At 57.8% G+C, this 56,732-nt stretch carries 59 protein-coding genes and 1 tRNA gene (2 of these 60 running past the window's edge); 21 read left to right on the forward strand and 39 right to left on the reverse strand.

Annotation, left to right across the window (positions count from 1 at the left end):
• From D3870_RS10945 to D3870_RS10975, 7 genes are all read right to left on the reverse strand, one after another.
• On the reverse strand, window positions 1-289 hold the beginning of the coding sequence (locus D3870_RS10945; protein WP_119739048.1) for a class I SAM-dependent methyltransferase. 293 nt of this gene lie to the left of the window's left edge; only the first 289 of its 582 coding nucleotides appear in the window; its start codon is at window positions 287-289; its stop codon lies beyond the left edge, outside the window.
• Window positions 290-300: 11 nt separating this feature from the next.
• Window positions 301-1,503 (reverse strand): tryptophan--tRNA ligase, encoded by a 1,203-nt coding sequence (locus D3870_RS10950; RefSeq protein ID WP_119739050.1) that lies wholly within the window; start codon window positions 1,501-1,503, stop codon window positions 301-303.
• 6 nt (window positions 1,504-1,509) lie between these two features.
• Entirely contained in the window at window positions 1,510-2,169 is a 660-nt protein-coding gene (locus D3870_RS10955) for a site-2 protease family protein (RefSeq protein WP_119739052.1), read from the reverse strand.
• Window positions 2,170-2,299: 130 nt separating this feature from the next.
• Window positions 2,300-2,923 carry an L-threonylcarbamoyladenylate synthase gene (locus D3870_RS10960; protein ID WP_119739054.1) on the reverse strand — a complete coding sequence of 208 codons (624 nt, stop codon included), beginning with the start codon at window positions 2,921-2,923 and terminating at the stop codon, window positions 2,300-2,302.
• A gap of 48 nt (window positions 2,924-2,971) precedes the next feature.
• Window positions 2,972-3,850 (reverse strand): protease HtpX, encoded by an 879-nt coding sequence (htpX, locus tag D3870_RS10965; protein WP_119739056.1) that lies wholly within the window; start codon window positions 3,848-3,850, stop codon window positions 2,972-2,974.
• Window positions 3,851-3,971: 121 nt separating this feature from the next.
• Entirely contained in the window at window positions 3,972-4,808 is an 837-nt protein-coding gene (locus D3870_RS10970) for a 3',5'-nucleoside bisphosphate phosphatase (RefSeq protein ID WP_119739058.1), read from the reverse strand.
• A gap of 173 nt (window positions 4,809-4,981) precedes the next feature.
• A complete protein-coding gene (locus tag D3870_RS10975) occupies window positions 4,982-5,857 on the reverse strand; it encodes an alpha/beta fold hydrolase (RefSeq protein WP_119739060.1) in 876 nt (291 codons plus the stop codon).
• Between the two features lie 120 nt (window positions 5,858-5,977).
• On the opposite strand from D3870_RS10975, the gene D3870_RS10980 reads away from it, so the two are divergent.
• A complete protein-coding gene (locus D3870_RS10980; protein WP_119739062.1) occupies window positions 5,978-7,660 on the forward strand; it encodes an acetate--CoA ligase in 1,683 nt (560 codons plus the stop codon).
• 2 nt (window positions 7,661-7,662) lie between these two features.
• On the opposite strand, the gene D3870_RS10985 is transcribed toward D3870_RS10980, so the two are convergent.
• Together D3870_RS10985 and D3870_RS10990 are read right to left on the reverse strand one after the other, a co-directional pair.
• Complete coding sequence (locus tag D3870_RS10985) at window positions 7,663-7,950, reverse strand: hypothetical protein (RefSeq protein WP_119739064.1); 288 nt, start codon at window positions 7,948-7,950, stop codon at window positions 7,663-7,665.
• Between the two features lie 157 nt (window positions 7,951-8,107).
• Complete coding sequence (locus D3870_RS10990; protein ID WP_119739066.1) at window positions 8,108-8,938, reverse strand: ferritin-like domain-containing protein; 831 nt, start codon at window positions 8,936-8,938, stop codon at window positions 8,108-8,110.
• 51 nt (window positions 8,939-8,989) lie between these two features.
• On the opposite strand from D3870_RS10990, the gene D3870_RS10995 reads away from it, so the two are divergent.
• Window positions 8,990-9,514 carry a gamma carbonic anhydrase family protein gene (locus D3870_RS10995; RefSeq protein ID WP_119739068.1) on the forward strand — a complete coding sequence of 175 codons (525 nt, stop codon included), beginning with the start codon at window positions 8,990-8,992 and terminating at the stop codon, window positions 9,512-9,514.
• Complete coding sequence (gene hslO, locus D3870_RS11000) at window positions 9,511-10,440, forward strand: Hsp33 family molecular chaperone HslO (RefSeq protein WP_119739070.1); 930 nt, start codon at window positions 9,511-9,513, stop codon at window positions 10,438-10,440. The genes D3870_RS10995 and hslO overlap by 4 nt, the downstream gene beginning before the upstream one ends.
• 11 nt (window positions 10,441-10,451) lie before the next feature.
• On the opposite strand, the gene ftsB is transcribed toward hslO, so the two are convergent.
• The 11 genes from ftsB to D3870_RS11055 all read right to left on the reverse strand — a co-directional run bounded on the left by ftsB (window position 10,452) and on the right by D3870_RS11055 (window position 22,506).
• Window positions 10,452-10,775, reverse strand: a complete 324-nt coding sequence (gene ftsB / locus D3870_RS11005; RefSeq protein ID WP_119739072.1) for a cell division protein FtsB — start codon at window positions 10,773-10,775, stop codon at window positions 10,452-10,454.
• A gap of 73 nt (window positions 10,776-10,848) precedes the next feature.
• The gene (gene eno, locus D3870_RS11010; RefSeq protein ID WP_119739074.1) at window positions 10,849-12,132 is read right to left on the reverse strand and encodes a phosphopyruvate hydratase; all 1,284 of its coding nucleotides are present in this window, start codon (window positions 12,130-12,132) and stop codon (window positions 10,849-10,851) included.
• 102 nt (window positions 12,133-12,234) lie between these two features.
• Window positions 12,235-13,089, reverse strand: coding sequence for a 3-deoxy-8-phosphooctulonate synthase (gene kdsA, locus D3870_RS11015; protein WP_119739076.1), 855 nt, complete (start codon window positions 13,087-13,089; stop codon window positions 12,235-12,237).
• Window positions 13,086-14,744, reverse strand: coding sequence for a CTP synthase (locus D3870_RS11020; RefSeq protein ID WP_119739078.1), 1,659 nt, complete (start codon window positions 14,742-14,744; stop codon window positions 13,086-13,088). Before D3870_RS11020 ends, kdsA begins: the two co-directional genes overlap by 4 nt.
• Before the next feature lie 125 nt (window positions 14,745-14,869).
• Entirely contained in the window at window positions 14,870-15,811 is a 942-nt protein-coding gene (locus D3870_RS11025) for a lipid A deacylase LpxR family protein (protein ID WP_242489938.1), read from the reverse strand.
• Window positions 15,811-16,617, reverse strand: a complete 807-nt coding sequence (locus D3870_RS11030; RefSeq protein ID WP_119739080.1) for an alpha/beta fold hydrolase — start codon at window positions 16,615-16,617, stop codon at window positions 15,811-15,813. Before D3870_RS11030 ends, D3870_RS11025 begins: the two co-directional genes overlap by 1 nt.
• A 94-nt stretch (window positions 16,618-16,711) precedes the next feature.
• The gene (locus tag D3870_RS11035; RefSeq protein ID WP_119739082.1) at window positions 16,712-19,138 is read right to left on the reverse strand and encodes a DNA internalization-related competence protein ComEC/Rec2; all 2,427 of its coding nucleotides are present in this window, start codon (window positions 19,136-19,138) and stop codon (window positions 16,712-16,714) included.
• Window positions 19,139-19,142: 4 nt separating this feature from the next.
• Window positions 19,143-19,940 (reverse strand): TatD family hydrolase, encoded by a 798-nt coding sequence (locus D3870_RS11040; protein ID WP_119739084.1) that lies wholly within the window; start codon window positions 19,938-19,940, stop codon window positions 19,143-19,145.
• On the reverse strand, window positions 19,930-20,616 hold the full coding sequence (gene lolD, locus D3870_RS11045) for a lipoprotein-releasing ABC transporter ATP-binding protein LolD (protein ID WP_119741962.1): 687 nt from the start codon (window positions 20,614-20,616) through the stop codon (window positions 19,930-19,932). The genes D3870_RS11040 and lolD overlap by 11 nt, the downstream gene beginning before the upstream one ends.
• 2 nt (window positions 20,617-20,618) lie before the next feature.
• On the reverse strand, window positions 20,619-21,227 hold the full coding sequence (locus D3870_RS11050) for a glutathione S-transferase family protein (RefSeq protein WP_158590432.1): 609 nt from the start codon (window positions 21,225-21,227) through the stop codon (window positions 20,619-20,621).
• Between the two features lie 13 nt (window positions 21,228-21,240).
• Window positions 21,241-22,506 carry a lipoprotein-releasing ABC transporter permease subunit gene (locus D3870_RS11055; protein ID WP_119739088.1) on the reverse strand — a complete coding sequence of 422 codons (1,266 nt, stop codon included), beginning with the start codon at window positions 22,504-22,506 and terminating at the stop codon, window positions 21,241-21,243.
• Window positions 22,507-22,650: 144 nt separating this feature from the next.
• Here D3870_RS11055 and D3870_RS11060 point away from each other — a divergent pair, with 144 nt between their 5' ends.
• The 5 genes from D3870_RS11060 (at window position 22,651) to D3870_RS11080 (ending at window position 29,132) form a co-directional block, all read left to right on the forward strand.
• Window positions 22,651-23,715 (forward strand): hypothetical protein, encoded by a 1,065-nt coding sequence (locus D3870_RS11060; protein WP_119739089.1) that lies wholly within the window; start codon window positions 22,651-22,653, stop codon window positions 23,713-23,715.
• The gene (recJ, locus tag D3870_RS11065; protein ID WP_119739091.1) at window positions 23,712-25,406 is read left to right on the forward strand and encodes a single-stranded-DNA-specific exonuclease RecJ; all 1,695 of its coding nucleotides are present in this window, start codon (window positions 23,712-23,714) and stop codon (window positions 25,404-25,406) included. Before D3870_RS11060 ends, recJ begins: the two co-directional genes overlap by 4 nt.
• Before the next feature lie 133 nt (window positions 25,407-25,539).
• Window positions 25,540-26,644, forward strand: a protein-coding gene (gene prfB / locus D3870_RS11070) for a peptide chain release factor 2 (protein ID WP_119739094.1) whose coding sequence is annotated in 2 segments (ribosomal slippage) — window positions 25,540-25,620 and window positions 25,622-26,644 — 1,104 coding nt in all. Because the reading frame shifts where the segments join, the coding sequence is not laid out codon by codon here.
• A gap of 51 nt (window positions 26,645-26,695) precedes the next feature.
• Window positions 26,696-28,225 carry a lysine--tRNA ligase gene (gene lysS / locus D3870_RS11075; RefSeq protein ID WP_119739096.1) on the forward strand — a complete coding sequence of 510 codons (1,530 nt, stop codon included), beginning with the start codon at window positions 26,696-26,698 and terminating at the stop codon, window positions 28,223-28,225.
• Between the two features lie 241 nt (window positions 28,226-28,466).
• A complete protein-coding gene (locus tag D3870_RS11080; RefSeq protein WP_119739098.1) occupies window positions 28,467-29,132 on the forward strand; it encodes an outer membrane lipoprotein in 666 nt (221 codons plus the stop codon).
• A gap of 128 nt (window positions 29,133-29,260) precedes the next feature.
• Here the strand turns inward: D3870_RS11080 and iscX are convergent, their stop codons facing one another.
• The 14 genes from iscX to uvrB form a co-directional block, all read right to left on the reverse strand.
• Entirely contained in the window at window positions 29,261-29,455 is a 195-nt protein-coding gene (iscX, locus tag D3870_RS11085; protein ID WP_119741964.1) for a Fe-S cluster assembly protein IscX, read from the reverse strand.
• A gap of 52 nt (window positions 29,456-29,507) precedes the next feature.
• On the reverse strand, window positions 29,508-29,846 hold the full coding sequence (fdx, locus tag D3870_RS11090) for an ISC system 2Fe-2S type ferredoxin (protein WP_119739100.1): 339 nt from the start codon (window positions 29,844-29,846) through the stop codon (window positions 29,508-29,510).
• A gap of 39 nt (window positions 29,847-29,885) precedes the next feature.
• On the reverse strand, window positions 29,886-31,763 hold the full coding sequence (hscA, locus tag D3870_RS11095; RefSeq protein WP_119739102.1) for a Fe-S protein assembly chaperone HscA: 1,878 nt from the start codon (window positions 31,761-31,763) through the stop codon (window positions 29,886-29,888).
• A gap of 7 nt (window positions 31,764-31,770) precedes the next feature.
• Window positions 31,771-32,304, reverse strand: a complete 534-nt coding sequence (locus D3870_RS11100; RefSeq protein ID WP_119739103.1) for an O-acetyl-ADP-ribose deacetylase — start codon at window positions 32,302-32,304, stop codon at window positions 31,771-31,773.
• Between the two features lie 12 nt (window positions 32,305-32,316).
• Window positions 32,317-32,832, reverse strand: a complete 516-nt coding sequence (hscB, locus tag D3870_RS11105) for a Fe-S protein assembly co-chaperone HscB (RefSeq protein ID WP_119741966.1) — start codon at window positions 32,830-32,832, stop codon at window positions 32,317-32,319.
• Between the two features lie 142 nt (window positions 32,833-32,974).
• The gene (gene iscA, locus D3870_RS11110) at window positions 32,975-33,298 is read right to left on the reverse strand and encodes an iron-sulfur cluster assembly protein IscA (protein WP_119739105.1); all 324 of its coding nucleotides are present in this window, start codon (window positions 33,296-33,298) and stop codon (window positions 32,975-32,977) included.
• A 50-nt stretch (window positions 33,299-33,348) separates the two neighbouring features.
• Window positions 33,349-33,750 carry a Fe-S cluster assembly scaffold IscU gene (iscU, locus tag D3870_RS11115; RefSeq protein WP_119739107.1) on the reverse strand — a complete coding sequence of 134 codons (402 nt, stop codon included), beginning with the start codon at window positions 33,748-33,750 and terminating at the stop codon, window positions 33,349-33,351.
• Between the two features lie 49 nt (window positions 33,751-33,799).
• Window positions 33,800-35,053, reverse strand: a complete 1,254-nt coding sequence (locus D3870_RS11120; RefSeq protein ID WP_119739109.1) for an IscS subfamily cysteine desulfurase — start codon at window positions 35,051-35,053, stop codon at window positions 33,800-33,802.
• Window positions 35,054-35,067: 14 nt separating this feature from the next.
• Window positions 35,068-35,541, reverse strand: a complete 474-nt coding sequence (gene iscR, locus D3870_RS11125) for a Fe-S cluster assembly transcriptional regulator IscR (RefSeq protein WP_119739111.1) — start codon at window positions 35,539-35,541, stop codon at window positions 35,068-35,070.
• A gap of 277 nt (window positions 35,542-35,818) precedes the next feature.
• Window positions 35,819-36,412: a ubiquinol-cytochrome c reductase iron-sulfur subunit gene (gene petA / locus D3870_RS11130; protein ID WP_119739113.1), complete on the reverse strand. Its 594-nt coding sequence runs from the start codon at window positions 36,410-36,412 to the stop codon at window positions 35,819-35,821.
• A 107-nt stretch (window positions 36,413-36,519) separates the two neighbouring features.
• Window positions 36,520-37,467 (reverse strand): hypothetical protein, encoded by a 948-nt coding sequence (locus D3870_RS11135; protein ID WP_147375768.1) that lies wholly within the window; start codon window positions 37,465-37,467, stop codon window positions 36,520-36,522.
• 324 nt (window positions 37,468-37,791) lie between these two features.
• Window positions 37,792-38,295, reverse strand: a complete 504-nt coding sequence (locus D3870_RS11140) for a low molecular weight protein-tyrosine-phosphatase (protein ID WP_199710759.1) — start codon at window positions 38,293-38,295, stop codon at window positions 37,792-37,794.
• A 214-nt stretch (window positions 38,296-38,509) separates the two neighbouring features.
• Window positions 38,510-39,301: a uracil-DNA glycosylase family protein gene (locus D3870_RS11145; RefSeq protein WP_119739117.1), complete on the reverse strand. Its 792-nt coding sequence runs from the start codon at window positions 39,299-39,301 to the stop codon at window positions 38,510-38,512.
• 79 nt (window positions 39,302-39,380) lie between these two features.
• Window positions 39,381-41,474 carry an excinuclease ABC subunit UvrB gene (uvrB, locus tag D3870_RS11150; RefSeq protein WP_119741970.1) on the reverse strand — a complete coding sequence of 698 codons (2,094 nt, stop codon included), beginning with the start codon at window positions 41,472-41,474 and terminating at the stop codon, window positions 39,381-39,383.
• Between the two features lie 118 nt (window positions 41,475-41,592).
• Between uvrB and D3870_RS11155 the strand changes: the two genes are divergently transcribed.
• From D3870_RS11155 to D3870_RS11165, 3 genes are all read left to right on the forward strand, one after another.
• Window positions 41,593-42,807 carry an amino acid aminotransferase gene (locus D3870_RS11155; protein ID WP_119739119.1) on the forward strand — a complete coding sequence of 405 codons (1,215 nt, stop codon included), beginning with the start codon at window positions 41,593-41,595 and terminating at the stop codon, window positions 42,805-42,807.
• 108 nt (window positions 42,808-42,915) lie between these two features.
• Window positions 42,916-42,991, forward strand: a tRNA-Asn gene (locus D3870_RS11160).
• A gap of 707 nt (window positions 42,992-43,698) precedes the next feature.
• Complete coding sequence (locus D3870_RS11165; protein WP_119739121.1) at window positions 43,699-44,601, forward strand: peptidase U32 family protein; 903 nt, start codon at window positions 43,699-43,701, stop codon at window positions 44,599-44,601.
• A 75-nt stretch (window positions 44,602-44,676) separates the two neighbouring features.
• Here the strand turns inward: D3870_RS11165 and D3870_RS11170 are convergent, their stop codons facing one another.
• Window positions 44,677-45,123: a DUF2721 domain-containing protein gene (locus D3870_RS11170; RefSeq protein WP_119739122.1), complete on the reverse strand. Its 447-nt coding sequence runs from the start codon at window positions 45,121-45,123 to the stop codon at window positions 44,677-44,679.
• A 423-nt stretch (window positions 45,124-45,546) separates the two neighbouring features.
• On the opposite strand from D3870_RS11170, the gene D3870_RS11175 reads away from it, so the two are divergent.
• The 3 genes from D3870_RS11175 to D3870_RS11185 all read left to right on the forward strand — a co-directional run bounded on the left by D3870_RS11175 (window position 45,547) and on the right by D3870_RS11185 (window position 48,653).
• Window positions 45,547-46,677: a sensor histidine kinase gene (locus tag D3870_RS11175; RefSeq protein WP_158590433.1), complete on the forward strand. Its 1,131-nt coding sequence runs from the start codon at window positions 45,547-45,549 to the stop codon at window positions 46,675-46,677.
• Window positions 46,678-46,687: 10 nt separating this feature from the next.
• Window positions 46,688-47,332 (forward strand): response regulator, encoded by a 645-nt coding sequence (locus D3870_RS11180; protein WP_119739126.1) that lies wholly within the window; start codon window positions 46,688-46,690, stop codon window positions 47,330-47,332.
• Between the two features lie 442 nt (window positions 47,333-47,774).
• Window positions 47,775-48,653, forward strand: coding sequence for a Crp/Fnr family transcriptional regulator (locus D3870_RS11185; protein ID WP_422879647.1), 879 nt, complete (start codon window positions 47,775-47,777; stop codon window positions 48,651-48,653).
• 115 nt (window positions 48,654-48,768) lie between these two features.
• Here the strand turns inward: D3870_RS11185 and D3870_RS11190 are convergent, their stop codons facing one another.
• Window positions 48,769-49,428 carry a phasin family protein gene (locus D3870_RS11190; protein WP_158590434.1) on the reverse strand — a complete coding sequence of 220 codons (660 nt, stop codon included), beginning with the start codon at window positions 49,426-49,428 and terminating at the stop codon, window positions 48,769-48,771.
• Window positions 49,429-49,543: 115 nt separating this feature from the next.
• A complete protein-coding gene (gene phbB, locus D3870_RS11195; protein ID WP_119739132.1) occupies window positions 49,544-50,293 on the reverse strand; it encodes an acetoacetyl-CoA reductase in 750 nt (249 codons plus the stop codon).
• A gap of 441 nt (window positions 50,294-50,734) precedes the next feature.
• Between phbB and D3870_RS11200 the strand changes: the two genes are divergently transcribed.
• The 6 genes from D3870_RS11200 (at window position 50,735) to minE (ending at window position 55,060) form a co-directional block, all read left to right on the forward strand.
• Window positions 50,735-51,265, forward strand: coding sequence for a hypothetical protein (locus D3870_RS11200; protein WP_147375770.1), 531 nt, complete (start codon window positions 50,735-50,737; stop codon window positions 51,263-51,265).
• 105 nt (window positions 51,266-51,370) lie between these two features.
• Window positions 51,371-52,027, forward strand: a complete 657-nt coding sequence (gene kynB, locus D3870_RS11205) for an arylformamidase (protein WP_119739136.1) — start codon at window positions 51,371-51,373, stop codon at window positions 52,025-52,027.
• Between the two features lie 57 nt (window positions 52,028-52,084).
• Window positions 52,085-52,927, forward strand: coding sequence for a tryptophan 2,3-dioxygenase (kynA, locus tag D3870_RS11210; protein WP_119739138.1), 843 nt, complete (start codon window positions 52,085-52,087; stop codon window positions 52,925-52,927).
• 272 nt (window positions 52,928-53,199) lie between these two features.
• Window positions 53,200-53,952, forward strand: coding sequence for a septum site-determining protein MinC (minC, locus tag D3870_RS11215; protein ID WP_119741972.1), 753 nt, complete (start codon window positions 53,200-53,202; stop codon window positions 53,950-53,952).
• Between the two features lie 26 nt (window positions 53,953-53,978).
• A complete protein-coding gene (gene minD, locus D3870_RS11220; protein WP_119739140.1) occupies window positions 53,979-54,794 on the forward strand; it encodes a septum site-determining protein MinD in 816 nt (271 codons plus the stop codon).
• 2 nt (window positions 54,795-54,796) lie between these two features.
• Window positions 54,797-55,060, forward strand: a complete 264-nt coding sequence (gene minE / locus D3870_RS11225; protein WP_119739142.1) for a cell division topological specificity factor MinE — start codon at window positions 54,797-54,799, stop codon at window positions 55,058-55,060.
• A 92-nt stretch (window positions 55,061-55,152) separates the two neighbouring features.
• On the opposite strand, the gene D3870_RS11230 is transcribed toward minE, so the two are convergent.
• On the reverse strand, window positions 55,153-55,551 hold the full coding sequence (locus D3870_RS11230) for a hypothetical protein (RefSeq protein ID WP_242489939.1): 399 nt from the start codon (window positions 55,549-55,551) through the stop codon (window positions 55,153-55,155).
• A gap of 168 nt (window positions 55,552-55,719) precedes the next feature.
• Between D3870_RS11230 and D3870_RS22315 the strand changes: the two genes are divergently transcribed.
• Window positions 55,720-55,953 carry a hypothetical protein gene (locus D3870_RS22315; protein WP_119739145.1) on the forward strand — a complete coding sequence of 78 codons (234 nt, stop codon included), beginning with the start codon at window positions 55,720-55,722 and terminating at the stop codon, window positions 55,951-55,953.
• Window positions 55,954-56,573: 620 nt separating this feature from the next.
• Here D3870_RS22315 and D3870_RS22750 read toward each other — a convergent pair.
• A protein-coding gene (locus D3870_RS22750; protein WP_242489940.1) for a tyrosine-type recombinase/integrase crosses the window boundary here: on the reverse strand, window positions 56,574-56,732 show its 3' end. The gene runs 300 nt beyond the window's last position; 159 of the gene's 459 nt are visible here — the last part of the coding sequence; the start codon falls outside the window, past its right edge; its stop codon occupies window positions 56,574-56,576.

Here is a 56,732-nt window from a genome sequence, read left to right on the forward strand (position 1 = left end):
GCAGATAATTGGTCACCACAATGCCATTGAACCGGTCTGCCTCGAAGGGCCACGACGCACTCCCGTTACTGTCGTCCTCGAGATCGACTGGCAATGTACGCACCCCATCCGCCGCAGCCCGCTCCAACGCGGCAGAATCGCGATCGACGGCGAGCACCCGATAACCGCGCGCTGCCAGAAATCTGGCGTGCCGGCCGCTGCCGCATGCGAGATCGAGCACTTCGCCTTCCGGAATCAATGAAGCGAAGCGCACGACCCATGCAGAGGGCTGGTCAAAGGCGGCATGCATATCGTCTGTCGTCAACGATAGTTCAAGCCCATCGCCTCACGCACATCCCGCATCGTTTCCTGTGCAAGCTTGCGCGCCTTGTCACATCCATCGTCGACGATCGCACGGACCAGCGACGGATCGTCGAGGTATTGTTGCGCACGTTCGCGCATCGGTTCCTGCTCTTTCAGTACCGCATCGATTACCGGTTGCTTGCACTCCAGGCAGCCGATGCCGGCCGACTTGCAGCCTTTCATCACCCAGTCTTTGGTATCACTGCCGGAGTACACCTGGTGCAGTTGCCATACCGGGCATTTTTCCGGATCGCCCGGATCGCTGCGGCGCACGCGCGCGGGATCGGTTGGCATTGTTCGAATCTTCTTGATGACCGATTCCTTGTCTTCGCGCAGTGCGATCGAATTGCCATAGCTCTTCGACATTTTCTGTCCATCGAGGCCCGGCAATCTTGATGATTCGGTAAGCCTTGCCTGCGGCTCGATCAAAATCATCTTGTCGCTACCTTCCAGATGACCGAACAGTCTCTCGCGGTCCTGCAGCGACAGACTCTGCGCCTGGTCCAGTAAAGCTTTCGCCTGGGTCAGCGCCTCTTCCTTGCCCTGCTCCTGGTACGCGGTACGCAATTCGGCATACAGCTTGCCCGCTTTGCCGCCGAGCTTCTTGACCGCTTGCTGCACCTTTTCTTCAAAGCCTTTTTCCTTGCCGTACAGATGATTAAAACGGCGCGCGATTTCCCGCATCATTTCAATATGCGGGATCTGGTCTTCGCCGACCGGCACGAGGCTGGCGCGATAGATCAGGACATCGGCGGCCTGCAGCAACGGGTATCCCAAAAAACCATACGTGGCCAGATCGCGGTCGGCCAGCTTTTCCTGCTGGTCCTTGTAGGTCGGCACACGCTCCAGCCAGCTGAGTGGCGTCGTCATCGACAGCAGCAGATGCAATTCGGCGTGTTCAGGCACTTTGGATTGAATGAAGAGAGTTGCCTTGGATGGATCAATACCTGCAGCGAGCCAGTCGATCAGCATGTCCCACGTGCTGGTCTCGATGATGCTGGGATCATCGTAGTGCGTGGTCAGCGCATGCCAATCCGCGACAAAGAAAAGGCATGGCAACTCGGATTGCATTTTGATCCAGTTCTTGAGGGCCCCATGGTAGTGGCCAAGGTGCATCGCACCAGTCGGGCGCATGCCGGAGACGACACGGTCAGGAAGCATAATCGGTCAGTTCAAAAGTAGAGTCAGAGGAAAAACGAGCAGCATGAGCACCGTTTCCGCGATGCTTATCACCGGGAAAATCCAGTACTTCGACAAATTGAAAAAGATGAGTGCCAGTACTATGAAGAAACCATAAGGCTCGAGCTGCGCAAACTTGTATGCATACTTGTGCGGCAACAGGCTGGTCATGATGCGCCCGCCATCGAGCGGCGGAATCGGCAGCAGGTTGAATGCGAAGATCACCAGATTGATCCATACACCGGCGTGCGCCACACGCATGAAAAACGGTTCATCAACCTGCATTGCGCGCAGCAGTATCCCCAGCACCATCCACAACAAGGCCATCACGAGGTTGGCGGCAGGGCCTGCCAATGCCACCCACGCCATGTCACGCTTGGGCTTGCGCAGGTTGCCCCACTCCACCGGAACCGGTCTCGCGTAGCCGAACAAGAATGCGCCGGCGGTCGCTATGTAGAGCAGTATGGGGATGATGATGGTGCCGAACGGATCGATGTGCTTGATGGGATTCAAGCTCATCCGTCCTTGCTGATAGGCGGTTGCATCGCCCAGATATTTGGCCGCATAGGCATGGGCGGCTTCATGCAGAGTGATCGCGAAAATCACCGGCAGTGCGTACACTGCAATCGCTTGAATAATCTCGTTCATGAGGCGAATTTTATCAGAGGGGCACCAGGGCCGACTGTCGGTACGGAATCCCGGAAGCCGCACCGAACCGATTAACTCAATGCATTGCCGAAATCACAATTGTGCCGATGCGATTCTCTTCAAACCGGTTTTACAGGCCGAACATCCGCGCATCGCCGCGCCCCTGACGTATCAACGTCGGCTCCGCGCCGGTCAGGTCAATCACTGTTGTCGGCTCGAAGCTGCATGCACCGCCATCAATGACGAGCTCGATCTGCCGCCCGAGCTTCTCCTGCATTTCGTCCGGCTCGGTCAATGCATCGACTTCACCCGGCAGAATGAGTGTGGTGCCCAGCAAGGGCTGGCCCAGTTCTTCGAGCAAGGCGCGTGCAATCAGATTTTCAGGCACACGCAGTCCGATGGTCTTGCGTGATGGATGGCTCAGGCGGCGCGGAACTTCCTTTGTCGCTTCGAGAATGAAAGTGTACGGCCCCGGAGTCGCCGTCTTCAGCATCCGGTATTGGCGATTGTCTACCAGCGCATACACGGCAATCTCGCTCAAGTCCCTGCACAACAGCGTCAGATGATGCTTCTCATCCACGTCACGGATGCGCCGCAACCGCTCTACCGCGCTCTTGTCGTCGAGCTGGCATACGAGCGCATAGCAGGAGTCGGTCGGCAACGCGACAATGCCGCCGGAGCGGATGATTTGCGCTGCCTGCCTGAGCAGGCGAAGCTGCGGGTTGTCGGGGTGGATTTGAAAAAATTGGGTCATGAAGAAAAACGGCGGTAGTTTTCACACTACCGCCGTTACTCCAGTCAATCAGTGCGCGCCTCGCAACGCGGCGATGCGCTGCTCAATCGGCGGATGACTCGCAAACAAGGCCGAGAAGCCGGAGGGTGCGCCATTGATTCCCATTGCCTCGAAGGCCTTTGGCATGCTCACTGGCGGTTCCAATCCCCCCAGACGGGCAAGTGCTTTCACCATGGGTTGCGGGCTGCCCAGCAACTTCGCAGATCCGGCATCGGCGCGAAATTCGCGGTAGCGGGAGAACCAGGCAACAATGATCGACGCGAGGATACCGAACAGAATCTCACAGACGAAAACCGTGATCATGTAACCGACACCCGGACGGTCGTCGTTGCTGCGAAACAGTGTTTTGTCGACAAAATAGCCAACGACGCGCGCCAGAAACACGACAAACGTATTGACGACGCCCTGGATCAAGGTCAGCGTCACCATGTCGCCGTTCGCGACGTGGGCGATTTCATGCCCGAGAACGGCCTCGACTTCGTCCTTGGTCATGCTTTCCAGCAGGCCGGTGGACACCGCAACCAAGGCTGAATTCTTGAATGCACCGGTGGCAAACGCGTTCGGCTCGCCATCGTACACAGCGACTTCCGGCATCGCGATGCCGGCGCGGTCGGCCAGCCGCTTTACAGTGTCGACCAGCCACAGCTCCGTCGACGACGATGGCGAGTCGATGACGCGTGCGCCGGTCGACCACTTCGCCATCTGCTTGCTGATAAGCAGGGAAAAAATCGCGCCGGTAAAGCCCACCACCAGCGAATACACCATCAATGTGCCAAGGTTCAAACCGTTTGCTGTGAGAAAACGATTGACACCGAGCAATGACAGAACAATCGACATCACCAGCATCACAGCAAGGTTGGTTGCAAGAAACAGCACGATTCTTTTCATTAGGGAGCCTCCTTGGTTGAAAGCGTTTTTCAGATAGGTTTACTTGTTGAATTTTCAAGAGGGCGCGGTGATGGCGCGCACCACTTCGTCGCTCAATTGCGGGAATGATATTGCAAAGTGCTTACAGCCGCCAATCGTGCCAGATCGGCGTCAGTGTCGCAGGCAGAGGGGGAAGTTTGCCGAGATCGACATGAGATTCGCCCGGCGCGTGAAAGTCCGAGCCGCGCGAAGCAAGCAGGCCGTAGGTCTTGGCGATCTTGGCGAATTGTTCATACTCTTCGATGGTATGGCTGCCCGTGACGACTTCCACGGCGGTTCCGCCCAGGCGCTTGAACTCGTTCAGGAAAATATCCAGTTCAAGATCGCTGAATTGGTAACGTCCGGGATGGGCAACCACTGCGATGCCGCCTGCGGCTCGAATCCACGTGACCGCTTCCTGAAGGCTCGCCCATCGGTGCGGCACGTAACCAGGATTGCCTTCAGTCAAGTAACGGCGAAACACTTCCCCGATGTCCTTGCACACACCCAATTCAAGAATATAGCGGGCGAAGTGCGTGCGCGAAATCAGATCCGGGTTGCCCACGAACTTCAATGCGCCTTCAAATGCATCGGGAATACCGACTGTCGCGAGATTGGCAGCCATTTCATGCGCACGCCGTTCACGGCCCGAACGGGTGGCAGCCAAGCCCTTCACCAGGGTTTCATTGGTTTCGTCGATTTGCAGGCCAACGATATGCACGGTATCGCCCGCCCACGTGATCGATATCTCCACACCCGGAACATATTTCAAGCCGAATGCAGCAGCCGCTTCACGCGCCTCCTTGATACCGCCGATTTCATCGTGATCGGTCAATGCCCATACTTCAACGCCATTTGCCTTGGCGCGCGCCGCAACACCGGCCGGCGGCAAGGCGCCGTCCGAGACATTGGAGTGTGAATGAAGATCAACGTTGAGCATGCGTAACGTGCTGTCTGTACAGAAGAGTAATCAAATGTCAATTGTACGCCGACTTGCCTGCGTGATGCCACGCGGATCAGCCTGCTTACACGCTGTTACATCCGCGCGCTTGTCACGTAATTTGGGACAAGGATCGGCTTTTCAACAGTATGCAGATCGCTCACCAGATTCACTCACACAAGGAAACGCTCAATCAGCTCGGCCAAGGCTTGCGGCTGGTCATGATGCAGCATATGTCCCGCATCGCTGATCGTTGCGGTCTCTATGTTGCGAATAAACCCGATGCGCCGGTCAATCTCGATTCGTGCCGTTTCCTTCGGTCCCATCCAGCGCCACGCCTCGGTGTCATCTGCCTCGACCCACAAGACCGGTGCCGCAATGGCCTTCCAGCACGCAAGCACCTCCTCGACGCGGTACAGAATCGGGCTCGTCAGCTTGTGTGCCGGGTCGCCGAGGATTTCCCATTCTCCGCATTCATTCCTCTTCGCCCAATGCTCGGATAGAAATGCTGCACGCTGGTCCGTCAAGCGCGGATTCGTTTTTTGCAGACGTCCGGCGACCTCGGCCTGCGTGGCGTAGCTGCGCATAGTCGGCGGGTTGCGCAGTTCATCCAGCCATCGTGCGTATCGTCCCGGCGCTTGCTCTGAATTGGATGCGGGCAGGCCGAAACCTTCCAGATTGATCAGCTTCGCAACACGAGCCGGACGCACCCCGGCGTAGAGGCATGCCACATTGCCGCCCATGCTGTGGCCGAGAAGACTCACCGGCCGGCCGGGAGAATAGTGGTCCAGGATCGCATCCAGATCGCCAAGATAATCGGGAAACCAGTAGCAGTCTGCATCCGCATTCTCCGTCAAGCCGAAGCCGCGCCAATCGGGCGCGATCACATGCCAGTCGCGCTGCAGACAATCAACCACGAACTGGAACGAGGCCGCCACGTCCATCCAGCCATGCAGCATGAACAGCATCGGCGCAGACGCATCTCCCCAGTGGCGAATGTGGTACTGAAGGCCTCGGACCGTGATAAATTCTGAGCGAGAAGGATTCATGTTTTTCATTTCAGGAGTGCGGCTGAGATCAACGCACGGCCGCAGCGGATTAAAGCTCCGCGGATCCGGAAAACAAGCAGAGCAATAGAACGATCGTTCGATAATTATAGTGGAGACCGCATGACACGCGCAGACAACAAGCTCGCTGCCGACCGCTACGACACGCTGTACAGCGAATTCCGCTGGCAGGTGCCGGCATCCTTCAACATTGCCGAGGCATGCTGCGCACGCTGGGCAAAAGACCCATCGCGCGTGGCGATCTTCCATGAAGATGATGCCGGACACACCGGGACGCTGTCTTACGCGGAACTGCAGATCGAGGCGAATCGCCTGTCCAATGTGTTGCGTGCGCTGGGCGTCTCGCGTGGCGATCGAATCGCCATCATTCTTCCGCAAAGGCCGGAAACCGCCATCGCGCACATCGCCTGCTATCAACTTGGCGCGGTGGCAATGCCGATGTCGATCCTGTTCGGCCCGGATGCGCTGGAATATCGCCTGCAGAATAGCGAAGCGATCGTGGCACTGGTCGATCAAGCCGGGATGCAGAATCTCGGCGAGGTCCGCCACGCATGCGCCAATCTGCGACACATCATCGCGATCGATTGCAATGACAGCGATGCACTGGATTGGCACGCCGCATTGAGCGGTGCAAGTGCAGACTTTCAGCCCGTCGCCACACGCGCCATCGATCCCGCTGTGCTGATTTACACCAGCGGCACAACCGGCGCCCCGAAGGGCGCATTGATTCCACACTCCGCCATCATCGGCAATCTCACCGGCTTCGTCGCGTCACAGAACTGGTTTCCGCGTGAAGGCGATGTGTTCTGGTCGCCCGCCGACTGGGCGTGGACCGGAGGGTTGATGGATGCATTGCTGCCATCCCTGTATTTTGGCAAGCCGATTGTCGGATACCGCGGCCGCTTTTCAGCCGACACGGCCTTTTATCTACTCGAAAAATACGGCGTGACCAACACCTTCCTGTTTCCCACCGCGCTCAAGATGATGATGAAGGCGCATCCCGCACCGCGCGAAAAATACGCGCTCAAGCTGCGCGCCATCATGAGCGCGGGCGAAGCCGTGGGGGATGCGGTTTTCAACTGGTGCAAATCTGCGCTTGGCGTCATCCCGAACGAAATGTTCGGCCAGACCGAAATGAACTACATCGTCGGCAACAGCGCGCAGCAATGGCCCGCCAAACCGGGCAGCATGGGCCGGCCCTACCCCGGTCATCGCGTCGCGGTGATCGACGATGACGGACACGTGGTGAAAACCGGGGAAACGGGAGAGGTCGCCGTCAACCGCCACGACATTCACGGCCATCCCGATCCGGTGTTTTTCATCGAATACTGGAAGAATCCGGAAGCCACACGAAACAAGTTCACCGGCGACTGGTGCCGCACGGGCGATCTCGCCTTGGTCGACCAAGACGGATACCTCTGGTATCAGGGCCGTGCGGATGACATGTTCAAGGCTGCCGGCTATCGAATCGGCCCATCCGAAATCGAAAACTGCCTGGTCAAGCATCCGTATGTCATCAATGCCGCCGTGGTGCCGAAACCCGACGCCGAACGCGGCAATATCGTCAAGGCGTTTGTCGTCCTGACACCGGGCGCGCTGCGCAGCAAGGAAGCGGACGATGCACTGATCGCCGAACTGCAAGCGCATGTCAGGGGCAAGCTTGCCCCTTATGAATATCCCAAGGAAATCGAATTCATCGACGAGTTGCCGATGACCACGACAGGCAAGGTACAGCGCCGGATTCTGCGCCTCATTGAACAGGAAAAAGCGCAGAACGGGCGCTGAACTCAGTCCTGCTTTTGCACATTGTTGGCAGCGCCCTGCAATTTTTCGCCGGCTTTTTGCAGTGCTTTTCCGGTTGCGTCCGCCGCCTTGTTCAAGCCGTTCCCGGTCGCTTCCGCTGCACGGTTGATGCCATCGCCGGCCTTGGTGAGGGCCTTGTCGATGTGCTCACCGGCTTTTTGCGCAGGCCCCTTTTCCTCTGCCCGGACTTCAGTGTTCTGGCAGGCTGCCAACGATGTAGTCAACGCCGCAGCCGTCATCAATGCAATCAGGGATCTTGCTGAATTTTTCATATCTTGTCGTTTTCTCAAACAGTTGAATCAGGAAGCCGAATGGCCAATGCTCTGAGGAGTGACAGTATCACCACTCTGTCATTCCAGACACGGTGGCGACGCTCATCGCGATACAGCCGGCATGCCCTGCAATGTTGAAACACGATCGCGCACCGCGTCATGCAGTCAACGCTGCCAGCTCAGCCTTGCTGAAGCCCGCCGCCTCCCGCGCTTCCAGGTTGAATGGCCCGCGCAACGGCGGCGCCTTGTATTGCGCCGCGAGCGCGGCATAGGTTTCGATGGGATCCAGAGACCGTTCGCTGCACAGCCAGCCATACCAACGGTTGCCGACGGCGACATGACCGATTTCATCGCGCAGGATGATGTCGAGAATTTCGGCTGCAGCCATATCGCCGGCCTGCGCAAGTTTTGCGCGCACCGGCGGCGACGCATCGAGCCCGCGTGCTTCCATCGTGCGCGGCACCAGCGCAATCCGCGCGAGGACGTCATCCTTCGTCTTCTCCGCCATGTCCCACAGGCTGTTGTGCGCCGTGAAGTCGCCATAGCGGAAACCGTATTTTTGCAGATGCGCCGTCAGCATTGAAAAATGCAAGGCCTCCTCCGCCGCGACACGCAGCCAGTCGGCATAGTAGTCACGCGGCATGCAGGGAAAGCGCCAGACCGCGTCGAGCGCGAGATTGATCGCATTGAACTCGATGTGCGCCAAGGCATGGATCAACGCCGCACGCCCTTCCTCCGTGCGCATCGAACGACGTTTGACTGCAAGAGGAGCGACGAGCACAGGCTTTGACGGACGGCCGGGAATCGGACGATCGGCTTGCAGTGCCGCATCAACACGCAGCGACAACTCGCCGTCTTGCCATGCGATCGCCAAGGCGGTGACACCATCCGCCTTGGCGATCGCATCCGATTCACAGAGCCAGTGCAAGGCGGCTCCGCGCAATTCTTTCAGAGGGGAAATGGAATCCTGATCGGGCGATGCGCTCATGCTGGCAGCGGTACAATTACCGGTTTTAAAATCGCAATTCTACGGAAATCCATGGCCATCTACCAATTGGGCGAACATGTTCCCGACATTGATTCGTCAGCGTACATTGCCGATTCCGCCAACGTGATCGGCAAGGCGAAGATTGAAGCGAATGCCAGCGTCTGGTTCGATGTGACGATTCGCGGCGATAACGAACTCATTACCGTCGGCGAGAACAGCAACCTGCAGGAAGGCTGCGTCCTGCATACCGATCCGGGCTTTCCACTCACGGTCGGCAGGAATGTCAGCGTGGGACATCAAGCCATGCTCCACGGCTGCACCATCGGCGAAGGTTCGCTGATCGGAATACAGGCAGTGATCCTGAACGGAGCGCGAATCGGCAAGAATTGCCTCGTCGGCGCGGGTGCGCTTGTCACCGAAGGCAAGGAATTCCCGGACAACTCGCTGATCATCGGCACCCCTGCCAAAGTCGTGCGCATGCTGAATGAGGAAGACATTGTCCGCATGCAGCGCAATGCGAGCAATTACGTGGCGCGCGGCCGGCTTTTCAAAGAACAACTGAAACGAATCGGATGACGATGGATACACTGCAAAGATTCATGTTCGAAAACGCCTCGGTGCGTGGCGAACTGGTTGAGATTTCCGAAACCTGGCGTCAGGTATTGGCACGGCAAAACTATCCCGCGCCAGTCAAGGTATTGCTGGGGGAAATGCTGGCGGCAGCGGCCCTTTTGTCCGCAAACCTGAAGTTCAATGGCGCCTTGATCATGCAAATTCATGGTGACGGCCCGGTACGGCTGCTGGTGGTCGAATGCGAGGCGGGGTTGCGCATGCGCGCCACGGCGAAACTGGCTCCGGATGCCGTCATCGACGACACTGCCAGCCTGGCGAATCTCATCAACACGCACGGCCACGGCCGTTTCGTCATCACGCTCGATCCGCTCGAGAAGCTGCCCGGCCAGCAGCCCTATCAGGGCATCGTGCCGCTGACGGGTGATTCGGTCGCGCAAATCATCGAAGGCTATATGTTGCGCTCCGAACAGCTTGATACCAGGATGTGGCTCGCCGCAGACGACAATGTGTCGCGCGGCCTGCTGCTGCAAAAATTGCCGAAGGACGGCGGTACCGGAGCATCCGAATCTGACGATCTGGAAACCTGGAACCGGACAGTCATGCTGGGTTCAACCGTACAACGAGACGAGTTGCTGAAGACCGACATCAGTACGCTGATGCGTCGATTGTTCTGGGAAGAAACCATACGCGTATTCGATCCGCAGCATCCTGTCTTTCAGTGCAGCTGTTCGCGCGAAAAGGTCGGCAACATGCTGAAGATGCTAGGCCAAGAAGAGGTTGATTCGGCGCTTGCGGAACTTGGAAAGCTGGAGATCGATTGCGACTTCTGCGGTCAGCACTATGAATTCGACAGTGTCGATTGCACGCAGTTATTTGCGGCAGAAACGGCGAGCGCAGGTTTGCAGCCGCCGGGAGATGTCCGGCATTGATTCCCGGGCAACTAGTCTTTCTTGCGAGCGGGATTTGAGGACGACATCAAGGCGGGCTTGCCGTTTGGCTCCAGTATCTGGATGAAAAGCTCGCCGTCCTTGATCATGCCCAATTCATAGCGGGCACGCTCTTCGATGGCACCCGTACCTTCCTTGAGATCGCGGACTTCGGAATTCAGTTTGGCGTTGCGCGCCTTGAGTTCGTCATTTTTCTTTTGCGCCGCGGCCACCTGATTGTCGAGATCCCATACGCGCAGCCAACCGCCCTTACCCAGCCACAAGGGGTACTGAATCAACAGCAGCAATGCAGCAAGGCCAAGTGTGATCAGACGCATCGGCGGGTCTCAGGAACACGTCACGGATAGACACAACCCGAAGGCATATCACCTTCGGGTTGGATGGTCAGGCTTATTTCAGATTGTAGAACGCGTTGCGGCCCGGGTAGCTGGCGATGTCGCCCAGATCTTCCTCGATGCGCAGCAGCTGGTTGTACTTCGCCATGCGGTCGGAACGCGACATCGAGCCGGTCTTGATCTGCAGCGCATTGGTGCCAACCGCGATATCCGCGATCGTCGCATCTTCGGTCTCGCCGGAGCGATGCGAAATCACCGCAGTGTAACCGGCGCGCTTGGCCATTTCGATGGCGGCAAACGTTTCGGTCAGCGTGCCGATCTGGTTGATCTTGATCAGGATCGAGTTGGCGATGTTCTTCTGAATACCTTCGCGCAGGATCTTGGTGTTGGTCACGAACAGGTCGTCACCGACCAGCTGCACCTTCTTGCCAAGCGCATTGGTCAGCGTTGCCCAGCCTTCCCAATCGTTCTCGGCCATGCCGTCTTCGATCGAGATGATCGGATACTTGTCGCACCAGGTCGCGAGGAGGTTCGTGAAGTCGGACGAGGATAGCGTCAGGTTTTCGCCATCGAGACGATACTTGCCATCCTTGTAAAACTCGCTGGCAGCGCAGTCCAGACCCAGCGCGATTTGCGTGCCAGGCTCGTAGCCGGCTTGCTCGATCGCTTGCAGGATCAGCTTGATTGCCGCCTCATGATTGTCGACCGACGGAGCAAAGCCGCCCTCATCGCCCACGGCGGTGGTCAAGCCCTTGTCGTGCAGGATCTTCTTCAGCGTATGGAATACTTCAGCACCGTAGCGGATCGCTTCGCGGAAGCTCGGAGCGCCCACCGGAATGATCATGAATTCCTGCAAATCCAGGTTATTGTCGGCATGCGCGCCGCCATTGATGACGTTCATCATCGGGACAGGCATCTGCATCGCACCGGAGCCACCGAAATAGCGGTACAGCGGCAGGCCGGACTCTTCCGCGGCAGCCTTGGCGACAGCCATCGATACCGCCAGCATTGCATTTGCGCCGAGGCGGCTCTTGCTTTCAGTGCCATCCAGATCGATCAGCGTACGGTCGAGGAAGGCCTGCTCGTTGGCATCCAGTCCCATGATCGCTTCGGAAATTTCGGTATTGATGTTCTCGCAGGCTTTCAGCACGCCCTTGCCGAGGTAGCGGCTCTTGTCGCCGTCGCGCAGTTCGATCGCTTCGCGCGAACCGGTGGATGCGCCGGATGGTACCGCTGCGCGCCCCATGACGCCGGACTCCAGCAGCACGTCGCATTCGACGGTAGGATTGCCGCGCGAATCGATAATTTCGCGACCGATGATATCAACGATGGCACTCATGCAAATCTCCCAGACATAAAGAAAATGTAGGGTGCGCCATGCGCACCGGAACTTGGTTTTATTCGTTAGTCGGTGCGCATGGCGCACCCTGCATCAAAGCAATCAAGAAAAATCGTTTTCCAGAAAGCCGACGTTTTTCACAGCCCGGTCGAGCGTGACGAGTGTCGCAAGCAATTCCTTGATGCGGCTCAACGGCACGGCATTCGGGCCGTCCGATTTGGCTTCGGACGGGTTTGGATGGGTTTCCATGAACAGGCCGGCGATACCGACCGCTACCGCAGCGCGCGCCAGCACCGGCACGAATTCGCGCTGACCACCGGATGACGTACCCTGCCCGCCCGGCAATTGCACCGAATGTGTTGCATCGAACACGACCGGGCAGCCAGTCTCGCGCATGATTGCCAGCGAACGCATGTCGGATACAAGATTGTTGTAGCCGAAGGAAACGCCGCGCTCGCAGGCCATGAAACTGTCTTCCGACAATCCGGCCTCTTTCGCTGCCTCCCGCGCCTTGTCGATGACGTTTTTCATGTCATGCGGCGCGAGGAACTGGCCTTTCTTGATATTGACCGGCTTGCCCGATTGCGCGCAAGCGCGAATGAAGTCGGTCTGGCGACACAGGAATGCCGGGGTTTGCAGCACGTCGACCACTGCTGCCACCGGCTTTATTTCGTCGATTTCGTGGATGTCGGTCAAGACCGGCACGCCGATCTGCTTCTTCACCTCGGTCAGGATTTCCAGCCCCTTCTCCATGCCGAGGCCACGGAAAGACGAACCGGAGGAGCGATTGGCCTTGTCGAATGAGGATTTGTAGATGAACGGGATGCCGAGTTCGCCCGTGATCTCCTTCAGACGACCGGCGGTATCCAGCGCCATCTGCTGCGATTCGATCACGCAAGGGCCGGCAATCAGGAAGAATGGCCGGTCGAGTCCGGCTTCGAAACCGCAAAGCTTCATGCCGCTTTCCTCTCCGAGGCGGATTGCTTGTACCCGAGCGCTGCCTTGATGTAGGAAATGAACAACGGATGGCCGTCGCGCGGCGTCGATTTGAACTCCGGGTGGTACTGCACACCGACGTACCACGGATGAGCAATATCGCCCGTGCGGGGCAATTCCATGATTTCACACAGGTCTTCGGTCGGCGTGCGGGCCGACACGATCAGGCCGGCCTCTTCCACACGACCGAGATAATGGTTGTTTGCCTCATAGCGATGACGATGACGCTCGGTCACTTCCGTGCCATAGATTTCGGCCGCGATCGTGCCCGGCTTCACTGCGCAAGTCTGCGCGCCGAGGCGCATCGTTCCGCCGAGGTCGGAATTGGCATCGCGCTTTTCGACTTTGCCGTCATGGTTTTGCCACTCGTTGATGAGAGCTACCACCGGATGTTCGGTATCCGGATCGAATTCAGTCGAGTTGGCCTTCGCAAGATCTGCCTTGTGGCGCGAGAACTCGATCAGCGCGACTTGCATGCCGAGACAGATGCCGAGGTATGGCACCTTGTTTTCACGTGCATATTTCGCCGCGGCGATCTTGCCTTCGACACCGCGCTTGCCGAAGCCGCCCGGCACCAGGATCGCATCGTACTTCGCGAGGCCGGCGGTACCGTTGGCCTCGATCTCTTCGGAATCGAGATATTCGATGTTGACGCGGCTTTCGGTGTGAATGCCTGCGTGACGCAATGCTTCGGTCAGCGATTTGTAGGACTCGGTCAGATCGACATACTTGCCGACCATGCCGATGGTAATTTCGGCTTTCGGATTTTCCAGCGCATAGACGAGCCTGGTCCAGACCGACAGATCGGCCGGTCTGGGCGACAGTCCGAGCTTTTCGCACACGATTGCATCCAGCCCCTGGTCGTGCAACATCTGTGGAATCTTGTAGATGGTGTCGGCATCCCAAACCGAGATGACGGCGTCTTCCTGCACGTTGGAGAACAGCGAAATCTTGGCGCGCTCATCGTCGGGAATGCGGCGATCTGCGCGGCACAGCAGCGCGTCGGGCGAGATGCCGATCTCGCGCAGCTTCTGCACACTGTGCTGGGTCGGCTTGGTCTTTAACTCGCCGGCGGATGCGATATACGGCACCAGCGTCAAATGCACGAATGCGGCCGCATTGCGTCCGGCGCGCAGGCTCAATTGACGCGCGGCTTCGAGAAACGGAAGCGATTCGATATCGCCGACGGTACCGCCGATTTCGACCAGCGCCACGTCGAAGCCTTCCGCTCCGCGATGAATATAGTCCTGGATTTCATTGGTGATATGCGGAATCACCTGCACCGTCTTGCCGAGATATTCACCTCGCCGCTCCTTGCGGATGACGGACTCGTAAATCTGGCCAGTGGTGAAATTGTTGACCTTCTTCATCCTGGCCGTGATGAAGCGTTCATAGTGACCAAGGTCAAGATCGGTTTCCGCGCCGTCATCGGTGACGAAGACTTCGCCATGCTGGAACGGGCTCATCGTGCCCGGGTCCACGTTGATGTACGGATCGAGTTTAAGAAGAGTGACTTTGAGGCCGCGCGATTCGAGGATCGAAGCCAGAGACGCGGCGGCGATTCCCTTGCCCAGGGAAGATACGACGCCGCCAGTGACGAATACAAACTTGGTCATTGCTGAATGTGCCGAACGGCACGTGCGGGAAATTCAAATTATACCCCAAAGCGTGCGGCTCATTTTGGTCTTTGCGCCTTTTTATTGCCATTCAAATAAGCAATTGATGAACGATTTGCGTGAACTCAAGGCATGTACACAATCTGCAAGCGGACGAAATTCTGTGCGCCGATTGAATTGGACAAATCGCGTATCTCGTTGCTGCGTCTGACTATCGATGCCTTGAGCGCATACGATGCGCCAATCCAGGCCATGCCGGCCTCGATTTCACCCACGGCGCGCTTCGGTTCCACGGTATACGGATTGCCGTTTGAGAAGTAGCCGCCTTGCAGCGTGGCGTTGTAAGCAACTGCGCGCGCCTCCATGCGCAGGAATCCGTGCAATGCTGGCTGATAAGGCAAGATGTTCAAACGCCCGGCCCGTATCGTCACGTCACCGGCGACATCCGTGTAAATATTGCCGAACCGCCCTTTCATGCTCGGCGTGATGTCGAGCGAAGGTATGGGTGTCCAGCGAATCGGGGCGACGTCCGCGTGCAATACCACGCCGAATTCATTTCGCACCTGCTTGCTCCATCCTTGCGGCATGGGCTGGTTCAATATCGCATGCAGGGTATCCTGGGTCCATTCGCCGCCGGCGCACAGCCCGAGGCATCCGAAATCGAGGCCCAGTCTCGAATGGCTGCCATCGTTCCTGTGGATTTCCTTGAAAATCCCGCCGAACAGCCACGCTGCGTAGGGATGGTCCGGCGGACCAATCTTTTCAGGCGGCAGCTTGATATCCGAGGCGGTGTAAAGCTCCTGGCCGATGCGCCAGCCAAACATCGTGACTTTCGACGAGTCCTGTACCGCGTAGCGGCGCGTATAGAACATGCCGCTCGTATAGAAGCCGTCATCCCGGTTGAACAGCAGGCTGTCGTTGTCGATGCCCAGTTCGTGGATGAGCTTGCCGTGTTCCATCGCGTTTTGAAAATCGGACACGAAACTGCTGAACCCATCGGCCCTGGCTTCGGCGGCGGACAGGATGGCGAGGGACAGGAGAATCGAACGGAACGGTGAATAGCGCATTATTTTTCTCGTGTGTGAAGCAACTCCTGCAGCATGGCGTGGACTGCATGGGCTGCCGCCACGGGAGATTCCATGGGAAACAGATGCCCCCCGGCGATTTGCGTGAAATGTTTTCCGACCAGACGTCTGGTTGCCGTGAGTCCGGCCTGACGGCATTCGACGGAGTCGATGCCGCCGATGAAGCCGACCGGTACGGGAAAGGAGCGTCGCACCATGCCGCCAATATGGTGGGGAAGACTTCGATAGACGGCGGTTTCGGTCTCCCGCGTGAAGCGCAGGGTGACTCCTTGCGGATGGGGTGCGAGGCCGTGCTGAAGATAGTCGCGCAAGACTTCCTGCGGCCAGATGGCGAACAGCCTCTTGGCGGCATAGTGCCGATGCGCGTCCTCCGCACTGGGCCACAGGTTCTTGCGCTTCGCCGAGGCCTGCGCGGGCGGGAACTTCCTGTCCGCGCCCAGCGTCTTTGCAATCCGCAGCAAGGCTGCGCGCCATCCGGCGACTACCGGTGAATCGAGCAATATCACGCTGCTCACCAGATCCGGCCGCGCGTTCGCCACCATCAGGCTCAACATGCCGCCCATCGAGTGGCCGACCAGCACGACAGGTGCGTTGTAACGCGCGAGCAATTCATCGGTCAGCTCCTTCGCAAGGGCATCCCATCCATTGCGCACCGGGTATTTCGGATTGTGCGCGTGCATGTCCAGCGCCTGCACATCGTAATGTTCACTCAAATGCGCGAGGAACAATCGGTATGTGCCGGCCGGATAGCTGTTGGCATGGACGAAATGGATTGGCGGTCTGGACATGGAGCGGGAAGCGGGCAATGAATTTCGCAAAATGCTCACGATTGTAATGTCAATAGGCACGAACTGCGCAGGGTTGACCGGGGATCAACGCTTGTCACCTGTCATACCAATAGCGGGCATGTTCCGACCGGTATTCCGACACGCTCAAGTCGTCGCCGAAATGCAATGTGATTGCTCCGGCGGCGTCGCTGCGCAAGCGTTGAATGCCCAGTTCGCCATATCGTTCGAACACTTCGGACTTGGGATGGCGGTAGCGATTGCGATAGCCGACCTGGAACAACGCGATTTGCGGCCGGACTGCATTCAGGAACGGCATGGTGGATGAGGTGCCGCTGCCGTGATGCGGCGCCAGCAGCACCGATGCGCGCAAGCGGTCGGCATCGCTTTCGACCAGTTCCGCTTCCTGCACCGCTTCGATATCGCCTGGCAACAATATGGAACGACTTCCAAGCGTGATCTTGAGCGTGCAGCTGCGCGCATTCGGCTTCCATTTCGTGCTGTCGTAGCTGACTGCCGCCGGATGCAGCATGTCGAACTGCACGCCATCCCACGACCATGCCTGTCCGGCTTCGCAGCGGCGATGATCGGGCGTCGACAGCACGATCGGATGCTGCTCCGGGAGCGAGGATGACACCCAGCCAACCCCGATTTCCTGAAAAACCGACAAGGCTCCGCCGGAATGGTCGATATCGCCATGCGAAATGATCGCGCCATCGAGCGTACTGATTCCGCGCGCCTTCAGGTACGGAACGATGACGCGGTTGCCGCCATTCGCATCCACTGAATAAGCCGGGCCGGTATCGTAGAGCAGTCTGTGGTTGCGCGTCTCGATGAGAAGCGCCGTCCCCTGTCCTACGTCGAATGCGGTAATCCACATTTCTCCTTCGCGCGGGCGCGCTGCGACATTCAATGCCAGCGGCAGCACGGCCGCCAGCCCCAGCCACCGCAGCGGCCAGCCGCGCGGGGCCAGCAGCCACAGAACGCCGATCAACGCCAATACGAACAGCCACCACGGAGGAATCGGCGCCGTCCACACCGCGAGCGACAAGGCGCTCAAGCATTTCAGCGCGGCCGCGAGCCATTCCAGCAACACATGGGCGCCACTCAGCAGCCAACCCGACAGCGGCGCAGGAAGCAGACTTCCCGCCAGTGACAATGGCGTGACGACGAGGCTGATGACGGGAATGGCGATGGCGTTTGCCACCGGGCTGACCAGCGAAATCTGGCCGAACAGCAGCATGGTCAGCGGTACAAGGCCAAGCGTGACGACGTACTGCGTATGCGTCGCCGATTGGAGCGTGGCGAGCCATCGCTGCGTCACAGGCGGTTCATTGCCGGCGAAGCCTTGCGCTCTGCCGACTGTCGCATACAGAATGATCGCCACCGCGCCAAACGACAGCCAGAAACCGGGCCACAGCACCGCCCACGGATCCAGCAACAACACGGCAAGCAGTGCGCAGCACAGTACATGCGACACATTGGCGATCCGTCCGAACCAGAGTGCGAGTGCGGCAACCGACAGCATGTACAGCGTACGTTGCGCCGGCACGCCGAAGCCGGCCAGCAACACGTAGAGCAACGCGGTCCCGGCTCCGGCCAGCGCAGCCGTCTTTTGCGCCGGCAACATCAGCGGCAATCCCGCCTGCGTGAAAAAGGAACGCCGCCACAACGCAAATGCGAGGCTCGCCATCAGGCCGGCAATCATCGTGATGTGCAAGCCGGAGATGGAAATCAGATGCCCCACGCCTGCGCGATTGAACACCACCCAGTCCGACTGGCTGATCTCGCGCTGGTCGCCGATCACCAGCGCCACGATGATGCCCGCGTACTCCTTGTCGGGCAATGCCTCGTAGATACGGTCGCGCAGCCATTCGCGCGAGCGCTCGACGGCGTGGCCGAAGCTGAAAACGAAATCGTCGAGGCGCTGATTCCCTGCCTCCCGGTCATCTCTGACATAACCGGTGGCGCGCAATCCCTGCTCCAGCAGCCAGGCCTCGTAATCAAAGCCGTAGGGATTGGCATTGCCATGCGGCCGGCGTAGACGCACTTTCAACTGCCAGCGTTCGCCGGGATGCACGTCGCCCACCGGCTGCAATTCCTCGGCGCGAAAGGCCGAGTACCCCGAGTACCAGGACAATGCCAGCTTGTCGGGAACGGGCGGCTTGCTGCCGTCATCCGCAGTTGCGCGTTCCACCACAAAATTGAAACGGACACCTTGCTCAAGGCGATGTGGCAGGCTGTCTATCGTGCCGATCAGCGTGATGTCGCGCCCTTCCCATTCCCGTGGCAACTCCTGTGCCAGGTAGTGATGAGCGATAACGGCGGCCCATGCGAAACCGAGCAACGCGCCGCAGCCGGCCAGCAAGGGGATATTGATGAAGGAACGGTTGTTTCTGCGCGCGCCCAGCCAGAGCAGCATGGCAATCGCGACGAATGTGCAAAGCAGATATTTGCCCGGCAATTCCGCCTGAACCTGCAGCAGCGCCACGCCGATTGCGAAGCCAACGATGGCGCTGCGCATCGATTCAACTCAGGCCAGCCAGGCGCGGCAGCACGCTTCGCGCGTTACGGGCGGTCATCGCGGCAATCTCTTCGTCCGATACACCGCGCAGCTCGGCAAGCACCCGTCCGATGCGCGGCAATTCTTCAGGGCTGTTCCGCTTCGGATGCACCCATGCCGGCGATATATCCGGCGCATCCGTTTCAAGCACCAGCACATCCTGCGGCAGTTCCGCCGCCAGTCGGCGGATTTGCAGCGCGCGGGTGAAAGTCATCGCGCCGCCGAATCCGAGTTTGAAGCCGAGGTCGATGAATGCCTGCGCCTGTTGATGGCTGCCGTTGAAGGCATGCGCGATGCCGCCGCGGACCACAATCCGACGCAGATATTTGAGAATGATGTCCTGCGAGCGGCGCACATGCAGCAATACCGGCAAGTCGAAATCGCGCGCGATTTTCAGCTGCTCGCTGTAGAAGTATTCCTGCTTCTCGCGTAGCGGGCTGCTGTTCAGTTGCGGAACGAAGAAGTCCAGCCCGATCTCGCCGATGGCAACGAACTTCGCATCGTTCATTGCGGCGGAAACGGCTTCGCGCAGCGCATGCAAATCGTCCTCTTCTGCCTGAGGCACGAAGATCGGATGAATGCCGAGCGCGTGGCAACAGTTTGCATTCCTGCGCGCAAGTTCGGCGACGGTGCGGAAATTGCCGCGTTCCACTGCCGGAATGACGATCCATGACACGGCCAGTTGTTCGGCCCGTCGGGCGATCGCATCCTCTTCGCCGGCGAATTCCGCCGCGTCGAGATGGCAGTGCGTGTCAATCCACATAAGGCAGCAATCCATCCTCCGACAGTCGCAACACACGGTCGCAGTGTTTCGCCAACTCGATGTCGTGCGTGACGATCACGAAAGCGGTGCCCAGCGTGCGCGACAATTCCAGCATCAGGTCGAAGGTATTCTGCGCAGTATGACGATCGAGATTGCCGGTCGGCTCGTCGGCCAGCACACAGGCGGGCTGCGTCACCAAGGCGCGCGCCAGCGCGACGCGCTGGCGTTCGCCGCCCGACAATTCGCCCGGCACATGGGACACCCGTTTTGCCAGACCGACGCGCGACAGCAGATTCTGCGCCGCACTGTGTGCCTGTTCCCGCTTGTCGCGCCGGATCATCAGCGGCATGCCGACATTGTCCAGCGCCGAAAACTCCGGCAGCAGGTGATGAAATTGATAGACGAATCCCAGTGCGGTATTGCGCAGATCGCCGCGCACCTTGTCACTCAGGTTGGCAAAATCCTTGCCGAGCAAGGTCACGCTGCCGGCCGACGGCGTATCGAGTCCGCCCAGCAAATGCAGCAGGGTCGACTTGCCCGAACCGGACGCGCCGACAATCGCCACGCGCTCTCCCCTGCGGACATCGAGATCGATGCCATGGAAGACGTTGAGCGAATATTTTCCCTGGGTGAAGGTCTTCGCGAGGCCGCGACAAGACAATACGACTTGATCCATCATCATTCCATCGGCGTTTCGATAAATGCAGGCAGCCCCTCGCAGAAGGCCGACAATTGCTCCAGGCGCGGATAGCACCCTGCCGGGAACTCCGCCGGATGCACGTACTTCGCGAATGCCAGCGCGACTGTGGAGGTGATATCGGCCTGCGTGATCGGCGCACCAGACAGCACCGGTGACGCCGGCTGCGTCTCCATCAGGCCGAATGCGTCATGCATCTGTTGCTTGCAACGCTCGACCCACGGCGCGTGGGTTTTCTCCGCCGGGCGCAATTTGGTGTCATACAAGATCTGAACCGCCTTTTCGGTGCCGATCAACGCAATCGCGCATTGCTGCAGCACTCGACGGCGCTCCTCCCCCGATGCAGGGACCAATCGTTTTCCTGCAGACGCAATGTCGTCCAGGTAATCGAGGATGAAACTGCTTTCGATCAGCTTCTCGCCATTGTCGAGCACCAGCATCGGCACCTTGACCAGCGGATTCAGCTTGCGCATTTCATCCTGATTGCGAAACACCGACAGCGCCACATGCTCGAAGCCGAAACCCTGCAAGCGCATGGATACCGCGACACGTCGCACATAAGGGGAATCGAAGAGGCCGATCAATTGCATGGGAATTTTCCTTTCATTCATACCGCAAGGCTTCTGCGGGCTTCACGCCGGCTGCGCGCCAGCTCGGATACAGGGTTGCCACGAATGCGAGAACGACCGCGACGCCGCCGATGGTCCATACGTCCGGCCAGCGCAGGTCGGAGGGCAGCGAGGTGATCAGGTAGATTTCCTTGGACAGGAACTGCACGCCGAGCAGGCGTTCGATGAACGGCACGATGACATCGATATTCATCGCCACCACCACCCCCAGTCCGACGCCGATGGCGGTGCCGAGCAAACCGACCAGGGCGCCCTGAATCATGAATATCTTCATGATCGAACCGGGCGACGCGCCGAGCGTGCGCAGGATCGCGATGTCGGCCTGCTTGTCCGTCACCGTCATCACGAGCGTGGAAACGAGATTGAATGCGGCGACGGCGATGATGAGCGTCAGGATGATGAACATCATGCGCTTCTCGGTCTGCACCGCCGCGAACCAGGTGCGGTTCTGCTTCGACCAGTCGAGGATCAGCATGTTGCCGGTCAGGACACGGGACAATTCCAGCGCGACCTGCGGCGCCTGCTGCATGTCCGCGATTCGCAGGCGCAACCCGGACGGCGCATCCAGCTTGAACATCCGCATGGCGTCGTCGATATGGATGAATGCCAGTCCCGAATCGTATTCATTGTGTCCGGCCTCGAAGATGCCGACCACGTTGAATTGCTTCAGCCGCGGCAGCACGCCGGCCGGCGTCACCTGTCCCTGGGGCGCAATCATCGTCACCTTGTCGCCGACGCGCACGCGCAATCCGCGCGCCAGCTCCTTGCCGAGCACGATGTTGAATTCGCCCGATGTCAAATGGTCGAAGCTCCCTTCGCGCACCTGCGCGGCAACGTCCGACACCTTCGGCTCTTCCTGCGGCAGCACGCCGCGTATGACCACGCCGCGCACCGTATCGTCGCGCATCATCATTGCCTGCCCCGCCACGTAGGGCGCAGCGCCCTTCACTTCCGGATTCTGAAACGCCTCTTGCGCAGTATGTTTCCAATCCTGCATGGAACCCGATGCGTCGAACACCTCGATGTGCGACAGCACCGACAGCATGCGGTCGCGCACTTCCTTCTGAAAGCCGTTCATCACCGACAGCACCACGATCAACGCGGCCACGCCGAGCGCAATGCCCGCCATGGAAATCATGGAGATGAATGAAATGAAACTGTTGCGGCCGTTGCGCCGTCCGGCGCGCGTATAGCGCATGCCGACCAGCCACTCGAATGGCAAGTTCTTGATGATGCTCAATGGAAAACTCCTGAAGGGCCGTTGTCAAAAAATCGCAAAGACATCGTGCGCGGACGTGAATGCACTGGGGAGGGGCTTTATTGACAACTTCTTGATAGTCGGCAGTTTGCCATACTTTGCGATACTTGCCATACAATCGCGGGCATGAGTCATCTCGATATTCTGATCCCCTTCGGCTTGCCGCCGGAAGAACTGGCAACCGACCTGTTTCGCGAACTGAAAACCCCCGCCCTTGCCACCCTGGTCGCGCGCGCCAGGCGAGAGACTCCCCCGGCAATTCGACAATCCGCCGACGGCATTTCCCGCGCGCTTCCGCATGAGGCATGGCTCGCTTCCCGGTTCGGACTGGAGGAGCAGATGCACGTCGGCGGCAGTCCGCCGATCGCAACAGCGGCAATGCGTGCGCTTGGACTCGCGCATGAGCCCGGCATCTGGTTCATGCTGAACCCCGTGCATTTTCATATTGCGCGCGATCACCTCGTCCTGCCCGATCTGCGGCAGCTGGCCTTGACGGAGCGAGAGTCGCGCACATTGTTCGATATCGCGCAACCGCTGTTTGAAGAAGTCGGCAAGCCTTTGCGTTTCGGCAACGCGACCTCCTGGTTTGTGCGCGCCGACGACTGGAGCAGACTTCAGACCTCGACGCCCGATGCCGCATGCGGCCACAACATCGACATCTGGATGCCGAAAGGCGAAGGCGAACGGAACTGGCGCAAGCTGCAGAACGAAGTGCAGATGCATTGGTTCACCGGCTCGCTCAATGCCGAACGCGAATCGAAGGGCTTGAAACCTGTCAATTCAATATGGCTTTGGGGTGGCGCGCAGGCTTCCATGGATGGCGCGAAATCCCCATACACGGAGCTGATCCATCTGGATGGATGGATGCGCGCGTTCGCGCAATTCGGCGGCAATCATTTGCCCGGTGCCGATGCCGGGACGGTGATCGCGGCAGCACCCGAACGCGGCTTGCTGCTGCTCGACCAATTGCTTGAACCCGCGCTGGGCAACGATTGGGCGCAATGGCTCATCAATCTTGAGCAGCTGGAAGCCGAATGGTTTGCACCATTGCTGGCCGCGCTCAAGACCGGAAAACTCGACCGACTCACGCTGATCCCGACGCATCACGCGCGCATTGCCGCATACACGACCGGCAAGAACACATTGCGTAAATTCTGGATCAAACCCGCACTTACCAACTTGTTGCCATGACCCGCATCGCTACCCGCTCCTATCCCTTTCGTACCGCCGAAATGCTGCGGCAGCAAGGCATTCACCCTGTGCTTGCACGGCTATACGCCGCGCGCGGCTTGTCCGATGCAAGGGAGATGGCGAGCGAGTTGAACGCATTGATCCCGCCTTCCGGTCTGCTGCATATCGACGCGGCAGCGGCGTTTCTGGCCGATGCCATCGACGCGCGGAAGAAGCTGGTCATCGTCGCCGACTACGACTGCGATGGCGCAACGGCTTGCGCAGTCGGCTTGCGCGGCTTGCGTGCGCTGGGCGCGCACGTCGATTTCATCGTGCCGAATCGTTTTGAATACGGCTACGGCCTGACGCCCGAAATCGTGGCGCTCACCGCGAGAGAAAAATCGCCCGACGTCATCGTCACGGTTGACAACGGCATCGCCAGCATCGACGGCGTCGCGGAAGCCAACCGGCGCGGCATCGAAGTCGTCGTCACCGACCACCACTTGCCGGCCGACACTCTTCCCGCCGCGCGTGTCATCGTCAACCCCAACCAGCCATCGTGTGGCTTCCCCAGCAAGAACCTCGCAGGCGTTGGCGTCATGTTTTACGTGCTGCTCGCATTGCGCGCCGAATTGCGCCGGCGCGGCGTGTTCGATGCGCAGACGCAGCCCAAGCTCGATGTACTGCTCGACCTGGTCGCGCTCGGGACCGTGGCCGACGTGGTCAAGCTCGACGCCAACAACCGCGTGCTGGTGGCGCAAGGCATCAAGCGCATGCGCGCCGGCCGGATGCATGCCGGCGTCGCCGCGCTATTCCGCGCCGCCAGCCGGGAAGCGCGCAAGGCAACGCCATTCGACCTCGGATTTGCGCTGGGGCCGCGCCTGAATGCGGCAGGTAGATTGGCGGACATGTCACTGGGCATCGAATGTCTCACCACCGATGACGAGGGCCGCGCCTGGGCAATTGCCCAGCAGCTCGACGCCATCAACCGCGAACGGCGCGAAATCGAAGCCGAGATGCAAGATACGGCGCTGGCCTTGCTCGACACCTTCAATCCGCAGGACAAGCGCACCATCTGCGTCTTCGACGAGTCATGGCATCAAGGCGTGATCGGCATCGTCGCCTCCCGCCTGAAAGACAAGTTTTACCGTCCGACCATCACGTTCGCGCCAGCGGGTGACGGCATGATCAAGGGATCGGGCCGCTCGATCGCCGGCTTCCATTTGCGCGACGCGCTTGATCTTGTTTCCAAACATGCACCGACCCTGATCGACAAATTCGGCGGGCATGCGATGGCAGCCGGCTTGTCGTTACGTGCCGACGCCTTTGAAGCGTTTTCCAATGCCTTCGAAGAAGTCGGGCGCGACTGGCTCGACGAAAAACAGCTGGAACGCATCCTCGAAACCGACGGTCCGCTGGAAGACGCCTATTTCACGCCGCAGTTCATTGAACTGCTCGACACCCAGGTTTGGGGCCAGGGCTTTGCGCCCCCCGTCTTTTGTGATGAATTCCGCGTACTGAATCAGCGTGTCCTGAAGGAAAAACATCTGAAGTTGCTTCTGGAAAAGGACGATCGCCGCTATGACGCGATCTGGTTCGGTCATGCCGACAGCCTGCCTGAACGCGCAATGGTCGCCTACAGGCTCGATGTGAACGAATTTAACGGCGTGACGCGGGTGCAGCTACTGGTCGAGCATGCGGAAGCGGCTTGAATAAACTTGCCGTTTTAGCACCAGAATCCGCATTGCCTCGATGCCGCTTTCGCTCGCGGAATCGACGTCCTGTCCGGTCTTGCGTGCCCCTTGGTCGGGTATAATCTCGGGTTTGATTGCGGAAGAAATCATCATGGAAGCAGAACGCCTCAATTCCCTCTCCACACTGCTCGCGGACCTGACTTCCCGCGAGGCTGAATTACGGAGGTATCTTTGACTTCGATGTGAAGTCGGAGAAACTCGAGCAAGTCAACGCCGAACTGGAAGACCCCAACGTCTGGAACGAGCCCAAGCGGGCCCAGGATCTCGGCAAGGAAAAGAAATCGCTGGAAGCGATTGTCCACACCCTCACCAAAATCGACGCCGACCTGCGCGATGCCAGCGACCTGTTCGCGATGGCGCGCGAGGAACAGGATGAAGACACCATCGCAGCCGTCGAGCAGGATGCCGAAGGCTTGCGCGCACTGGTTGAAGGGATGGAATTCCGCCGGATGTTTTCCAATCCGATGGACCCGAACAATTGCTTCATCGACATTCAGGCCGGCGCGGGCGGGACCGAAGCGCAGGACTGGGCTTCGATGCTCTTGCGCCAATATCTGCGCTATTGCGAGCGCAAGGGATTCAAGGTGGAAATTCTTGAAGAGTCGGAGGGCGAAGTCGCCGGCATCAAGACCGCCACCCTGAAGGTCGAAGGCGAATACGCCTACGGCTTCCTGCGCACGGAAACCGGCGTGCACCGACTGGTGCGCAAGTCGCCTTTCGATTCCGCCAACGGCCGTCATACTTCGTTCTCCAGCATCTTCGTCTACCCCGAGGTCGATGAGTCGATCGACATCGACATCAATCCGGCCGACGTGCGCATCGATACCTACCGCGCTTCCGGCGCCGGTGGCCAGCACATCAACAAGACCGATTCCGCCGTGCGTCTGACACATGCGCCGTCGGGCATCGTCGTGCAGTGCCAGAACGACCGCAGCCAGCATCGCAACCGTGCCGAGGCGTGGGAAATGCTGAAGTCGCGCCTGTATGAACTCGAATTGCGCAAGCGCATGAGCGAACAGCAGAAGCTGGAAGATTCCAAGACCGATGTCGGCTGGGGCCACCAGATTCGCTCCTACGTGCTCGACCAGTCGCGGATCAAGGACTTGCGCACGAACTTTGAAATGGGCAATACCAAGGCCGTGCTGGATGGCGAGCTGGACGGCTTCATCGCCGCATCGCTCAAGCAAGGCGTATAACCCGGCTCGTCCATCGCCATTCATACATTGCACTTATCGACCGTCTTATCCATGACAACCAATAACCAGACTGCGGCAGCGCCCGCCCAAGACGAAAACGCCATCATTGCGGAGCGCCGCGCCAAGCTTGCGGCCATTCGCGAGCAAGGCATCGCATTCCCCAACGACTTCCGGCCGCAGCACAAGGCCGCCGATTTGCATGCGCAATACGGCATGCACGAGAACGACACGCTGGAAGCGCAGCCAATCAAGGTCAGCGTCGCCGGCCGCATGATGTTGAAGCGCGTGATGGGCAAGGCCTCGTTCGCGACCATTCAGGACTCGTCGGGCGCCAAGGCCGAGGGTCGCATCCAGCTCTACATCACCAACGACAACGCCGGCGAAGCCACGCATGCCGCGTTCAAGCATTACGACCTGGGCGACATCCTTGGCGCGGAAGGCTTGCTGTTCAAAACCAAGACTGGCGAACTGTCGATCAAGGTCACGAGCCTGCGCCTGCTGACCAAGTCGCTGCGCCCGCTGCCGGACAAATTCCACGGCCTGGCCGATCAGGAAACCAGGTACCGCCAGCGCTATGTCGATTTGATCATGAGCGAAGACACGCGCCGCACCTTCAAGGCACGCACTGCCGCGATGTCGTCGATCCGCCGCTTCATGAACGAGCACGGTTTCATGGAAGTGGAGACGCCGATGCTGCATGTGATTCCCGGCGGTGCCGCTGCCAAGCCGTTCATCACGCATCACAATGCGCTCGACATGGAAATGTTCCTGCGCATCGCACCCGAGCTTTACCTGAAGCGACTGGTGGTCGGCGGCTTCGAGCGCGTGTTCGAAGTCAACCGCAATTTCCGTAACGAGGGCGTATCGCCGCGCCACAACCCGGAATTCACGATGATGGAGTTCTACGCCGCCTACGTCGATTACAGGTGGCTGATGGACTTCACCGAGGCAGTGATCCGCCAGGCGGCGATCGATGCGCATGGGACGGCGTGCCTGACCTATCAGGGCCGCGAGCTTGATCTGAGCAAGCCGTTCCACCGCATGACCATCGTGCAGGCGATCAACAAGTATGCATCGCATTACACCAATGAACAGTTGCACGATGCGGTCTTCCTCAAGGCCGAGCTGAAGAAGTTCGGTGTCCAGCCGCATGCGAATGCCGGCGTGGGTGCATTGCAGCTTGCACTGTTTGAAGAGACTGCGGAGTCGCAGTTGTGGGAGCCGACCTACATCATCGATTATCCAGTCGAGGTGTCACCGCTGGCGCGTGCATCGGATACCGTTGCGGGCATTACCGAGCGCTTCGAGCTGTTCATTACCGGACGCGAAATCGCCAACGGCTTCTCGGAACTGAACGACGCAGAAGATCAGGCGGCGCGTTTCCAGGCGCAGGTCGCGGCGAAGAATGCCGGCGATGAGGAAGCGATGTATTACGACGCCGATTTCATCCGCGCGCTGGAATACGGGATGCCGCCGACCGGTGGATGCGGCATCGGCATCGATCGTCTGATGATGCTGATCACCGATTCGCCGAATATCCGCGACGTCATCCTGTTCCCGCATTTGCGCCGCGAAGAGTGATCACGGCAGTGAATCGTTCGATCGAAACGGGACCGGAAGCGGTCCCGTTTTTTGTTTTTCCGAAGCATTCGGCGCACTCCGCGCTCGCAAGTCCCGCGACAGATCACATGAAGTGCGGCTGCGTTACAAAGCCTTACATCTGACACACTCTTCCCCTTTTTTTGCCTGCCTCAACCTCCCATAATTTGGACATGTACGCCATGCGCCGCATGCCGGCACCTGCAATTTTCAGGAGGTAAAAATGGAAGGTAACAAGACCACGAATCGCATTCATCCGCTGGTTGCGGGTGCGGCGGTTGCCGTCATGCTGGCAAGTCTGACCGGCGTTGCGGCAATGACCGGCTTGATCCCGAATTCGCACAGTACTTCGGCACCCGCCACGACGGACACCGTCGCAACGACTCCCGCAGCGACGACAGGCCAGCAGATCGCCGCCGGCAATCCCGTCGAACCACAACCCCAGCAATCGTCGCAGCAGAACAACCAAGCGCCGCGCGCAACGGAAAAGAGCCACGCTCCGGCGCGCCCGGCTCACCGCGAACCTGCCCGGGTTGCCCAGGCTCCGGCCATCTGCCAAAGCTGCGGCCGGGTCGAATCAGTACAAGCAATCCAGCAGCAAGCAGAAGGCAGCGGCGTCGGCATCGTCGCTGGCGCAGTCCTCGGCGGCGTTCTTGGCAATCAAGTGGGCGGCGGTAACGGCCGCAAGCTTGCCACGGTTGCGGGCGCGGTCGGCGGCGGCTACGCCGGTAATGAAATTGAAAAGCGCACTCGTGCAACGACCTCGTACCAGGTGCGCGTGCGCATGGAAGACGGACAGCTGCGCACGTTCCCGTATTCGGAACAGCCAGGATGGAGCGCTGGCGATCGTGTGCGCGTTGTCAATGGAAACTTGACGGCCCGGGCCTGATCGCGGCGAACGCAATCCCGACATGAAAAAAGGGCGGCATGCACATGCCGCCCTTTTTCATTGGCTTGCTCATTCTCGAAATTGTCGTGACCGCATCTGACGACGCATGCGTTCACGCATTCAACGTCCTACTGAGACTCTTCTATCCACGCCGCCTGTATCGCCTCCAGAATCTTTTCACCCGATCGATTGGGATCGTCGTCAAATCCATCCAGCTCGCACACCCATTTGTGCAAATCGGTGAAGCGCACTGTCAACGGGTCGATATCAGGGAACTTGTCGTTCAGTTCTTCCGCAATGCGCGTGATGTCAGTCCATTTCATGATTGTTCTCTTTGGGGCGGTAAACGCGGCAAAAAACACGACATAAGGCAGATCAATGATTCTCGCTGACCTGATTGATCGTGTATTTGGGAATTTCGACAACCAGGTCTTCGTCGCGCACCAGCGACTGGCATGACAGACGCGAAGTGGCTTCAAGACCCCATGCCCGGTCGAGCAGATCCTCTTCCTTCTCTTCTGCCTCGTTCAGCGAGTCGAACCCTTCGCGAATCACCACGTGACACGTGGTGCATGCGCAGGATTTTTCGCAGGCATGTTCGATGTCGATATCGTTTTCAAGCAATGCATCGCAGATCGATTTTCCGGAAGGCGCTTCGATAACGGCCCCGTCGGGGCACAGTGTCGCATGGGGGAGTACAACGATTTGTGGCACTTGTTTACCTCTACAGTATGAATGTGTTCCAGCTGACGCTTAGCTGGCGTCCGGCGCAATGTCGTCCAGTCTCTTGCCAGCCAACGCAGCCCGCACGGAGCGATCCATGCGCCGCGCCGCGAATTCTTCGGTGCTGTGCGCAAGCGCATCGACCGCAGCCTTGATGGCATGATGATCGTCACCCTGCGCCTGCCGGCGTACTGCATCCAGCAGTGCGTCGATATCGGCGCGCTCCGTCTCCGACAGCAGATTGCCGTCCGCGTCCAGCGCCGATTGCACCGCCAGCAGAATACGCTGCGCCTCGACCTGCTCCTCGCGCAATGCCCGGGACTTCATGTCGGCATCGGCCGAACTGAATGAATCCTGCAGCATTCTCGCGATTTCATCATCGCCCAGTCCATACGACGGCTTGACTTCAATCGATGCCTCCACGCCCGACTGCTGCTCGCGCGCCGACACCGACAGCAAGCCATCGGCATCGACCTGGTAGGTCACGCGGATGCGTGCCGCACCAGCCGCCATCGGCGGAATGCCGCGCAGTTCAAAGCGTGCGAGGGAGCGGCAATCGCTGACCAGTTCGCGCTCGCCCTGCACTACATGGATCGCCATCGCGGTCTGACCATCCTTGAAGGTGGTGAATTCCTGTGCGCGTGCGCAAGGGATGGTCGAATTGCGCGGAATGACTTTTTCCACCAAGCCGCCCATCGTTTCGATGCCAAGCGAAAGCGGAATCACGTCCAGCAGCAGCCAGTCATCGCCGGTCGCACGATTGCCGGCCAGCAGATTGGCCTGTATCGCCGCGCCGAGCGCCACAACCTTGTCCGGGTCAATATTGGCCAGCGGAGTGGTCTGGAAAAAATCACCGACGGCCTTGCGGATGTGCGGCATGCGCGTTGCGCCGCCGACCAGTACGACACCATCGACATCATCGGCCGACAAATGCGCGTCGCGCATCGCCTTCCTGATCGGCGTGATGGTCTTGTTGACCAGATGCTGCGTGATCTGGGTAAACGTGTCGGCGCTCAAGGTCAAATGCACTTCCTCACCGCTGCCGAGGACCGCATCGATCTGGGTCTCTGCCTTGGTGGACAGGAGCTCCTTCGCCTCGCGCGACTTGACCATCAGCACACGCATATCACGCTCGGACAAAGGCGCGAGCCGAGCCTGTTCGATGATCCAGCACAACAGACGATGATCGAAGTCGTCGCCGCCAAGCGCAGAATCGCCGCCGGTTGCGAGCACTTCGAACACGCCCTTGGTGAGTTTGAGAATGGAAATGTCGAACGTTCCGCCGCCCAGATCGTAGACGGCATACACGCCTTCGGACGCGGTATCCAGCCCGTAGGCAATCGCGGCGGCAGTCGGCTCGTTCAACAGGCGCAGCACATTCAAGCCGGCAAGCTTTGCGGCATCCTTGGTCGCCTGCCGTTGCGCGTCATCGAAATACGCCGGCACGGTAATGACCGCACCGACCAGTTCGTCGCCCAGCGAGTCTTCGGCGCGCTGACGCAGCGTGGCGAGGATTTCCGCCGACACTTCCACCGGACTTTTGACGCCGGCAACCGTCTTCAGCTGCACCATCCCCGGCGTGTCGAGGAAGTCGTACGGCAGATTTTCCGCGTACGCAATGTCCTTCAGCCCGCGTCCCATGAAACGCTTCGCCGACACCACGGTATTTTTCGGATCGGTAGTCTGCGCGGCTTGCGCCTTGTAACCGATGTTGGCGTGACCGTTCGGCAGATAGCGCACGATCGATGGCAGCAACGCGCGCCCCTCCTCATCGCACAATACTTCTGGAATACTGCTGCGCACGGTGGCAACCAGCGAATTGGTCGTGCCCAGATCGATGCCGACCGCCAGCCGATGCTGGTGCGGCGCAGTGGACATGCCGGGTTCGGAAATTTGAAGAAGAGCCATTTGAATTCTATGTCGCCAGCGCTTTGCGCCGATCGTACTCACGCTGATAAATTAAAAAAACGGCATCCGAAAACGCGCAGAAAACCACCCGTTCAATCGCTGGATGCGTATCGAGTGCTAGCAGCACAGTGTCAAACGCTATCGCACACGCATCATCGATCGGATAAGCATAGATGCCGGTACTGATTGCCGGAAATGCGATCGTCTTCACGCCATTGTCGGCGGCAATCCGCATGGAATTGCCGTAGCAGGAAGCAAGCAGTGCCGCTTCGCCGGAATTGCCGCCATGCCAAACCGGCCCGACGGTATGAATCACGTGCTTCGCCGGAAGCCGATAGCCTTTCGTGATCTTTGCCTCGCCGGTCCTGCAACCGTTCAGCGTCAGGCATTCCTGATACAGCTCCCTGCCCGCCGCACGATGTATCGCACCGTCCACGCCTCCACCGCCCAGCAGAGAACTATTGGCGGCGTTCACAATTGCATCGACCGCCAGCGTCGTGATATCGGCTTTGACGATGTCGATCTTTTGCAAGACGTTCATGACTTGTGACGATCAAATGTCCATCGTTTCGAAAATGCGCCCGATCTCGTCGCCGAACTTTTCCAGGAACATCAATTGCCGCACGCCTTGCGCCGCTGCGTGAAAGTCATTCGCATCCAGCAACTTGCCGATCTGTTCGACTTCCTTCTTGCGAGCGCCGCGCAGCTCGGCCTCGAGCCGTTCGAGTACACCGATGTCCTTCGCCGCCTTTGCATCCTCCAGCGATTCTCGCCATTCCATTTGCTGCATCAGGAAAGCGCCAGGCATCGCGGTATTGGATTCGATCTGCAAATCGACACCATTCAGTTCACATAGATAGGCGGCGCGTCCGAACGGGCTCTTCAATGTCTTGTACGCCTCGTTGGCGCGCGTCGCCCATTGCATCGCCACCCGCTTTTCCGCGTCGCTCGCATGAGCGAACTTGTCCGGATGTACCTGGTTCTGCACTTCGTGATACGCCTTGTCCAGCGCAGTCATGTCGATGTCGAAGCGCTGCGGCAAATGAAACAGGTCGAAGTGATTTTGCATCGTCATTTAAAACAAAAGCCTGTTCATACTTCAACAGGCTTGGTAGAAACATTGTGGGGTGACGTACGGGAGTCGCAAGCAGCACCGCACTCCGCTGACCATCATTCCTCGCGCAGCGAGGAATGACCTGACCACCCGACCATCAAATGCGGAAGCTTTCCCCGCAGCCGCACTCATCCTTCATGTTCGGATTGTTGAACTTGAAGCCCTCGTTCAAGCCTTCGCGCGCGAAATCCAGCTCGGTGCCATCGATGTACGGCAGGCTTTTCGGATCGACGAATACCTTGACGCCATGCGACTCGAACACTGCGTCTTCCGTCGCGCTCTCGTCCACATACTCCAGCTTGTACGCAAGTCCGGAGCAGCCGGTCGTGCGCACTCCAAAGCGCAAACCGATGCCTTTGCCGCGCCGTTCAATATAGCGGTTGATATGCCTCGCCGCTTTTTCGGTCAATGTGATTGCCATAGCACTTGTGTCTCTTTCAAATCATGCCGGCTCGCGCCGGCACGACAATCTCAGGCAGCTTCCTTCGATTCAGCCGTATGCTTGGCCTTGTAATCCTGCACCGCGGCCTTGATCGCATCTTCCGCCAGGATCGAGCAGTGAATCTTCACCGGCGGCAAGGCCAGCTCTTCCGCGATCTGGGTGTTCTTGATCGACAATGCCTGATCCAGCGTCTTGCCCTTGACCCATTCGGTCACCAGCGAAGAGGAGGCAATTGCCGATCCGCAACCATAAGTCTTGAACTTGGCATCCTCGATCACGCCATCAGCGCCGACCTTGATTTGCAACTTCATCACGTCGCCGCAGGCCGGCGCGCCAACCATACCGGTTCCCACCGACTCATCACCCTTGTCGAAGGCACCGACGTTGCGCGGATTTTCGTAATGGTCGAGAACTTTTTCCGAGTAAGACATTGAATGCTCCTGAATTTTTAGCCAGTCATGTTGCGTGAAAGGAAACCGATCAGTGCGCCGCCCACTGGATTGTGCTGAGATCGATACCTTCCTTGTACATATCCCACAGCGGCGACAGTTCGCGCAGCTTGCCCACCTTTTCCTTGATCAGCTTGATCGTGAAATCGATATCCTCTTCCGTGGTGAAACGGCCGATGGTAAAACGGATCGAGCTGTGCGCCAGTTCATCGCTGCGGCCCAAGGCCCTCAATACATAAGATGGTTCCAGACTGGCCGAAGTACAAGCGGAACCTGAAGAAACCGCGATATCCTTGATCGCCATGATGAGCGATTCGCCTTCCACATAATTGAAGCTCACGTTCAGGTTGTGCGGTACGCGATGCTCCATGTCGCCATTGACATAGACTTCCTCGATTTCCGTCAGACCTTTGGCGAGACGGTCGCGCAACGCCTTGATGCGGGCGATCTCTTCATCCATTTCTTCCTTGGCGATACGAAAAGCCTCGCCCATGCCAACGATCTGGTGCGTCGGCAAGGTGCCGGAACGCAAGCCGCGTTCATGACCGCCGCCGTGCATCTGCGCTTCGATACGCACACGCGGCTTGCGGCGCACATACAAGGCACCGATGCCTTTCGGACCGTAGGTCTTGTGCGCGGTAAAGGTCATCAGATCGACTTTCCACTTTTCCAGATCGATATCCACCTTGCCGGTCGCCTGCGCGGCGTCGCAATGGAAGATCACGCCTTTTGCACGGCACAGTTCGCCGATTTCCTGGATCGGCTGAATCACGCCGATCTCGTTGTTGACCAGCATCACGGACACCAGGATCGTGTCAGGGCGAATCGCCTGTTCCAGCTGCTCGATGGTGATGAGACCATTGTCCTGCGGTTGCAGATAAGTCGCCTCAAAACCCTGGCGCTCCAGTTCGCGCACGGTGTCCAGCACCGCCTTGTGTTCGGTCTTGACCGTGATGATGTGCTTGCCCTTGGTCTTGTAGAACTGCGCCGCGCCCTTCAATGCGAGGTTGTTGCCTTCCGTCGCGCCGGAAGTCCAGATGATTTCGCGCGGATCGGCATTGACCAGCGCCGCGACTTGCGCCCGCGCCTCTTCCACCGCCTTTTCGGCGCTCCAGCCGTACATATGGCTGCGCGAAGCAGGGTTGCCGAACTGCTCGCGCAGATACGGGATCATCTTGTCGGCAACACGCGGATCAATCGGCGTGGTCGCCGAATAATCCATGTAGATCGGGAAATGTGGCGCCTTGAGGGTGTCGATCAGGCTTTTTTCCAAAGGGGCATTCATGTAATTCACTCCAGTCAGGCAGCTACGTGGGGGCGATGAAGCATGACCACGTTTTGTTCGGCACACTTTTGTTTCTGCTGGTCCACCAGATCCTTCAACGATACCGAATCCAGATATTCGACCATCTTTGCATTCAGGGTTGCCCACAGATCGTGGGTCATGCAGCGCGATCCATGCTCATGGTCGGCGCTGTGGCAATTTTCCTTGCCACCGCATTGGGTCGCATCCAGCGGCTCGTCCACGGCGATGATGATGTCGGCCACCGTCACATCCTCGGCCCGCCGCGCCAGCGTGTATCCGCCGCCGGGGCCGCGTACCGATTCCACGATCTCGTGACGGCGCAACTTGCCGAATAATTGCTCAAGATACGACAGCGAAATCTCCTGGCGCTGGCTGATCGCTGAAAGCGTAACCGGACCCTTGTCCTGGCGCAGCGCCAAGTCAATCATCGCGGTTACCGCAAACCGGCCTTTTGTAGTCAGACGCATAAATCCTCAACTCCAAGGCGAAACTTTTCTACCAAGGTCGGGAATTTCCTGCATTCCCGAATATTTTGGTCAAGTATAACAAAGTTGAGTAAATCCGTCAGGTATTCGTGCCGACATGCTGCAGTGCATTACGTCTCATGCATTGGTTCAAACACATGCAGTCAGCCATTTCAGGAAGCGGTCGGTTGTCGCGGAATTCAGACGCGGAACAAGGCCAGTATTATTTCATACTGGCAATTTTCTCGTTGGGAGCGGGTGCGGTCCCGCTCAATGAAAGTCAGCCCTTCTTTTCATCCTCACCGACGAACAAGCTGCCGTCGGCCAGATACCGATGCACAGGAACTTCCAGATTGAGCGGCGCGGGAACATTCTTGTACACGCGCCCAGCGAGGTCGAATTTGGATCCATGGCAAGGGCAATAGAAACCGCCGGGCCAGTCGTCACCCATATCGGCCGCGCCGGCATCCGGGCGGAACACCGGTATGCAGCCGAGATGCGTGCAAATGCCGGTCAGCACGAGAAATTCCGGTTTGATCGAGCGGGCAGCATTCCTTGCATAGTCCGGCTGCTGCGGCTGGCTCGACGACGGATCGGCCAGCAGGTCGTCGTGCTTGCCGAGCGACGCGAGCATTTCATCCGTACGGTGCAGTATCCATATCGGCTTGCCTCGCCATTCCATCGTTACCAGTCTGCCCGGTGCGATTCTGTCGATATCCATTTGCACCGGAGCACCCGCCGCACGCGCGGCCTCGCTCGGCCCCATGCTCTTCAGAAATGGCACGGCAACGGCAGCTAGCCCTATGCCGCCGAGTCCCGTGGTGGCCGTCAACAAGAATTTTCTTCGAGGCTCGTTCGCCTCAATCGTTGCCATGGCACTTGTTGCGCCCGACTGTCCGCGCGACCGATTCCGATCGCTCCGGACTGGCCAGGCAATCCGTGAACGCTGTCCTGTACGAATAGTGTAGGCCGCCCTACCCGCTACTGCAATTTCAAACGTATGAACATCCAGTATGCCGTCGGGGCCGTCCCGTATGTTGACGCCATCTCCTGCGGCACGGCATGTCGGCTCACCATGCCGCCAATATCGAACCTGACCGGACCGCCGGATCCAGCGTCGTAGACATAGCCGATGGTCAGCTTGTTCATCTTGAACAGTTGCCTCTGCATCGACTCGTTCTCGCGCAACAAGTCATTGCTGCCGACCTGTTCCAGCCTCCCGAACACGGTGTGCAGCCTGGCAATCCGCAGACTCGATTCGGCGAGATAACCCATGGTGCTTTCGCGGAACCTGCCGCCATGACGGCCCCATGCCAGCGTCGTCTGCCAACCGCCTTCGTCAAACTGGCTGTTATATGAGGCCGAAATGATGCTGCGCCGAACGTCCCCGCCCGGGTCAAGCTGATCCAGACTACTCACATGGCCTCGGCTGATTTGCAGCATCCAGTTCGGTGCAGGAACGAGAAACAGTCGCCGGGAATAGGCATCTCGACTGTAGAACGAAGGCCGCTCCAGCTTCGTATCCGGACTGCGAATCAAAAACGATGACACCCCCGGTCCGACCGGACGTGATGAATAGCCGCGCACCAACGGTTCCGACCTCGCGTTCGCGGAATCCGGCATCTCATCCGAGGATGACACCTTTGCATCATCGTCAAGGCGGGCGACATGTTGAGTATGGGCAGCGGCTGCGCCAGAGGACAGCAAGGCACGCAGTTCCCTGCGCAATTTGAAAGCGAGCGTGCCGGTCGCGCTATCCGCATGCTGCGCTCCCCCGATACCAGCCGATTTATCTTCAGGCAACGCCGCCACAATGTCAGCCTGCGCTTGCTGCCTGGCAGGAGCATGAGCATCGCCATGGTCCTGTGCGGACGCCACGGAAACCGCGAGAACGCCCATGAATATGGTCAATGCACCCGCTGTTCTCATGATTTTCTCCTTCTCGCGGAACGGCATCAGACGACAAGCCGCCGCACGTGATCACCGCTTCGGCATGGATTGAATCTCGTACTCCAAGCCTTGCCATGCCGACGCAAAAGGAATATTCGCAGCGATGTAAGGAAAACTATTTCACACGAGGAAAAGCTGGTATTGCGCAGTAACAAACATGCTTTGGATGAAGGATTTGTTACAGCCTGTTGAGGCTTGCGAAAACGCATGTGGCGATGCGTCGCCTCATGCGCTCCACACAACACGTTATCGGGAAGAGATCAACTTGTCGAAAAAGCAGATGCCTGAGCGGCGATCGTCCTTTTATCGCACCGCCGTATTGCTGCGTGCAACCGCCTGCATCAGGCCCTTGCAAGCATCCTCAATATAGTCGAGCACCATCTCGAAATCCGAACGATCGCGACCGTAAGGGTCGGGAATGACAGGCGATCTCAAATTCTTGTCGGCGTAATTCATCAGGAGGCGGATCTTCGAACGATATCGATCCGGACACATGCATTGCAACAGCGCCAAGTTGCTTTTATCCATCGCCAGCAAGACATCGAAGGTTTCGAAATCGGTTACCACCAATTGCCGTGCACGCAACGGCGTCAAGTCGTAACCGCGACGCCGCGCGACATCCTGTGCTCGCGGATCGGGCGGCTCTCCGGCATAGTAGTCATGCGTGCCGGCCGAATCGACGACGACCAGATGCTGCAACCCTGCCTGTTGCACGAACTTGCGCATCACGCCTTCCGCCGTGGGGGAACGGCAGATATTTCCTGTGCAGACAAACAGGATGCGCACATTCCCTTCAGGAATCGGCAGCGGCTCTCTTTGCGGATACGGCTGCTTTCCCAGCCATTTTTTCAACACGATACCCACCTTTGAAAACAAGGAATTGCACCGTATTTTCGTATGGCATTTTTCGATGAGCTTTATTCGCGATCAAACCTTCAAGGTTTCGCGCAAGCTGATTTGTAACCGGATATGTTCAGGCCACAGTCAGGCAGTCAATGACGCAATCCGATTCGACCTCGATTCAGCGCTGCACATGCAGCAGCCGCATCGGGTGAAACAGCTTCTGCATCGTCGGATTGATGATGAAGGAAAGGTTATATGGATGCTCGGATACCGCTTTGGGGAAGCGTTCGGCCAAAGGCAAGGCATGCAGTTGCTCCGCGATTTTCCCCCACAGGACCAGTGTCGGCGCTTGTCTGTCGACCTTTTCCGCGTGCTCCATCAGCGCTGCAAGTACTGTACGCATGAAGGGCTGCCATGCCTTGGCATCCTTGGCAGGCGGCACGTTCGGACGATATACCAGCGACGCGTTCAACAGAAGAAATCCTTGCTTCGTCAGGTTCGCCTGCAAGGACGTCAAGGTCTGAATGAAAGACGAACCGATCGCGCGCGTCTTCAGCGCGACATGCGCAAGTGCGTCGCCAGAGGTTTTGTCCGCTGCGAGCATGTCATCCGCGACCAGCAGCATCTTCATGAAATTGCGCAACGACGTAGCGCGGTTGACCTGTTTCGACAAGCCTTTTTCAGACCAGAGCGACTCCACCGCACCATCCATGAAGCACACACCCGTCGCGCTCTGTTCGCGCGGATAGGGTCCCTCGCCGACGAGCACGTAACGCACCGTATCCAATGGAATCGTGAATGCGGCGAATAATCGTCCCGCTGTAGGCAGGTACGGATCCCGACCCAATGATGGCAGGTAAGTTGGATCGGTTTGCGCAACCGCCTCCAATCCGTTCAGAAGAACCGGACGCCACGAGACGTCGGCCAGATCGAGGGTTTCGAGAATCGTTGCAGGAATTGGCTCAGACATGACAGCAGGGAGGAATGAAAAGGCGATTGTAGCCGCAACACGCGACGGCAACGCCCTTGCATGCCGCTTGAAACGACGACTACTTCCCGATGATCGACACCACGTTGTCCGCGCCCGGCGCGCCAAACAGTTGCTCCTTCAACAGATGCAACTGGTCGCGCACCTGCGCCGCCTTTTCGAATTCCAGATTCTTCGCATGCTCGATCATGAGTTTTTCGAGGCGCTTGATTTCCTTGCTCACCTGCTTCTCGCTCATCGCCTCGTAATCCGCATGGTCCTGCGCGGCAAGCTGCTCCTGCCTTGCCTCGTGCGGATTGTAGACGCCATCGATCAACTCCCGGATTTCCTTCCGGACGCCTTGCGGCGTGATGTTGTTGGCCGTGTTGAAGGCAACCTGTTTGGCGCGACGGCGGTCGGTTTCATCGATTGCGCGACGCATCGAATCGGTCACCTTGTCGCCATACAGGATCGCCGTGCCGTTGAGGTTGCGCGCGGCCCGCCCGATCGTCTGAATCAGGCTGCGTTCGGAACGCAGGAAGCCTTCCTTGTCCGCATCCAGAATGGCGACCAGCGATACCTCGGGTATGTCCAGACCTTCCCGCAGCAGATTGATGCCAACCAGTACATCAAACGTGCCGAGGCGCAGATCGCGAATGATCTCGACCCGCTCCACCGTATCGATATCGCTGTGCAGATAACGTACCTTGATGCCGTTTTCGCTCAAGAACTCCGTCAATTGCTCCGCCATGCGCTTGGTCAGCGTAGTCACCAGTACGCGCTCATTCTTCTTCACGCGCGCGGTAATCTCCGACATCAAATCATCTACCTGCGTACTGGCCGGACGCACAATGATTGCCGGATCCACCAGACCGGTCGGACGAACCACCTGCTCCACGACCTGCCCTGCATTTTTCTGCTCATAATCCGCCGGCGTTGCGGAGACAAACACCGTCTGTCGCATCTTGCCTTCGAATTCCTCGAAGCGCAGCGGCCGGTTGTCCAATGCCGACGGCAGGCGAAAACCGTAATCCACCAGATTCGTCTTGCGCGCGCGGTCACCGTTGTACATACCGTTCAACTGGCCGAGCAACACGTGCGATTCGTCCAAGAACATCACGGCATCCTGCGGCAGATAGTCGACCAGGGTTGGCGGCGGTTCACCCGGCTTGGCGCCGCTCAAATGACGGGAATAATTCTCGATGCCCTTGGTGAATCCGATTTCCTGCATCATCTCCAGATCGAAGCGTGTGCGCTGCTCCAGCCGCTGCTCTTCGACCAGCTTGCTTTCCTTTCGAAACCATTCGAGGCGCTCTCGCAATTCGTCCTTGATGGTCTCAATCGCGCGCAACACGGTCGAGCGCGGCGTAACGTAATGCGACCCGGGATAGACGGTGAAGCGCGGAATTTTCTGCCGCACGCGTCCTGTCAATGGATCGAACAATTGCAGACTTTCGATTTCGTCGTCGAAGGTTTCAATCCGCACTGCCAGCTCGGCATGCTCCGCCGGAAAAACGTCAATCGTATCGCCGCGCACTCGAAAGGTGCCGCGTCCGAAATCGACTTCATTACGCGTGTACTGCATCTGGATCAAGCGCGCGATGACGTCACGCTGGCTCACCTTGTCCTTGGCGCGCAAGGTAAGGATCATCTGATGGTATTCGTTCGGATTGCCGATACCGTAGATCGCCGACACAGTCGCCACGATCACGACGTCGCGCCGCTCCATCAGCGACTTCGTGCATGACAGACGCATCTGCTCGATATGCTCGTTGATGGACGAATCTTTCTCAATGAACAAATCCCGCTGCGGGACATAGGCTTCGGGCTGATAGTAGTCGTAGTAGCTAACGAAATATTCCACCGCGTTTTGCGGAAAGAATTCGCGAAACTCGCTATACAACTGTGCCGCAAGCGTCTTGTTCGGCGCGAAAACGATTGCCGGCCGTCCCAGGCGCGCGATGGTATTGGCCATCGTGTACGTCTTGCCCGAGCCGGTGACTCCCAGAAGCGTTTGAAAAGAGAGACCGTCCTCGATGCCTTCCACCAATTTATCGATCGCGACGGGCTGGTCGCCGGCGGGTGGAAATGGTTGGTACAAGCGGTATGGAGAATTCGGAAAGGTGACGATTTTGTCTTCGTCGATCGTGCCGGGAACATGGGATAAATCTGCCATCTGCATTCGACCTTTGGTAAAATGATTAGTTGCACGTCAACGCCGGACTCATGGTCTTGCACTGAATACAACCTGCTGCACAGCAGTATGTCTGCAGCCAATTTTTCATGTTATCACGATGACTCAATCCACTTCCGCCCCCCTCTTTTCCGCCATCGAGATGGCGCCCCGCGATCCGATTCTCGGAATCACCGAAGCCTTCAACGCCGACAAGAATCCGAACAAGGTCAATCTCGGCGTCGGCGTCTACTACGATGACAATGGCAAGGTGCCGCTGCTGGCATGCGTGCAAAAGGCGGAGGCGCAGTTGATGGAAAAGGCATCGCCGCGCACGTATCTGCCGATCGACGGCATTGCCGCCTATGACAAGGCCGTGCAGGAACTGGTATTCGGCGCCGACAGTGCCGTGGTGCAGGAAAAGCGCGCCATCACCGTTCAGGCGCTCGGCGGCACCGGTGCGCTGAAGCTTGGTGCCGACTTCCTCAAACGCTTTTCTCCGAATGCTCAAGTCTGGATCAGCGATCCAAGCTGGGAAAACCACCGCGCCCTGTTCGAGTTCGCCGGCTTCACGGTCAACAACTATCCCTATTACGATGCAACGACGCGCGGCGTCAACTTCACCGGCATGCTCAATGCATTGAATGAGATGCCGGCCGGCGCCATCGTGGTGCTGCACGCTTGCTGCCACAACCCGACCGGCGCCGATCTGACCGAAGATCAGTGGACACAGGTGATCCAGGTTGTCACGCAGCGTGGTCTGGTTCCGTTCCTCGACATGGCCTACCAGGGTTTTGGTGACGGCATCGAAGCCGATGGCAAGGTCGTGCGCCGCTTCGCCGAAGCAGGCGGCCCGCTGTTCGTGTCGAACTCCTTCTCCAAATCGTTCTCGCTCTATGGCGAGCGTGTCGGCGCATTGAGCATCGTCGCCGTCAGTTCGGAAGAAGCCGCCCGCGTGCTGTCGCAACTGAAGCGCGTGATCCGCACCAACTACTCCAACCCGCCGATCCACGGCGGCCAGGTGGTTGCCACGGCGCTCTCCGCACCGGAATTGCGCAAGCAGTGGGAAGAGGAACTCGCCGGCATGCGTGTGCGCATTCGCGAAATGCGCCAGGCACTGGTGCAGAATCTGAAGGAGAAAGCGCCGAACCACAACTTCGACTTCGTCATCCAGCAGCGCGGCATGTTCTCCTACTCGGGCCTGACCAAGGCGCAAGTGGAGCGGCTGCGTAACGAATATTCGATCTACGCTGTCGATACCGGCCGCATCTGCGTGGCCGCTCTGAATTCGCGCAACATCGACGCAGTCGTCGATGCGATTGCCAAGGTTCTTTAAATTTCGGCAACGTTGAGCGGGTTATGCGAAACCTGCTCAACAAAGAATGAAAAAGTTCTCCAAAGTTTTGACATTCGCAACGAAGTGCGCCTATAATAGCGGCTCTGTTCCCTGATAGCTCAGTCGGTAGAGCGACGGACTGTTAATCCGCAGGTCCCTGGTTCGAGTCCAGGTCGGGGAGCCAAAAGACTCAAACGCAGAGCCCAGCCCAAAAGGTTGGGCTTTGTTGTTTTCGGCGCTCGCGTTCTGTGTTTTCACAACACGCGGAACCGATGGTCCGCTCCCGGAATGAAAATGCGTTTGGATATCAGGCGCTTGATTCGCATCCGCTAATGCGAAGCTCAACTGCACTTCCGAGTTACCTCTTCCCCCTTCATCCGAGCCGGTTACATTGTGCCCCCTGCGGCGAGGTTCGTCATATACATCTGGCGTATCCAGCACGCACATCAATCCATCAGTCACTGCCACGACCTATGGACGGCTAATGCACACTCGAATCGCGACTCACATTCAGCACTCCGGATCGGCAATGGACTATGCAATTCATAGCTTCAATAACCCTCTGAAGACTGCACAAAGCCTTGTTGCCTGCCACATTTAAACCCCATACATCCATGTCAATGGGGCAAACCCGCCTTTGCCTTACAGCGACGTTCAGATGTGTATTTTTATCCTTGCATAAAGTTTTCTCAAAGCAACATTGCTTGATAAAGATCAACCGTGTTACTCCCAGCCTCGATAGAGTGACAACAATTGCCACAGAGAAACAAACAAGCTCATTCCTTCCATGAACATCACCCAAACAGCCATGAAGGATTAACGTCTTGCCAACAAGACGGTGACTGCAAAGACTGATTGAATTCGCTGCAATAGAAAGCAAGGAGACCAATCATGACAAAAGCGTCCGTAAAAACCCCTCTCCCCACCTCGCCCGAAAAATCGCCGGCACATCAAATGGAATTGGTCTGCACGGTTCAGGATCCGACGACGATGCGAATCGCGGTCGACAGCGGCGCGAATTGCGTCCAACTGCACTACATGCACGCGTGGAATACCGCATTCAACCCGGACAAGTCCGCTCTCGCTCGCGAAATAGGATACGCCCACCACAGGTTCTGCAAGGTCGTGCTTGCGTTGCATGGAAACGCCACGCAATCGAACTGGGAGCGCATGTGCAAAATGATTGATTATGCTGCGCAGTCTGGGGCCGATGCGATTCTCATGTCCGATCCGGCGCTCATGCTATTCGCTGCGGCGCATCACCCACACCTTCCCCGGTATCTGGCACTGCCTGAATGGGCGCTGAATGCCCATGCCATCAATGCTTTTGATCGGCAGTTGGGCTTATCCCGTGTGGTGCTGCCACGCGTACTTTCCTTGCCCCTGCTTGAAGAGCTTGCGAGAGATACGCAAATTGAGCTGGAGGTACCGGTCTCCGGACGCGGATGCATAATCACGGCAGGCCGGCTTGCGAACCTTGACCAGGCCGATAAATACACGCGCCCCCTCGGCATGATGCACTCCTGTGCGACGCCGACCGGTGGTTTGCAAGGTGCAGTGATTGGCCATAGCGCTACTTCGGAAGCGGCCGCAAATGAAAGCTGCTATGCGACCGGAACCGGGCCGAGCAGCAATGCGCTGCACTTGTTGCCGCATCTGATGAAAGCAAAGGTGAACGCAATTCAGCTCGATATTGACGGCAGCGCGTCCCGCTTTCTTGCGCAAATCACGCGTGCATGGCGTGAATCGCTCGACAACCGTTCGTATGGACCGAGAACGTCATCCCGCATTTGATCCGGGTCAAGTCGCTCCTGCCGTGTGCCCGCCATCGCAATAACGAATGCAGACTCCTCGCATGCATTGAGCGAATTACTTCTTCGTGACCAGCATATGGCGCATCGAAAGCGTTCGCGTGGCGACGAATATTTCGCGCAGCAGATAGACGAAACTGCCGATCAACGACAGCATTCCGAACACGAAGAACAAGGCGATGAGATTGGCCAACGCCAGATTCAACGCGCCGCCCACGAACAGGGCCGCGATGACCAGACAGACAAGGAGTCCGCACGACGTGCTCAGGGTAATCGCACGGTGAATGAGATGCGCGCGGAGGAAAAGCGTTTCCAGCTCCGAAAGCAACTCGATATTCTCCGCTCCCGCCGCTTTGATCCTGTCTTCCAGCACGCGCGTGCGATCAATGATTCTGGCCAGCCGGTTGGTGAGAACAGCGAGATTTGTGCCGACGCCGGTCAGGAGAAAAACCGGGGCAATTGCCAGTTGAATGATATGGCTGATGTCGCCTAAGCGGATTTCCATTGATGGCGCTCTTTTGGATATGTAAGGGGAAGTCCTGCTTCTCTCTCCGCATTGCCCGCAATGCGCACAAGCCACGTTAGTCTACCAGTTAGCCTCCAAGTCGCAAGCGGGGCGATTCGCGCTCCGGCGTGCTGCATCAGTGACGGCCCTGGTTGACCGAAATCAAACAGATCCACTGGCAAAGGAACCGCAGAACCTCTCATTCTTCCTGTCGTTTGAGCTAGCGAAATAGCGCGCTTGTTATATCTCAATCCGGATTTCTTCAAGCCTGCAAGTATGAACTTGCAAGCGGTCCCGACTACCTTGCTCTATCGAGCCAACGTCCTGAACAATGCAGCAGAAGGCGATATGCATGACCGCACCGCCGGGACGAATTCGCGACCGCAGTACTTCCACCATGAGGCTCTTACCCAGAGAAATGTGATGACTGCCCATCTGGAACACGGCTCGTCAAGATTTCTTGATTCTGTGACCACCCATTCACGATTTCCCGTCAACAAGGCGGGAGCATCGTTACTGTCGATCATACAGTCGGCCATCGATAGCGTGATCGTCACGGATGCTGCGTGCCGCATTGTGCTCGTCAATCACAAGACGGAGCGCATGTTTGGCTATCCGGCCAGCCTGTTGCTGGACAAGTCGGTGAATATTCTGTTGCCAACACGAATCGGAGCCGAGCAAGAGCGGCGCATGGAAAGATTTTCCGCAATACGCGTGAATGGGAAACGGACCCGACTGAGTTTGCGTGGAGTCCACGCAAACGGCGAGGAGTTTTCCGTCAACGCCTGTGTGTCGCGCATCACGCTGCATGCCGAGACCTTTCTGGTCGCCGTCTTGCGCAATCTCGATGCGCAGATCGGCGTGAATCGAAAGCGTCGCTTGCCGCGCACGTCCGAACTGCGCCGGCTCGCCGTGTCGTCGCAACAGGCAAGCGAAGTGGAGAAAAGGCGGTTCTCGCGTGAACTGTACGATGATATCGGCCAGCGATTGAGTGTCTTGAAGCTCGATCTTGACTGGCTTGAGAACAGCCTGCCGACTACCAATACCCATGTTCCGGCGCGTGTGGCGCAAATGCAAAGCATGCTGGACAAGGTCATCACAATGACCAAATGCATGGCATCGACATTGCGACCGCCGCTGCTCGATGACTTCGGCTTGATGCCGGCTGTGGAATGGATGGGCGACAACTTTCAAAAGAAAACAGGCATCAAATGCCGGGTTGACGGCGTCGGCATGAAGGCAAAATTGGGCGACCCGGTGGAATCGGCCGTGTTTCGCGTGATCCAGGAAAGTCTCTCGAATGTCGAGAAGCATTCGGGCGCAAACAACGTGTGGATAGCGCTCCGGCATGCGGAAGGGCGGCTGGAAGTCATGGTGCGGGATGATGGAGTGGGCATCGGGCCGAACAACGAGGACAAACCCGGCTGTTATGGATTGATTGCAATGCAGGAACGCATTGTCGTTTTGGGCGGTACAATTACCATCGAAAATATCAACCCCCAAGGCGTCGGGATTCACTTGTCCATTCCGGTCGATCCCCTGCCCCTTCAATGAATAACAAACCATGATACGTATTGTTATTGCCGATGATCACACCATCATGCGTGAAGGACTCAAACGGATTCTCGATGGCGCAGATGATATTGAAGTGGTGGGTGAAGCAGTCGATGGCTTTGAAGCCCTCGCCCATGTCAGACGCGGAGGATTCGACCTGTTGATGCTCGATCTGTCGATGCCGGGCCGCAGCGGCGTCGAACTGATTCGTCAAATCAAGGATGAGATGCCGAAGCTGCCGATCCTGATTCTGACGATGCACGAAGAAGAACAATACGCAGTCCGCGCGATTCGCGCCGGCGCACGCGGCTATCTGACCAAGGAAAGTGCAGGTACGCAGCTGGTCAGTGCCATCAGGAAAGTCGCAGCGGGACGCCCCTATATCAGCCTCGAAGTCGCCGAACAGCTGGCGATGGATGCGATGCCATCCACCGAGGATTTGCCGCATAAACAGCTATCCAACCGCGAATTTGAAGTCTTCACGCTGCTGGTGAACGGAAAGTCGATCACCGATATTGCAGATTTGCTGCACTTGAGCGCCAAGACGGTCAGCACGCACAAGACTCGCATCCTGCAAAAAATGGGCATGAATTCACTGGCTGAAATGGTGCAATATGCGGTCCAGCATCGCCTGCTGAATCCATTGAAAAACTAAAAAGAACTAGAGATTCTTCTCATGCAGGCCACTCTTCACGATAGCGCTCTGCTTTTTCTTCCTCGCATTGCCATACAGCAACTCCACAAGTTGCCTGCTGTCAGCATATTCCGACGGCGCAAGTGCCGTCTCTGACAAGGTTACAGGCTGAGAACGTAAGCAAAATTTACGTCTGAATGTAGGATAAATCCTACAGGCCTGTCGTCCTTCCTACATTTCAATTCAGCGCCCCCCGATAGCAATTGCCTGTTGCGGTTGCGATACTGACCACTTCAAAACAAGCATGAATGACAAGCAACTAGTCAAGGCCTCTGGATTAAATCTAGCACTACAAAGAAATATTCCAGTAATCAACATGCGAAAAATTACACACTGGATTGGGATGGTGGACTGAAGCTGTCACGGGAAATCAAATTCGCTTTAACTTGAATAGGAGATGATCATGCTGTCCACGCCATTGCCTGAAATCCGGCCCGAGTCCCCCTCTTCGACTTTGCATTCATCTTCCTTGGAAACGGGATGGCAACGGCAGGGCAAGCTCTGGTCCAACCTCAAGGAACTGTGTGAAGTGCTGCGTATCCCGCATGTGGCTGCACATACCGACGAAGAGCTGCTGTTTCAGCATGTGCAATTCAAAACAGGGCAGCGCATTCATACGATCGGCCAACCTTTCGATACCCTGTATATCGTGCATTCCGGTTTCCTGAAAACCGTGCTCATCGACGAGTTCGGCAACGAACAGGTTCTCAGCTTTCCGATGAAGGGGGATTTGTTTGGCGTCGATGGCATTCACACCAAACGTTATGCTTCTGAAGCGGTGGCACTGTCGAATTGCGATTTGATTCTTCTTCCATTCAAGAAACTTACCGCTTTGGGACGCGTGCATGTTGAGTTCGAACATGCCATGTACAGCGTGATGAGCCGCGAACTGGTGCGAGAACAGGCCATGGTCAGCATGCTCGGCGCTCTGAGCGCCGAAGCACGCGTGGCACGCTTTCTCGTGTCGCTGTCGGAGCGCTATGCGGACATGGGGTATTCGAGCAAGCTCTTCAACCTGCGCATGACTCGCCATGAAATCGGCAGCTATCTCGGCCTGACGCTGGAAACCGTGAGCCGCACATTGTCCGCCTTTAATGAAATCGGTTTGATCACCGTTGATCAGCGCTCCATCGGCATCAAGGATCCGGATGCGCTGAAAACCTTGCGCCGCCTGCCGCCGTCAAGCTCGCGTGCCAAACAAGTCGCAGCGAAGAAATCGAAGCAAGCCGCCGAACAGAAGGAGTCTCCCGACTCCGATTGGGGGCAACTGGCAAGCGCCTGAGCGCAGCCAGGCAAGCCCGGCCGGCGCCATTCGCGCGCCAGCTAAACACCTGCCAGCCCAGTCCCTCCCGGACCGGGCTGTTTTCATTTACACAGCCGCCGCTGCGAGCCTTCCGTCATCTGTGTTTGCTGCCTGACGAGCTTTTCCGGCCGGATGGTCCCTGGTGCGCATCGCTTGCGCCGAGGCCTTGCATCCAATGCGCGGCTGTCAATCCGCTTGTGCTATCGCTGACTGCAGATGCCAGATTTTCTGCCGTGCCCATGCTCCGCCTAGTGCTTTCGTCGATCGTGGCTTGTGCTGCCAGCATATTCTTGCCGGCAACCGCAATGGCTTCCTTGAAAATCGATTCCCATACCGAATACATGCCCGCCAATGGATTGCCGGCTGCATCGGATGGATTCTGCGTCACCTCGGTTGCTGCCATCGGCGCGGTGCCGGTCTGGACTCCCAGCTGTTCCACATAATCGTGCAGAGACTGGCCGAGTTCATTCTGCATTTCGGCAAAAACGCTCATGATCTCTTTCTGATCGCTCACTGCATCATTCGGCCCTCGGGCGAAAAAATCCGATCGGAGCCTCGTGGCCGCGTCCTGCGAGTCGCGCACGCCCGCCATGGCCTGTGCAAATTTCAGCTGACGCTCAATGGTGCGACGAGTCGATTCAATGAAGATGTGATCGATCTTCTCTGCGCTGGAAAAGAATGCATCGGCAAATCGCCTGGATGCGTCCAGTTGCGCCTGGTACATCGTCACCAACGGGCTGGCTTCAGTTCGCATGTTGACCTCCTGGAGAAATGAAAGAAATACTGCATATGAAAATTCCTGCTGCCCTCGCATTCGCATGCCGGATGACGTGCAATGCGTAGAGCCACTCGGTACCTCACACACTCACTCAATACATATGCTGGCCGCCATTGATCGCGATATTGGCTCCCGTGATGAAGGCAGCCTCGTCGGAGCATAGATAGGCAATCAGGTTGGCCACCTCATCCGGTTCGCCCAGCCGCCCGACGGGGATATCCGGAAGAATCTTTTTCTCGAGTACTTCCTGTGAAATCTGCTTGACCATTTTCGTGCGCAAATAGCCGGGAGAAACGGTATTGACCGTGATGCCCCTGGATGCCACTTCCTGTGCAAGCGCCTTGGTGAATCCGTGCATGCCGGCCTTCGCAGCCGAATAATTTGCCTGCCCGAAGGCGCCCTTCTGGCTATTGACCGAGGAAATGTTGATAATGCGGCCCCACTGGTTTTCCATCATTCCGTGCAACGTCAACCTGGTCATGTTGAATACGCTATCGAGGTTGGTGCGCATGACCGCATGCCAATCGTCCACCGTCATCTTCTTCATTGATACGTCGCGCGTGATCCCGGCATTGTTGACGAGCACGTCGATACGCCCGGCATCGGCAATGACCTGCATCACTCCGGTTTCGCAAGAACGGAAATCGGCAACATCGATCCGGCATGCCGAAAAATCGAAGCCCTGCCTTGCCTGTTCTTCCAGCCATGCAGGAGCCTGATCATTGTGCGGGGAATAGGTGGCGACAATCTTGTAGCCGGATTGGAACAATTTTCGGCAGATAGCCTCGCCCAAGCCGTCCATGCCGCCAGTGATCAGTGCCAGCTTTTGCGGCTGATTCATGTCTGTCTCCCTTCATCCGCTGAAGCCCCTGCGGATCTTCACAACATTTATCCGTAATCTTCCCGAAAATCGCTAATCAACTTGGATTGAATCGAATTCGATAAGTTCGGTGCAGCGGTTCAGGTCCGGTGCATTGCGCGCTGCATATGGAGTGCAGCGAGGCGGACACGGCCTCCTTCCTTTCGTTATTTCAGAAGAGAAATATGAACGCGCCCTCGTCAGTCTTGCCCTGCGCGCATCCTGTCGCTTCCGCGCATGGCGAACCAGCCGATGCCCCCGCTGTCTATGCTTAGATAAACGTGCATAAAGGCTCCATGCGCAAACGGCGCATCGGCTATCGCCACACGCATTGGATCAGGAGGTGCAAAGACGCGGGCTCAACGAGGTGCATTGCTCTTCCGTCGGATCGCCCCCTGATCTTCAGAGTCAGACGAGGAAACAATGCAACCCAAGTTCTACATTTCCTGTTCGCGAGAGAAACTGGGTTGCGTGTTTGCGTTGTTCTATTACGAATCCAACGCCGACATCTATGGCTGGCACATCGAGGCGAAAGGCCACTATTTTTCTGCGGCGTTTTTCATGATTGAGAATTTCTACGCCAACCGCGCCACTCGCTTGTACCGCAGCATAGAGGACGACGTATATGGCCAATGGACGATTGACTATCCGCCGACCCGGGATGAAATCCGTTGCCCTGCTCCGGAAGAGGCATGTCACGAGCTTGAGCGTCTCCAGTCGCGCTTTGTCGAAGAATGGCTGTTTTTTCAAGACGATCCGAACATTGCCGCGGAGGTGATCGCGTATCGCGAACATGGAATCCCGGTGCAGGAAGTAAATATCAGGTGGCGTCGCATGAATCGCATGGAAAAGCGAAACGGGCTCTGGAGCGGCATGGCAACCGGCATCGATCTCAACATCGTCGAGCTGTTGCGGAAGTACTGGCGGTTGAGCGAGAAAGTGCCGGCGCGTTGACACCGCAACCTCCAGCCGACAGCTCGCTTCGATCGCCGGGCGGCATTGATCTGCGATCATGCACCATGCATTCAGCATTGACCTCATTGCAGCATGAGTAATCGCATGCATTCGAATACTCCGAATACGCTCTGGGACATCACTCCGCTGATCACACATGCGATGCCGATGTGGCCCGGAGATACGCGCTTCACGGCGGAAGCCACATGGCAGATCGCAGACGGTTGCCCTGTCAGTGTCAGCCGCATCACGCTGTCCACGCACACCGGCGCGCATTGCGATGCACCGTCCCATTACGAACCGTGCGGCATATCGATCGATGCCGTCGCGCTGGATGCCTATATCGGGCCATGCCGCGTCGTGCATTGCATCGGCGCGGGCATCGTCGAGCCGCGTCACGTCGCCCATGCGCTGGACAATGTGCCGCCACGCATCCTGCTGCGCACGTATGCAACCGCACCACAAGCAGATTGGGATGCCGATTTTGCCGGCGTGGCAGCGGAAACCATCGCACTGCTTGCCGCGCACGGCATCACGCTGATCGGCATCGACACACCTTCGCTCGACCCGCAGGAGTCAAAGACAATGGATGCACATCACGCAGTGCATGCGCATGGCATGGCAATCCTGGAAGGCATCGTGCTGGATGCGGTGCCGGAGGGCGACTATGAATTGATCGCACTGCCGCTCAAGCTGGGCAGCATGGATGCGAGTCCGGTGCGCGCAATCCTGCGTCCGCTCAAGGACGTTCCGGACAAGTAGTGACTCGACGTCGAGGCATAGCGCGAAGCTCTTACCCGAAATCCGAGGGATACCGCGATGGATACCGACAAGCCCGATTCCGACTCCTGGCACGGCGCGCACGTTGACTTCAGCCAGTCGATGAGCTATGGCGACTACCTCGCCCTCGACCAGATACTCTCCGCCCAGCATCCACGCTCGCCCGACCACAACGAGATGCTGTTCATTGTGCAGCACCAGACCACCGAGCTGTGGATGAAGCTGATGCTGCACGAGCTTGATGCGGCACGCGATCAGCTCCATTGCAGCGACTTGCAGCCGGCGTTCAAGATGCTTAGCCGCGTGGCGCGAATCATGGACCAGCTGGTCCATGCCTGGGACGTGCTGGCGACCATGACGCCGTCCGAATACTCATCGATCCGCCCCTACCTCGGTCATTCGTCCGGGTTCCAGTCGCCCCAGTATCGCGAGATCGAGTTCATTCTCGGCAACAAGAATTCAGCCCTCCTTCAGATCCATGCCGCCTCACCGGAAGCCCATGCGCGCCTCGACAAGGCGCTCCACACCCCATCGCTGTATGACGAAGCCATCATGCTGCTGGCGCGCGAGGGTTTCATCATCGACCAGCAGCGACTGGCTGCAGACTGGACGCAGCCAACTGCGGCCAACGCTTCCGTCAAGGCGGCATGGCTGCATGTGTACCGCGAACCGGCCAGGCACTGGGCGCTCTACGAACTGGCAGAGAAACTGGTCGATCTGGAAACCGCATTCCGCTTCTGGCGCTTCCGGCATGTCACGACGGTAGAACGCATCATCGGCTTCAAGACCGGAACCGGAGGTACGGCTGGTGTGCACTATCTGCGCAAGATGCTGGACATCGTGCTGTTTCCGGAGTTGTTTGCGCTCCGCACCGACCTTTGATGCCCTGCTGTCCAGCGCTGCCTTTGCGCTCCAAACCCCCGTAAACCTTGAGTTTCCGCACCTTTCCACAGGTATAATTGACGCCGAAAATCGCGAGTGATGGGAGCGGGATTCGTCAGCTTGTTTGCTTCAGGATGAATGCTCTGACCAACACTGTCGGGCCGCCATTGACGCGGCCCGTTTTCGTATCGGCGGGATTGGCACATTTTGCATTTACAATGCGACAGCACATCGCCGAACGGCCGGAAAAGCGTCCACCAAAGTCAGTTTTTATGCCAAAGAATCAAGCAAACAAGCCGATAGAGATCAAGATTTCAACAGTAGTGGCGGTTTCTGCAATCCTGCATGAATCCGGCCTCGATGTATTGGAGTCCGCGCTGAAGACAATGACTGGCGGTGTCTCCGATTATTTCGATCACGAATTTGCCGTCATCGATCTGGCCTCTTGCGACATCCCGAACAACGGCATCGACTGGCCTGCCCTGATCCGGCTTTTCAATTCATACAGCCTCAACCCGGTAGCGGTACGCAATGCGCCGCCCGAGATGGAAGCGGACATCATTGCAAACGGCTTGAGCATCGACGTTGTCGCCAAACCGCGCCAGCCAGCGGAGGAGGAAGTCGCACCGGCCCCTGCTCCCGCCGAACCAAAGGCGGCGCCTGCCGTCCAGGCACCCGCGTCATCCGGTGCCATGATCATCGACACGCCGGTACGCGCCGGCCAGCGCATCTATGCGCGCGGATCGGACCTCATCGTGACGGCAGTCGTCAACAACGGCGCCGAACTGATTGCGGACGGCAGCATTCACATTTATGCTCCGTTGCGGGGCCGCGCTTTGGCTGGTGCCAGCGGCGACGCCAGCGCGCGGGTTTTTACGTTGAGCATGGAAGCCGAGCTGGTTTCCATTGCCGGCATCTATCGAACATTTGAAAACGGCTTGCCGAAGGACCTGGCCAACAAACCGGCCCAGGTCCGCCTCAATGGCGACCGGATCGACGTGCTCTCCATTCATACGCGAGCTTGATTTAATTTTCCAAAAGGAGTCTGTTTGTGGCAAAAATCATTGTTGTAACGTCCGGCAAAGGCGGCGTCGGCAAAACCACCTCCAGCGCCAGTTTCGCGTCAGGCTTGGCTTTGCGCGGGCATAAAACGGCCGTGATCGACTTCGACGTCGGTCTGCGCAACCTCGATCTGATCATGGGCTGCGAGCGCCGCGTCGTGTACGACCTCATCAATGTGATCAACAATGAAGCCACGCTCAACCAGGCACTGATCAAGGACAAGCACTGCGAAAACCTGTTCGTGCTGCCCGCCTCGCAGACGCGCGACAAGGATGCATTGAGCGAAGAAGGCGTCGAGCGCGTGCTGAACGAACTGGCAAAGATGGATTTCGAGTACATCGTGTGCGACTCGCCCGCGGGTATCGAACACGGCGCGGTCATGGCGCTCACCTTCGCCGACGAAGCCGTCGTCGTCACAAACCCGGAAGTATCCTCCGTACGCGACTCCGACCGCATCCTCGGCATCATCCAGGCCAAGTCGCGCCGCGCGCAAAACGGCGGCGAACCGGTCAAGGAACACCTGCTGATCACCCGCTACGTGCCCAAGCGCGTTGAAGCCGGCGAGATGCTGTCCTACACCGACGTGCAGGAAATCCTCCGCATTCCGCTGATCGGCATCATCCCCGAATCCGAGTCTGTCCTGCATGCCTCCAACCAGGGCAATCCGGCCATTCACATGACCGGCAGCGACGTCGCGGAAGCCTATCAGGATGTGATATCGCGCTTTCTCGGTCTGGAAGTTCCGCTGCGCTTCACCACCTATGAAAAGCCTGGCCTGTTCCAGCGCATTTTTAAAGGCAAGTAACCATGGCGCTACTATCTTTCTTATTCAACACCAAGCCGAAAAGCGCGAGTGCAGCCAAGGAACGCCTGCAGGTCATCATCGCGCGCGAGCGCAACGGTTTGGACGGTCCCGACTTCCTGCCGGCGCTGCACAAGGAACTGATCGCGGTGATCTCCAAGTATGCCAAGGTCAATGCCGACGACATCAAGATTTCCCTCGACCGGCAAGGCAACCTGGAAGTGCTGGACGTGAATGTGGTGCTGCCGGATGTCGTGGCAGGCAAATAACGAATAACGGCTTGAACATGCGGTATTGTCACGGGCCTTGATCCGCTTGCCGGATCAAGGCCCGTTTCATTTCTGCCTCGCCGTCCGATCGCTCAATGCAACTGATGCTTCAGATCGGACAGCTCGCGATGGGCCTGCATGACCGCGTCCCTGATTTCCGGATCCACCGTCTCGTTCCGTTCACACGCATCCCGCGCCTGATCGCCAACCTCCTCCAGATCGTCAATGCACTGACGAATGCTGTTCTCGTCCGGCATCTGTTGCATCATCTGCTTCGCGTGCCAGGATTTTTCATCCAGCTGCTGAATGCAGTCCTTCAAATGCATGGGCAGCAGAATCGCATGTTGACACGCTTCCGACGCGTGATGGATGGTCTGCTCGATATGACTGAGCCTCTGCTGAAGTTCACCTCTCTCCATCATGGCGAAACTCCTTCTCGAATATCCGGCATGAAAATGTACCGCAGGAATATTTTGATGTGTATTTTGCAATCAAGTTCCATTTAAATCCTGCGAACGAAATGCCCTTTTGCACTATCCTGTGAGCAATGCATCCAGGCAGGCATCGCGTTTTTCCGCCATCCTGGTTACATCATGACAGGTATCAACAAGATGCTTGTGCAGGCTTGCTAGACTTTATCCAACCGTCAAGAGGCTGCCATGGCGTATGAAACGATCGGGGATTATCAACTGCGTTTTTTTGCCTACGAATTGTCGGAGTCCGGCATGTGGGATCCCTTTGTCACCATCATGAAATTCGATGAACAAAGCCAGGACTTCAAATGCGTGCTTGAAAAACACCACGCATCCGAAGTGCCGCTTGCGACCTATGACGACGCAATCGAGCAAGCGCGGCGCGCGGGGAATGCGCTTATCAAATCGGGGAAATTGTAGAAACGAAACGTGCAAACTCGGCACAAAACAAAAAGGACTTGCGCAAGTCCTTTTTGTTTTGATGAATTCTGGCGAGACGGTACCGGAATCGAACCACGCGCCCCTGCCGTGTGAAGTGGCTGATTGTCTGGCATTGAACCGTAGATCTGGTGAGCGAAATCGGGAATGTGAACGATGACGAGCACGCGTTCCGGGTGAATCGGAACGGCCGGATATGCGGTCGCGAATGCGCGGGCGTAGCCAAAAGTGCACCTTGGCGTCCTTGCCGTCGAAGAGGCCCGGTTCGGCCAATAGCCAATAGCCAATAGCCAATAGCCTTTGCGGCTGACAAGAGCTTCGCGGCAGTTTCCTCTTTATCGAATTGTGGTCACCATCCGCTCCGTTACGCTACGCGTGGTTCGCGTGACGCATATTTGGGGCAATCGAGGCGATTCAACGAGGACGGAAAACTACCGGGTTGGTGTGTCTCAATCCCGGAAACAAAAAAGCCAGCACAAGGCTGGCTTTCTGATTCTGGTGGACGGTACTGGGATCGAACCAGACCGAGCAAGTCGGAAACCTTTATTGCGTAAGGCTTTGCGCCATGCTCTTGTCTAGTAAATCCGATTTGTCTAATAGATTCAGCTTCCTGCCGGTTTAATGCGCTCCGGTTTCCGACGATAAATCCGCTTCGTTGTGCGTGCATCAGCATGCGCAAGAAGTTGTTGGGCACGCGCCAAACTCTCCGCATCGCTGCCCACCTTGGCCCGCAGATCGTGCTCGGTGAAACGCTCCGCCAC

This window comes from Noviherbaspirillum cavernae, assembly GCF_003590875.1.
Taxonomy (GTDB): domain Bacteria; phylum Pseudomonadota; class Gammaproteobacteria; order Burkholderiales; family Burkholderiaceae_D; genus Noviherbaspirillum; species Noviherbaspirillum cavernae.

Bases quoted from the DNA above. Each gene is read 5' to 3' on its own strand.
- D3870_RS10950 (WP_119739050.1), bottom strand. From the start codon at position 1,503: ATGCTTCCTGACCGTGTCGTCTCCGGCATGCGCCCGACTGGTGCGATG.
- D3870_RS10955 (WP_119739052.1), bottom strand. From the start codon at position 2,169: ATGAACGAGATTATTCAAGCGATTGCAGTGTACGCACTGCCGGTGATT.
- D3870_RS10960 (WP_119739054.1), bottom strand. From the start codon at position 2,923: ATGACCCAATTTTTTCAAATCCACCCCGACAACCCGCAGCTTCGCCTG.
- htpX (WP_119739056.1), bottom strand. From the start codon at position 3,850: ATGAAAAGAATCGTGCTGTTTCTTGCAACCAACCTTGCTGTGATGCTG.
- D3870_RS10970 (WP_119739058.1), bottom strand. From the start codon at position 4,808: ATGCTCAACGTTGATCTTCATTCACACTCCAATGTCTCGGACGGCGCC.
- D3870_RS10975 (WP_119739060.1), bottom strand. From the start codon at position 5,857: ATGAATCCTTCTCGCTCAGAATTTATCACGGTCCGAGGCCTTCAGTAC.
- D3870_RS10980 (WP_119739062.1), top strand. From the start codon at position 5,978: ATGACACGCGCAGACAACAAGCTCGCTGCCGACCGCTACGACACGCTG.
- D3870_RS10985 (WP_119739064.1), bottom strand. From the start codon at position 7,950: ATGAAAAATTCAGCAAGATCCCTGATTGCATTGATGACGGCTGCGGCG.
- D3870_RS10990 (WP_119739066.1), bottom strand. From the start codon at position 8,938: ATGAGCGCATCGCCCGATCAGGATTCCATTTCCCCTCTGAAAGAATTG.
- D3870_RS10995 (WP_119739068.1), top strand. From the start codon at position 8,990: ATGGCCATCTACCAATTGGGCGAACATGTTCCCGACATTGATTCGTCA.
- hslO (WP_119739070.1), top strand. From the start codon at position 9,511: ATGACGATGGATACACTGCAAAGATTCATGTTCGAAAACGCCTCGGTG.
- ftsB (WP_119739072.1), bottom strand. From the start codon at position 10,775: ATGCGTCTGATCACACTTGGCCTTGCTGCATTGCTGCTGTTGATTCAG.
- eno (WP_119739074.1), bottom strand. From the start codon at position 12,132: ATGAGTGCCATCGTTGATATCATCGGTCGCGAAATTATCGATTCGCGC.
- kdsA (WP_119739076.1), bottom strand. From the start codon at position 13,089: ATGAAGCTTTGCGGTTTCGAAGCCGGACTCGACCGGCCATTCTTCCTG.
- D3870_RS11020 (WP_119739078.1), bottom strand. From the start codon at position 14,744: ATGACCAAGTTTGTATTCGTCACTGGCGGCGTCGTATCTTCCCTGGGC.
- D3870_RS11025 (WP_242489938.1), bottom strand. From the start codon at position 15,811: ATGCGCTATTCACCGTTCCGTTCGATTCTCCTGTCCCTCGCCATCCTG.
- D3870_RS11030 (WP_119739080.1), bottom strand. From the start codon at position 16,617: ATGTCCAGACCGCCAATCCATTTCGTCCATGCCAACAGCTATCCGGCC.
- D3870_RS11035 (WP_119739082.1), bottom strand. From the start codon at position 19,138: ATGCGCAGCGCCATCGTTGGCTTCGCAATCGGCGTGGCGCTGCTGCAG.
- D3870_RS11040 (WP_119739084.1), bottom strand. From the start codon at position 19,940: ATGTGGATTGACACGCACTGCCATCTCGACGCGGCGGAATTCGCCGGC.
- lolD (WP_119741962.1), bottom strand. From the start codon at position 20,616: ATGGATCAAGTCGTATTGTCTTGTCGCGGCCTCGCGAAGACCTTCACC.
- D3870_RS11050 (WP_158590432.1), bottom strand. From the start codon at position 21,227: ATGCAATTGATCGGCCTCTTCGATTCCCCTTATGTGCGACGTGTCGCG.
- D3870_RS11060 (WP_119739089.1), top strand. From the start codon at position 22,651: ATGAGTCATCTCGATATTCTGATCCCCTTCGGCTTGCCGCCGGAAGAA.
- recJ (WP_119739091.1), top strand. From the start codon at position 23,712: ATGACCCGCATCGCTACCCGCTCCTATCCCTTTCGTACCGCCGAAATG.
- lysS (WP_119739096.1), top strand. From the start codon at position 26,696: ATGACAACCAATAACCAGACTGCGGCAGCGCCCGCCCAAGACGAAAAC.
- D3870_RS11080 (WP_119739098.1), top strand. From the start codon at position 28,467: ATGGAAGGTAACAAGACCACGAATCGCATTCATCCGCTGGTTGCGGGT.
- iscX (WP_119741964.1), bottom strand. From the start codon at position 29,455: ATGAAATGGACTGACATCACGCGCATTGCGGAAGAACTGAACGACAAG.
- hscA (WP_119739102.1), bottom strand. From the start codon at position 31,763: ATGGCTCTTCTTCAAATTTCCGAACCCGGCATGTCCACTGCGCCGCAC.
- D3870_RS11100 (WP_119739103.1), bottom strand. From the start codon at position 32,304: ATGAACGTCTTGCAAAAGATCGACATCGTCAAAGCCGATATCACGACG.
- hscB (WP_119741966.1), bottom strand. From the start codon at position 32,832: ATGCAAAATCACTTCGACCTGTTTCATTTGCCGCAGCGCTTCGACATC.
- iscA (WP_119739105.1), bottom strand. From the start codon at position 33,298: ATGGCAATCACATTGACCGAAAAAGCGGCGAGGCATATCAACCGCTAT.
- iscU (WP_119739107.1), bottom strand. From the start codon at position 33,750: ATGTCTTACTCGGAAAAAGTTCTCGACCATTACGAAAATCCGCGCAAC.
- D3870_RS11120 (WP_119739109.1), bottom strand. From the start codon at position 35,053: ATGAATGCCCCTTTGGAAAAAAGCCTGATCGACACCCTCAAGGCGCCA.
- iscR (WP_119739111.1), bottom strand. From the start codon at position 35,541: ATGCGTCTGACTACAAAAGGCCGGTTTGCGGTAACCGCGATGATTGAC.
- petA (WP_119739113.1), bottom strand. From the start codon at position 36,412: ATGGCAACGATTGAGGCGAACGAGCCTCGAAGAAAATTCTTGTTGACG.
- D3870_RS11135 (WP_147375768.1), bottom strand. From the start codon at position 37,467: ATGAGAACAGCGGGTGCATTGACCATATTCATGGGCGTTCTCGCGGTT.
- D3870_RS11145 (WP_119739117.1), bottom strand. From the start codon at position 39,301: ATGTCTGAGCCAATTCCTGCAACGATTCTCGAAACCCTCGATCTGGCC.
- uvrB (WP_119741970.1), bottom strand. From the start codon at position 41,474: ATGGCAGATTTATCCCATGTTCCCGGCACGATCGACGAAGACAAAATC.
- D3870_RS11155 (WP_119739119.1), top strand. From the start codon at position 41,593: ATGACTCAATCCACTTCCGCCCCCCTCTTTTCCGCCATCGAGATGGCG.
- D3870_RS11165 (WP_119739121.1), top strand. From the start codon at position 43,699: ATGACAAAAGCGTCCGTAAAAACCCCTCTCCCCACCTCGCCCGAAAAA.
- D3870_RS11170 (WP_119739122.1), bottom strand. From the start codon at position 45,123: ATGGAAATCCGCTTAGGCGACATCAGCCATATCATTCAACTGGCAATT.
- D3870_RS11175 (WP_158590433.1), top strand. From the start codon at position 45,547: ATGACTGCCCATCTGGAACACGGCTCGTCAAGATTTCTTGATTCTGTG.
- D3870_RS11180 (WP_119739126.1), top strand. From the start codon at position 46,688: ATGATACGTATTGTTATTGCCGATGATCACACCATCATGCGTGAAGGA.
- D3870_RS11185 (WP_422879647.1), top strand. From the start codon at position 47,775: ATGCTGTCCACGCCATTGCCTGAAATCCGGCCCGAGTCCCCCTCTTCG.
- D3870_RS11190 (WP_158590434.1), bottom strand. From the start codon at position 49,428: ATGCGAACTGAAGCCAGCCCGTTGGTGACGATGTACCAGGCGCAACTG.
- phbB (WP_119739132.1), bottom strand. From the start codon at position 50,293: ATGAATCAGCCGCAAAAGCTGGCACTGATCACTGGCGGCATGGACGGC.
- D3870_RS11200 (WP_147375770.1), top strand. From the start codon at position 50,735: ATGCAACCCAAGTTCTACATTTCCTGTTCGCGAGAGAAACTGGGTTGC.
- kynB (WP_119739136.1), top strand. From the start codon at position 51,371: ATGCATTCGAATACTCCGAATACGCTCTGGGACATCACTCCGCTGATC.
- kynA (WP_119739138.1), top strand. From the start codon at position 52,085: ATGGATACCGACAAGCCCGATTCCGACTCCTGGCACGGCGCGCACGTT.
- minC (WP_119741972.1), top strand. From the start codon at position 53,200: ATGCCAAAGAATCAAGCAAACAAGCCGATAGAGATCAAGATTTCAACA.
- minE (WP_119739142.1), top strand. From the start codon at position 54,797: ATGGCGCTACTATCTTTCTTATTCAACACCAAGCCGAAAAGCGCGAGT.
- D3870_RS22315 (WP_119739145.1), top strand. From the start codon at position 55,720: ATGGCGTATGAAACGATCGGGGATTATCAACTGCGTTTTTTTGCCTAC.